Origin of the sequence: Methanotorris igneus Kol 5 (assembly GCF_000214415.1) — an archaeon.
Lineage (GTDB): Archaea > AGJL01 > Methanococci > Methanococcales > Methanococcaceae > Methanotorris > Methanotorris igneus.
This window is the reverse complement of record NC_015562.1, coordinates 173015-230685: the sequence shown is the minus strand read 5'-3', so window position 1 is coordinate 230685 and position 57671 is coordinate 173015. Positions and strand designations below refer to the sequence as shown.

Here is a 57671-nt window from a genome sequence, read left to right as displayed (position 1 = left end):
TTATATTCCCATAATGGATAAAATGAAGTTTGTAAGTGTAATTGCCAATTTTATCACATTCAAATTCCACAGAAACATTTTGCTTTTCATTTACCTTAATGTAGTCAAAATAATAAGCATCAACTTCAATCAATTTCACAAAAATTAATACAAATATAAATATTTTAATTTTGCTTATTCTCATATTATGCCCTTTAAATTTTTAGAAATTTATAAAACTCTTCATCACTCCAATTTCCATAGAAAATATATTTCCCCTCCAAATTTAAATGATTTAAAGATAGGTTATTTTTCAAATAAACCAACTTAGGAACCTTTGCATAAACAGCTACATCTTTTTTATCAACAAAAATAAACAATGGTTTTAAAAAATCAATTTTCTCCGATGAATAGGCAACATTAATCAAAGTAGGATAATACTTCAATTCAATACCTTCCCCAAAGAAACTTTTTACATGATCCCAAAGGGATGGTTTTATATAAATGTATTGGCATTTAAATTTTTTACCTTTAAATTTCAAATTAAAATAATTTATTTCATATTCATCATTCAATTTCTTTTTAAACTTGTTTATCCTTTTTGCAATTTTCTTTTTATATTTTTTAACGTCATCTTCATCAGGAATTTCCATATTAACAATTAAATCTCTAACTTTCTTCCGTTTTCCAATCTTATAAAGTCCATTTAAAGAAGAAACGTATTCCTTCAACTCAATACCCTTAAAATAATATTCTTTCCCAAAAATTATGTAGGGGAGGTATTTTGAATATTCTTTAGGAACACATATTAACGCTTTGTTTAAAAATTCATTTCCCAATTTTCTCTTTTCCTCAAAACTTAATGATTTCAATGTTCTATTTGGCTCTATACCTATTTTATTCAAAAATATAATTGCATCTTCCTCTTTTCTAAAAACTGGAACTTCATTAAAGTAATAGATGGATTTAAATATGAGATAATCCTTTCCATAAAACAGCAATCCATCTTCTTCAGCTATATTTAGCTTTCTTAGTTTTACTTTCATATCTTCTTTTTCAAATCTTTCAAATTCACTCAAATAAGTTAATTTTATAGTATGAGCAAAGTCCTTAACTTTCCCATCCTCTCCCTCAATAATCTCATTGCAAATATCCAAGAGTGTCATAATTTCCCTATTTTGTAAGGATATGTCTTAAATTTATAGAGAGTATCTTTGCAATTTTTTTAATTTGCTCTTCACGAATCTCAACTGGCTTTTTAAGAACTTGAGATAAATCAACTTTAATGCACTCATCACCTACATGTCTTGGATGTATCGGGGAGATTTCATTAAACACTGCAAATACTGGACAAAAATCATGGCAATATAAACAATAGACGCATTTTTCAGCATCTATTTTTGGGATTTTATCTTTTGTGTAGTATTCAGTTATCTTAACAGGTTCAATTGGGACCATCTCTATGGCATTTGTTGGGCATGCGTTTGCACAACCTCCACAGCCAATGCATAACTCCTCAAAAACCATTCTTGGCAATTCAATGCCTTCCAATATCTTATTTCTCATCTCTATTGATGTGTATCTATCCTTACCAAACAAAATCCTTTCAAGATTCTCGTATATTCCGGTGATGAAAATTTTTGCTAAATTTTTTAGCATTTTTTCCTCCATAAATACCCCCAAGAAGCAATTTTAAATAAATGAAATAATTAATTTAGATTTCCTTATTTTTCCAGGTTCTATAAATATAAATTGCATGAGTTGGACAAATGTTCACACAGGCGGAGCAGAATTCACATTTCTCAATATCAATCTCCCCATCTTTAATAGCGTCATTTGGACAGATCTTTGTGCATAAACCACATCTTGTGCAGAACGCGAAATCCGTCCTAATGAATGAATTCTCTCTGTCAACTACCTTTTTGTATCCTGTAGTGTTTGGTATCACATCTCTTGGGCAGTGAATGGAGCAAGTTTCACACATCACGCAGTTGTTGTTGAAGATGATTTCTTTACTATTTATTTTGATTGTTACGGCATCGTTTGGGCAGACATTTGCACATGTTCCGCAGGTTATGCAATTCTCATCTCTAATATTTTTCCACCCAATTTTCTCAATACTTATTGCATTTTTTGGACACATTTCTACACAAATTCCACAAAGAGAGCATCCTCCTGAAATATAATCCCCTTTATTGACCCTAACCTTCTGTGGGCAAACATCAACACATTTATTGCACTTCCAGCAGATTGAAGCATCATACAAAATCTTGTCATCCTCTTTCTTCAATGCCCCTGATGGACAGTTATCAACGCAGAGACCACAATTTATACAATGCCTGAGCGAATATACGGCAAAACCTTTGGTTTTGCCATTAATTATCCTTTTATCTTCCTTTATTTTAACAACTTTGAAATTCTCAACTTTTAAAGCATTCTTTGGGCAGGAGTTTACACACCTAAGGCATAAAACACAATTTCCATCCTCTTTAATTGTTCCATTTTCTATGGCATCGTTTGGACAAACATCCCCGCAGATATTGCAAGATGTGCATGCATCAACGTCTTTGTTTGGGATTATGGTCTCTCTTGGGCAGAGGTAGGAGCATTTTCCACAACCAACGCATTTTTCTTTATCAATTTTGATTGAAACTCTAATTTTGTTATTTTTTGTTTTTTTGCTTTCCTCCTCAATTTCTTCAATTTCTTCTTTTTTTATCATTTTTATAATATTGAAAATTTTTGTTGCATACTTCTCAGCATAAGCAGTTCTTTTTAAATCAATACACTCAACTCCAGAAACCCTTGCGTTGTATGGACATGCTTCAACACACAAATCGCACATTATACAAATGCCCATTGGAAACCTTTTCCCCTCTTTTTCCACCATTTTTATAATGCCAATTGGACAGACATTTGCACAAATCCCACAACCAGTGCATCTCTTTCTATCAACGTAGTAGCCACCAAACTCATTCTTCCTTATGGCATTGTTGGGGCATTCTCTTGCACAAGTTCCACAAGTTATGCATGAAAATGCTTTATTGTCTAATAGCATTATAGCATCTGTGGGGCAAACTTCCATACACTTTGATTTTGTTTTAAATGGGCATGTTTCACATTTTTCCTCGGGTCTGCATTTTTCTAAGATGGTTATTATCATCCATATCACCAAAATTTTATTCTACCCACTTTCCTCCGAATAAGAGATTTCCTACAATTATTCCAAGAACTGACAAAAAGTAAGTTAAGGACAATGGCACTGGGAAGTTATAATAGGGAAGTGGCTTTAAAAAATACGCTATTATTGCTCCAACAATTAAATAAAATGAAATTACCTTTATTTTTTCTCTAAACTTAGTTCCAAGAACCATTCCAATTAAAAATCCAACGATTGGTGCAAAATATAAACCAATATCCATTTTAACACCCACAGAAATTGTTCTCTATATAATCAATAAAAGGATATCGAGTGAAACGAGATATCCTATTTCCCTGATGAAATCAAACCTAACGTAAATACAGCAAAACTTTGTTTTGCCGAAAAATTTTGGTTTTGAATATAAAGATACTATAATTTTCCAAACAATATATAGTTGTGTGCGGAATTAATATACGGCAAAACTTATGGGTTTTGCCGTTTATATTTATACATTAATGAATTTCAAATAGTAATAATTCTTCCTTAAAATTTGAAATGGCTTACAATCATTAAAAATTCACCAACAGCATATTTCCAAATTAATATTTCAAATTATAACACATAGCTATAACATATCTAAGAGGCACTACCGAGCGAAGCGAGGTAGTGCATCCAATTTGGATGAAACCTTTTTTAAAGGTTTCTTTTCAAATTATACGGCAAAATCCTTTGGATTTTGCCAAATATCTCTAACGCACACAACTATAATTTCCACTTATTAATGTCCGAGACTATAAAGTTAGCATCCATTCTAACACTATTTTTTTATGTTTTTTCTTATTTATCCATAATTTTCTCAATAATCACTTTTTCACATGTTAAAAGGAAAGTTAATGTTGACAAACCAGCAAGAACCTTTAAACCAACACTTATGTTTAGATAGGGGATTATCCCAGCATTCTTTAACTCAATTGGTGATGGAAATACTGCAAATCCAAACAACTCGTTGAAATTAAATAGGTAGTATCCACTAACAACCATCCCTATCAAACCAAATATCATAAACATCAAAGCCCCAAAGGTTTCAAGTTTTTCAAGGAACTTATGTTTAAACCACAATGGGCTTTTTGAACCAAATGAGACAATACTTAATATATATGCCGCTGCTATCAAAGCTCCTCCTTGGAAACCTCCTCCTGGTGTTATATGTCCACCCAATATAATGATAATTCCAAGTGCCATTAAAAATATGCTCATAGGTAATGCTAAAGTTTTAATTATTGGGGTGAATTCTTCCCATTTACTTAAAGTTAAATAATCATCACTTTCTGGGGCATGGTAAACATCCTTTAAAAACTTGTAGTTATACAACCCCTTCCCAAATACCATTCCAGTAACGAGAACTGAGGTAACTAATATTAATGCCTCTCCAAGTGTATCGAATGCCCTCCAATCAAATAACACTGCAGTTACCAAGTTTGGGATGATGTATGTGTGGGTGTAAATATCATTAACCCCGCTAACAACTTCCATGTGATACAATGAATAAATTATCGATGCCCCAAAGAAGATGAATGATAAAGATACTGCCATTTCTCTCTTTAAACTCATCATCATCACCACAATGCAGTCATCAAATCACCATATCTTTTTCCGAGTTTATGCAATGCAATAAATTTTTTTGTTTCTTCATCCCCATAATTTAATTTTTTCATGAGTTTTTTAAATTTTTTAAGGAGAATAGTTTCAGATTTTGGACTAAATGCGTATCCACACACCAGTATAATGCCATAATTCTCAAATGGAACATATCTTGAAGTGAATAAATATCCAACATCAACTGTTTTGCTCATCATGACATCCATAACAGTATACCTTTTATTTTCAAAAACATCTTCAATTTCAACTATATGCTCTTTTGGATTTGTAGATACCACTTTAAATAACGAATATTTTGATTTCTTCAATGCATCTAAGATTTCATTATCATATTTACTTTCATCAACATTATCAATAGTCCTAACTCCATCAATACTCCCAAAAATCATAAAATCAGCTAAAATTGCAAGTTCCTCCTCCTCATCAGCAAAAAAAGTATTATTTTCAAATGGAAATTCTAAGATTTTAATAGATTTTTTGAATCTTTCAGCACCCACCTCATCATATAATCTATCGGTAACATCTGTAATTTTATCCCTTAAATTATAATAACTCCTCAATTTTTCTGAAATTTGGTTTATCCCCCTTTCTTTTAAGTTGAGATATATTGCCCCAATAACACTCTCATATAACGCATCACAAACCATTTCACAGTTTTCATAATACCTTTCCATAATTTTTTCAGCGTCCCCAAACCTGCCTGTTTCTATCAATAATTGAGCATATTCTATGTATGTTATAGGATAATCAGGCAGTTTATCAATAACTTCTCTATAGATATCTTCTGCTTTTTTATACTCACCAATTAAGCTATATAAATGACCAAGTTCATATAAGTAGATTAACTTAGATTCCTCATCACTGGAGTGCTCAATTAGATAATTTATAATTTCTTTAGCCTTTTCGACATATTTTTTATCTTTTCTTGTTAAAACTTTTAATACCAAAACAAAATCATCCATCCACCGTTCAAGATCCACATTATACTTATCATAAAATTCCAAAAGATTGGAATCCTTTATTTTCAATTCTTTAAACAAGTCCCACGCTTTATACCATTGTTTGTAAGTTTCTTCTGCCATTTCATATACTAAATCATCATCAAAATCTTCATCTTTATTTTCGTCAAATAATAACTTATCTACTAAATCATCATCTTCATCAGATAGGTTATCCTCTATGCATTTGCCTATCGCCATTAGCAATTTTATATAAAAGAATGCACCCTCTCCAATATAATTAATAAATTCATTAATTTTTTCGTCTTTATTTAAACTGTTCATAATCTCACCCCGTATACGGCAAAAATTCTTCACATACAACTATAAATTACCAACGCCAAAACTCCGCAGAATACTGAAAGCCAGAATAACTGATAATTTATTGCATTGGAATTTTCTTTCTCAAATGTGAATATTGCTGGAGAAAATGATAGCAAAATTCCCACAACCATAATCCCTAACAAAACTAATGGAACCTTACCAAATACTCTACCTAACAAAAATGCACTGAAAACAAAAAATCCATAGAGTGTAAACTCTCCTGTCCATCCAGCTCCAATAGAGATTCCATCACCGTGGGAATTTTTTTCCATTTCTTTTTGGAATTTGTCGTAGTCCATTCTTTCACCCAAATTGCAAAATTTGTAAAAAATGACAAATACAAAACTTAATCTTCTTCTTGCTCATATTCTTCAATTTCATCCATTATATCTTCAAACTTCTTGTAGTCATCACTTTTTATTATATCGGTGATAAATCCATCAATATCCTTCTTTTTAACAATCAATCCTGCTAAGAGTTTTCCAGTGTATCTATTGTTTTTTATTTCCCAAAACATATAAAATTCAGGATACTTTTCTTTTAATTTTCTATATGCCTCTCCATATTTTGACTTTTTTAAAGGATTTTGTTCAATAAAGAAATGATTCTTTGAAAGTTCAATCACATAGAGTTCAGCGTCAGTTTTTGTTATTACCTTTTTAAGTTTGATATCTTTGGTTTCTATTGTTTTCACTAAGACCACCTCATTTCAATGCCCAAGTCCTTCCAATTTCATAGGCGTAAGGATAAAGCTTTTCAACCACAATATCTGGATAAATTCCCAACAAAATGCATAGAAATGTCAAGACCGCTAAGGAAAATATTGCAAGCTTTGGCACTTCTTTGCTTTTATACTCGTTTATTTGCTCTTCACTGCACGGTTTTAGATATATTAGATAGAATGCCTTCATCATGGAAACAAAAGTCCCAATACTAACAATAATCATAATTACTGCTAATTCTGGCATATTTACTTCCATTGCTGCCTCTGCTAACATCCATTTGCTTTGAAATCCATTAAACGGAGGAACTCCACTTATTGCAAGTTTTGCACACAACACCATAAATGCAACTGATGGTATTATTGGTAGTAATCCTCCTAACTTTGCCAAATTGCTTCCTTTCTTTTTGTGGACAATATATGCCCCCAAAAATAATGCACTCTTATAAATAACGTGATTTATCGCATGGAAAATCCCAGCAACAATTCCCAATGGTGTTCCCAATGCCAATCCAGCAGCAACATAACCTCCTTGGCTAATGGCGTGGTATGCCAAAAGTTTTCTATAATCACTCTGCATCAATGCCATCACTACCCCAAACACCATTCCAAAGATTGATAATGCTATCAAAGCCCCATGTGCGGTGTTGAAGTAGGGCATTCCATAGAATAACTTCAAAATTACAAGCATCATTGCAACGAGGACGAATTTTGAATATGTTTGCAACATAGCAGCAATAAATGGCTTTGCCCTTGCATATAAATCAGCTTTAACTGTATGGAACGGAGGAAGACCAGAACCATAAGTTAACCCAATTATAAGCATTAATAATCCACCATAGACCATAGGGTTTGCGTTTATTAGGTAGTTTTTCATGTCAGTTATGTTTAAAGTTCCTGTTGCAGATAATAAGAAAGCAATTCCCAATAGCAACAAACTTCCTGCAACACATCCCATAAGCATGTATCTAAACGCCGCTTTGTATGCCTTCTCTGTTCCAGATGCAATAACCAATCCTGTTTGAGCAACTGCTGCTATTTCATAAAATACATACAAATTAAACAAATCATCCGACAAAACAACAGCAGAAACACTTGCCAATCCCATCAACGTTAAAGCAGTGAACATCCCATTTGCATGTTTTTCTCCCATTCCCGTTATTAAAACCAATGAACCAATAAGCATTAAAGTAAAGATTACAACCTGCTTTGTTTGGTTGAATAGATATGCAATACCCGATATTAAACCATTCTCAACACCATGCCCACTAAAATAGTAAAATCCATACTCTCCAATGAACGGTAGGACAATTAAAGCCAACGCCACCAAAAAAGTCAAAAATCTAACAATTTTCTCCTTTCCATGTAAATAATTCAATATTATTGCCATCATTAGTGGAAACACCACGATTAATGGTAAAAAGTTCATCATTTCCACCTTTTAATCTTCCTTTAAAATTACCGATGCTTTGAGTGTTTTGTATTTTTTATATAAGACCATTGAAAGAGCCAACATGATAGCTAACATTGATGCTTCAATGACGATATTTGTTAAGACCAGTGCTTGTGGTAGTGGATAGGCGCTCTTTGATGCAAAAACCTCAAAAGGCATGTTTGGAAGTTTTATTGGAACTACTCCTCCGTTATAACCCATCGCTATTAAAACCAAATTAACTCCATTACCCATTGCAGATAAAGCAATAATCTTTTTAATAACATTATCAACAAAAAAAACACCATATAATCCAATAACAATTAACAACCCTGCGGTAATAAATGATGCCACTTGAAGTTCCATAATCCCACCAAGCAACAAAAATTTATCATTATAATTAATGACAAATTATCCACCACTATGTATATAAATATTACGGTGTGTTAAATATTGTAAGTAGACTACTCTCCCTCGCTAAAAATTTTTATTTTTTGATTTTAAGGATTTTTAGGGGTTATTTTTTAATTTTAAGGATTTTTATCAAATTTCGAAGGGTGCTTTATTTTGAAAAATTTGCATATTTAAATTTAATGATTTATTGAGATTTTTTGATTTAAAAACCTAATAGATTATATTTCAAATTTTCCCCGATTGATAGGGTTTATTTAACGATTTAAAACGATTTTAAAGAATTATTTCGATTTTAAACGATTTTTAGGGAAGTGCAGAGGTATATAAATGAACACTGTTAATACCCCTTCGAAAATTAACGTCCCAAAAAGAAGCAAATAGAAAACTTTATATAGGAAAAAGAGCAAAATATTGTCCTATTAAAATCAGACCCATAGGGGGATGGAAACAGATACATGGTCTAAGGAATATTTTCAACAACGAAATTAAAATCAGACCCATAGGGGGATGGAAACAACTGCTTTAACCTCTCTCAACACTAAATCCACTTCTAATTAAAATCAGACCCATAGGGGGATGGAAACTAAGTTTTCTAATTTTGTGCCACGAAACACCAACCTCGATTAAAATCAGACCCATAGGGGGATGGAAACTATACTCTCCGTTGCTTGTGCTATCTCACTAATATAATTAAAATCAGACCCATAGGGGGATGGAAACATGTTCTGATAATTGTTATCCTCTGCCTCCAAATATGATTAAAATCAGACCCATAGGGGGATGGAAACATTACATATAAATATATTGATGAATTAATAAAATTTAATTAAAATCAGACCCATAGGGGGATGGAAACTCCATTAGGTCGTTTATTTGGGCTTCTTTTTCAAAAAATTAAAATCAGACCCATAGGGGGATGGAAACATTACATGCTGGCAATGGGTTTTGCTATGATTATGACTGTGTTAAAATCAGACCCATAGGGGGATGGAAACTTATATCTTCTCTTCTCTATCTTCTTTTTATGTTAGTGTTAAAATCAGACCCATAGGGGGATGGAAATTACTGTATAGGTAATTCACTCCACAAGTCCTTTAAATAGTTAAAATCAGACCCATAGGGGGATGAAAATAGAAAAAAGAAGTTTTTTATCAAAATTAAGTGATTTGTTAAAATCACCTTAGGATGGAAATTTTATTTTTTAGTAGAGGCACTGCCGAGCGTAGCGAGGCGGTGCATCCGATTTGGATGAAACTTTTTTTAAAAGGTTTCTTATAGAAGCTAAGAGGCATTGCTGAGCGAAGCGAAGCAATGCATCCCTTTTGATGAAACTTTTCTAAAGTTTCAATTAGAGCCTTAGGGGGATGGAAATCAAAAAATAAATAAAGACAAAATAACTTAGAGAATTTTTAAACTAAATAGATGATACTATGTATGTGGTTATAGTTTATGATGTAAATGTTTCAAGAGTTAATAAAGTCAAAAAATTCCTCAGGCAACATTTAAATTGGGTTCAAAATAGTGTATTCGAAGGAGAAATAACAAAAGCAGAATTTGAAAGGATAAAAGACGGGCTTTTAAATATAATCGATGAGAATGAGGATTCAATAATAATCTACAAACTCAAATCAAAACCAAGTAGAGAAATTTATGGAATAGAGAAAAATCCTATTGATGATATTATCTAAAACCATGCTATTAACGGCTCATATTCCTTTTGCCCAGTTAAATGTTTAATCAACTTATATGCCTCTAACCTTATCAACCTCTTTTTTGTAACGTTCTTTTTTAATGTTGGGTGTTTGACACTCTTTTCCATCTCTTCATTAAATGCCCTTAGAACAATCTTTTTACCATCATCATTCAACAACACGCCATTCAAATCATCTCTAAAATGTTCCTTCTTAATAATCCTCTGCTTAACTAACCTATTTGCTATCCTATCGGCAATTATTGGCTTGAAAATTTCACTCAAATCTAATGCCAAAGAAAATCTTCTCTCACTTGGCTCGTGGAGATAGCTTATCGTTGGTGTTAGTTGAGTGTTGTAGAGCTCGCTTATTATTGTTGGATACAAACGGGAATTTAAAAAACTTATTAAAGCGTTCATCTCATTTTGTGGTGGTCTTCTTGTTCTTTTGATGATTTTAAATTCATCTGGCAATGTCTCATCCCAAAATTTATAATATTCCTCCCTCATTCTACCCTCAATATTCATAACCTCGGTGATTTTCTCTGCATCATTAAGTTCCTCTAAAAAATCATCAAATTTAACCTTAACTCCAAATTTTGACAGATTCTTTTCTATATTTTTTGCCCCACCAATAACAAAGAGTTTTGCAAGATTCAGCCTTTTTTCAGGATTTAAATAATGCTCCGCCTGTTTTACAACCAAATCTCCAGAATGGAGAGATTCTCTTGGATAAAAACTCCCATCATAATATCCATAGTGGTTAAAGAAATGAAGGGCAATGCCTTTTTGTGCTAAAAAATGCAACGCCTGAGAGCTAATGCTTACTTTCCCATAAATATAGATGTCATAAATTCCTTCAATTGCTAAAGGTTTCTTCCCATTTACATTTTCAAAATAAAGTGTATTTTCCTTTCTAAAAAGATATCCATCAGAGAAAAGCGTTAGTGCTTTCTTTCTCATACCCCTCCCCCCAATTAAATCCAGCATAACTCATAATATGAACATTTTTTGCAAATTTTGGATTTCTTTGGTTTTGGTGGATTTGGCATAGATTTTATTTTTTCAACCTCTTTTATAGCGCCTTCAACTTCCCCCTCCCTTCCATCTAAGATTATTTCCTTTATTTCTCTAAGTTTTGGATAATTAAGAATGGCTTTTGCCTCAATGCCATATCTTTTTAAATAGTAGAGATAATACAACGCCTGTATTTCATGGGCTTTCTCCATGGATTTTCCCTTTTTGACTTCGTGGATCTCAATGATATTTTTTCTCTTTATGAAGTCGATGTTTATGGTTCCTATTTGAACCTCCTTCTCCTCCCCAAAATAACTCTTCTCATGCAGAAATTTTCCCAAATCAACGAAATCACTCTCTTGCTCCATAGTTATACCTTTTGCAAAATACCAGAGTTTTGTTTTGCAGATAAAGAGGTAGTTTATTTCTGTTCCTCTGATTAAGAGTTCTTTTTCAAGATATTCGGGTTCCATTTTAAACACCACAATAACTTTAAAGAATATCATCACACCAAATTTCTCCAAAATCCACAACTAAATCAAAAATTTCAATTCTCTTTTTTGAGTATATTGGAACAAGTAATTCAATATCCTTAACTAATTCTTCAAAGAAAGTTTTATCTTCAAAGTATTTTTCTTTGTATATTTTCCAACTCTCAAATTTTTGTAAAAATATATCCCCAACATAATCAGAATACAAAAATTTGAACCATTCTCCTTTATCAGTTCCTCCAATAGTTGAAGGATAATCCTTATCAAGTAAAGAAAAGGTTACAACCCCCCTAACTACTCTTTCTCTCTTCTCCCTAAAATCCTTAATAATAACAATCCTATTCTCTCTATCAACTTCAACAAAAGCATTATCTAAAATCCATAATAAGTCATATTCCGTTTCTTTTCCATCTTCATAGATAACTCTCCAAATAACGCTATCCTCCCTAAACCTTCTAAATGAATTTTTAAAGCTCCTCCACCACTTTAGTAATTCCTCTCTTATATCTTCATCAACAATTTCTTCATCCTCATCATCTTCAATTCTCTTTATTTTTTCATTTATATGGTATAAAACCCAATAATATGGAAATTTATCCCTTAGATTCTCAAGTTTTTCTTTTCTCTGATATGTCAATTTTTTATTATATTCTTCCATTGAGCTAAGAACACTCCAAAGAACTGCACCACAAAATTTAGGAACTTTATCTTTTTTGAATTCTCTATCCTCAAATGCCTTTTTCATCAAATCTACAAATTCATAATAGTCTAATTCTTCTTTTTTGATTTCATTGAACTGTTTCTCCAAGTTATTGAAGATTTTTGTTGTTATTGTACAGTATATTTTACATTTTTCCATTCCCCTCCCAACTCTTCCAATTCTTTGCATAAAATTCCTCAAATACAATCCTGAATCCATAAAACATAAAGAAACTGGATAATTGACTCCTACTTCTGCTTTTGATGTAGTTATTATGATATCTGTTTTGCTTATAATTTCATCTAAATTGTTGTTATTTTCTTCTCGTGTCTGCAACCCTGTATTAACCCAAACCTCTGCATAAATCTCATTCTCAATAACATATTTCATTCTCATAGCATCTCTCAAAGAATTAAAAATAATCAAAATCTTCTCATTGTTAGAAATTGCTTTCTCTATAATATCCTTAATATTTTCCTTTAATCTTCCATCTTCAACCAAATAACCAAATAAACTCCTTTCTATGCGTTTTGAGATTTTTATAAACTCAATTTCCATTTCTCCTTGAATAACTCTTCCTTCACTGCTTAATGGTTGCTCAATAATTTCTAGGGTAATTCCATTCTCATTTAAGAACTCAATTAAATTCTCTTCTGGTGTTGCAGAAACAAAAAACCATTTTATCTGCTTAAATAACTCTTTCGTCATTAAAAACCAAATTAAAATATTTGCTATCTGCTCCTCATCGTACAAATGATATTCATCGAAAATAACATAATCCAATGCATTAAAGAAGGCAGACCAATCTGGAAAACCTTTTAAATGTCTAAATTTCTCATTTTTTCTTGGCAAGTGGTATCCACTGTTTATCATATAATTTAGAATGTCTGGATTTGTTATTGCAATTTCACAATTCTTTAATTTTTCTATTAGCTCTTCCCCTCTTTCTTTCCCTTTTTTTGTTAATGTTTTTCCAGTTATTACCTCAACCTTAATTCCCTGCTCTTTTAATGTTTTCTCAATATCTTCTGCCAATGCATTTGTTGGAACTACAATTAATCCCCTTTTGGAAGTTAGATAATTGTTATCCTTTGCATATAAGATAGGAAACGCAAAAGAAAACGTCTTCCCCGCACCAGTTGGGGCAGCAATAAAATAAACATCCTTCTCCAACTCAGCAACATCTGAATAAAATATCTCTTGAAATTTATGCAACCTAAACCCCTGTTTAATAACCTTATCTCCAAAAGGCAAACATTTCTTTGAAACTTTTAATTTCAAAGATTCCATGAGAATCCCCTCAAAAAAGAATTAGTTGGAGAATATCTTTTCTAAATCTTCAACTTTGAATCCTGTTCCAATAATATAGTGGGAAAGAACGAATCTTAACATCTGAGATTCCTTTAACTTCACATCTTTGCCAAATATCTTCTTAATTGTGTAGAGATTTAACCAAATTTCCTCTGGTTTTTCCTTTTTTTCTTCAAATAATAAAAGACACTCCCTACCAACCCCTATCCTCAAAGTAAATGTTTTTGGAAGTTTGATATCTTCAAATGTTAATAAAGACGCCTCAAAAACCGAACCTTCCTTTATTCCTTGAATGTGGAAGTAATTTTTAAACAATCCTTTTCCCATCTGTTCAATTATATCTCTTCTAACCATGTAATCGGAAATTTCTGATGTTTTTCTCGCAAATATTGGAGTTTTTTCATAATATATTGGCCTTCCAATAGTCCAAATAAACCCAAACTCTTTAATCTCATCATAATCTGGTTTATCTTTTATTTGGTAAGTATATTCTCTCTTCTTTGCCAATGCAAAATTTAATGCATAGTCCAACGCAATATCCCCAATAAATGGCTCTGTTGATGCAACCCCTCCCTCTGTTTTGTTATAACAAAATAAAGGAGAGAGAAGAGTTATTTTATAATGCCTAAGCATATTAGACACCCATTTCTTCTAATAACTTTTTAATAACATCTTCTTTTTTGATGATTTTACATTCAACTAAGTAGTTTATGCAATCATTTAAATGCTTCAAATAAAGTTGCTTCAATTTTTCTTCATCTTTTAGATATTCATCAATTAACTTTAAGAGTTCCTCTAACTTCTCATTTTCAATCAATATGGATGAATTTTCTCTTAGTTTATTTTTAACAAACTCTTTTACGTTCTCAAAATTTACTTCTCCTTCAAATTCTTTTGAAATTAGATAGGAAGACACTGGTGGCTCAAAGGTGTCTAAGGCTATTGCAATAATCTCATTTTTCATATTTGCATCCATAACATTTGATTGTGCTCCATATCTTGTTGTTTTTAAATGAGATATTAAAGCATGGATGAATCCTTCTGGTGTTATGTCATAGAATGTTAGGAAGTGTGGGAAATAAACTCCAGGTTTAATATATTGAATCCCATACAAACTTTGTCTTTGGGAACCTTCATTTTTGTCCCACATTGTTCCATCTTCACTTAAGGCATTGTGAGTTAGCTCCTCTGTTATTTCATCCTTATCTCTAATTGAATATGCCCATTCATAGATAACTCTTGAAGGTAGTGCAACAGCTTCGTTTGTTTTAGTAACTGAATCACCAAAAACTAATGAATTAGGATTAGCCAAGTGTTCTTGCTTATCAATAAAGTTATATTCAACCTCTGGATGAATTACTTTAAATTTCCTACACAAAACCAACCCTGTTAATTTTTCTCTTGATTTTAATTTTCTTGAAGGAATGACAACCACATCTTTATTACCAATTGTTGTGCTTATGACTTCATCTGGCTCTGTTGAACGATTAATTAAATAACCAGTTGTAGTTCTTATTGTCGCTACTTTTATTACATTTGGAGTCCTTTTCGTGTATGTTTCTTGGAAATATTCTTCTGGGATTATTGAATAGAGTTTTTCTCTAAACTCATTGACAATATTCTCATCATACTCAACATATTTTTTGTATCCATTTTCAACTAACTTCTTTTGCTTTGCCATTGTCATCACCCCATTTTATTGAGTATCTTCTTTGTTAGTTTTAGAATTTCTTTTTTCTTTTGATTTTACATCATAATGGAAAGCAAATGCGTATATCCAATATCTAAGCTCTTTTTTTGATGGTAATTTGCTATTCCACAACTTTTTAAACAATTCATCATACACCACTTTACAAAACTCCTCAATTTTTTCTTTTTTACTTGGATAAGGATATTTCCTATAAAGCATCCCTGCCATCATGGATTTTACTTCTTCATCACCATATCCCCTCTTTACTCCAGTTTTTAGCACTTCCAGAGATTCTCTAATCATTGATGTCTTTGATGATGCACTACCCTTAGCCCACTCTATATCTGAAGCAATATCCGCCAATTTTTCAATAATGTTCATTTTTTCCACCCCAATTCTTTGATTTATAAGATTTAAGTTGTATTTTTCAGCAAATGAGTGTGGATAATCTAATTTAAACAAATAGAAGTAAAATGCCATAGGATTGTCGGCGTAATCATTGAACAATGAAACTACAACATTATCTGATTTTGAACCTCTTCTCAAGGTATATCCTAATTTCCAAAGTAATTCAAACTCGTTTCTAATTTTTTCAATTTCATCTATCCTAACTTTATCCCATCCTAATTTTTTAAATGATTTTGGGGCATAATCAAATATTATTGTCTCTCTTTTTGCCTTATCTGGATTAAATGGATATGTTAGATAAATCTTAAATCCTGTTTCATAGACAAAATCCAAAATCTTCTTATAGAATCGTATAAACTCAATTTGTTTAGATATGTCTACAAAACTCATTAGGAATGGGAATAATTCTTCTTCTTTTTTCACATTAAACCCATAAATTGCACTTATAAACGATTTAGCATCGTTCATTAAATTTTCCAAATTCTTTCCAACACTTTCAATGTATTCCGTTAATTTCTCGTCCATCAGCGGGACAAAGTAGTCATAAGCATCAATATATACTGCCTGAACATTTTCTTTTTTACCAAAAATTAGTTTTCTAAATGTTATTTCAGTTAAACATACTGAGCAGATATTCTTTTGAGTATTACTTAAAGATACAATGGTTCTATTTGTGAATCCCCTTGGTTTAAACCCAAAACATAAATTTGCTATTGCTACTGTTTTTGTTTCCTTTCCACATAATGAACACATATTCTTTTTTGAGCCTATATCTCCAAATTTTATGCCCCTAATCTTTTTTCCGTTTAAATAGGCATATCCAAGCAATTCATCAATAATTTCTTTTAAATCTGCCTTTTCAGAACCGCCATAATTCTCATTTAATAATGTTATCAAATCATTCAGTATTTCTTTTTCATCAAATTCTTTTTTTGTAGCAATGTAAAGTTTTAGATAGTTCTTTAACCCAGTATCTTTACTATTTTTAATTTTTTCAACGAAATCTTCATCTAAATCAAAATTTTCATCTATCTTAAAATATTTATCGTTGAATTTTGATTTTAGTTTTTTAACATCCTTTTTTCTACTTTCATTTTCTGTAATTTGAAGTAAGAATTTTAAAATCACAAAAGTTTTTGCTTCCTTTTCGTCAAATTCTTCAAATTTTTTTGTAAAAATGTCTTTTATTTCCTTATTTTGGCTGATATCTTTATAAAAGTATTCAAACCCAAAATAATTTACCATTTTTTCTATTAATTTTAAAATGTTTTCTTCTGTAATGTCAATAAACCTAAATATGTCTAGTTGTGCTTTTTGCCTATCGATTTCAACCATTTTTTCAATGTTTCTGTATAAGAATTCTTCAAATGATTTTATTAAATAATCTTCATTTATTTCCAAATCCCCCTCGTAAATAAATCCTCTTGGGGAAATGACGTAACAATCCACACTTTCTCTTAACCTCTCAACAATAAACCTTGCTAAAACCTCGTAGGGAATTTCATCAAAGTAAAATACATTTACATCGGCATAATCTCTCAATTTTCTCCAAATTTTCAACAAATCGTTGTAGTTCCCAATCGGAATGGAAATACTATCAGCTAAATGAATAATTTCAATTAAATCATCTTTTATTAATCTGTTGAGTCCCCTCCTTGTTGGTAATTTGTCATCTGGAATAACAAATCTTGTTCTTTCCTCTGTTGCCAATACAAGATATTTTACAATCTCTTTTTCTTCTTCATTTAGTTCAATTTCTAAATCCTTTAAATCCTCTTCAAAATATTTTTCAACAGATGTTTTCAAATCAATTTCATTATGTAATTTATTTATGTCGTGGAATGTAAATGCGACCAACAGGCACTTTAAAAGCATTTTTATGTCGTCATCTTCGTTATCTTCATTTATTAAACCTTTATTTAACCATTTGTTCTCTAAAACTTTTAAAGATGGAATTATACCATTTAAAACATGCATCGGATAACTCATGTCCGGTAAATCCACCCCTCCAATTTCTCCAATCCTAACTTTTTCTTCGAATGCTTTGCCCCCTTTTGCTGGTTTTAAGCGATATTTTTCAAACAATTTAATAAAAACTTTATTAAAATAAACTTTTGTTTCTCTTAAGAATAATTTAGTTTTAAATATCTTTTTTGATTTTATCTTGATTTCCATAATGCCACCACTTTGATATATATTATACAGCACTTCAGTGAATTAGTATATTTTTTTGATATATAAATTTAACTATTAACTTTTTTGGTTAAGTTTTTGTATGTATCCATTAACTTTAAAAAGAATAGGGTAATAAAAATGATGGGATAACATGACAACACATATAATAAACATTGGATTTCATGTGGAGCATATATACAAACCAATTGCAGAATATGGTGCAAAAAAAGTAATTCTTGTTTATTCAAAAGATAAGGAAGAATATACAAAAGAAGAAGACCTAAAAAAGGTTGATGATGCATTAAAAAAAGCAAAAGAACTCTGTAATATGCTTGGGATTGAATGTGAAGAAGCAAAAATAAATGGAGTAGAATTTGAAAAGAATGTTGAAATTTTAAGAAACATTATAAAAAAAGAAGGCAAGGTTATTGTAAATATAACAGGTGGAAGAAAGATAACATCTCTTGCTTTATTGTATGCATCTCTTTATGAGTTTCAAAAAGTTCATAAGATTGTTTATGTGCATAAAAAGAGAATTATTGAACTTCCAAAGTTAGCCCATCCATACAACCTAACAAAATTTGAAAGAAAAATTTTAGTATCATTAAATGAAGGAGACAAAACCATAACTGATTTGGCAAAAGAATTTAATGTTTCTTTACCAGCAATAGTTAAGTATGTAAATTCTTTGGAAAATAAAGGACTAATAAAAACCGAAAAGATTGGAAGAAGGAGAATAGTTAAATTAAACTAATTACAATGGCATATAAAACAAATGACTCTCGCATTTACAATCAGAACATCCAAAGCCCTCGACACACTTAAATACCTCAGCTAAATCCTTTGCAACCTCGCACTCACAACCTTTATTTGAGATATATATGCCCTTAACATCCCCAAACTCCAAAAGATAATCAATATGCCAGAACTTTTTCTTCTCCTTTTTTAAATGCCTACCTATCCTATTTTTTAAGTTCATACTTTTTCCAAGGGCAGAACCAACATAGAAATAATAACCTTTCCTAAAAAACCTCTCCTTATTTCCAAATTTTATCTTTCTTCCTCTATTAAGTTTGATTTTTAAAATGTATGTACCTTTTTCAGCGGGGATGTTGTTTTTTGAGACCTTTTCAAACTCATATTTTTTCAAAATCTCATCAAAATACGCAATCTTTTTATAATATGGACATCTTTCCCTAATCTCCTCAAAACACTCCTCACATTTCGGTGTTGGAGAGCAAATTTCCCTTCCAAAAACAACGAGCAAATTATTTATTATTTTCCAATATTTTTTTGGTAGTTTTTTCCTCAGCTCCATCTCAGTTTCTTCCGGGTTTTCTGTCTCAACATATCCCCATCTATTACATATCCTATGCACATGGGTATCTACACAAATCCCATAATCATCAAAAGCTAACGTTATAACCAAATTCGCCGTTTTCCTCCCAACACCTGGGAGTTTTAAAAGTTCATCCAATTCATTTGGAACCTTTCCATTATAATTCTCCTTCAAAATCTTAGCTAATTTCTTCAAATTCTTTGCCTTCATTCTATAAAATCCAACAGGGTAGATGAGCTTTTCCAATTCCTCCAAATCAATCTTTAGCAAATCATCAACATTCTTAACTTTTTCAAACAACCTCTTTGAAACTTCTTCTGTCACTTCATCCTTTGTCCTCGCACTTAAAATTGTTGAAATTAAAACCTTAAATGGACTTTTTTCTTTGGCTATTTCTGTAACAACTGCATTTTTGTTTAATTTTTCCTTTAAAATTTCTATTTTTTCCATATCAATCCCTTTATAGCATTTTAGATAACAAATCTCTCAACACCAAGAATTATAAAATATTGCCTCAAATAAATGTATCCAAGTTTTAGGATTTCCTACCCAAAATTTTTATATTTTATTTCTTTTTATGTATAATCATCAAAAGTATCTGTGGTGATAACAATGGCACACAAAATTTGTGTAATAGAAGGAGACGGAATTGGGAAAGAAGTAATTCCAGCGGCAATTAAGGTTTTAGAGGCAACTGGTGTAGATTTCGAATTCATCCATGCTGAGGCAGGAGATGAGGTTTTTGAAAAAACAGGAGTTGCATTACCAGAAGAAACAATAGAGAAAGCATTAGAATGTGATGCTGTCTTCTTTGGAGCAGCAGGGGAGACAGCAGCAGATGTTATTGTTAAATTGAGACAAATTTTAAAAACCTACGCTAATGTTAGACCAGTTAAAGCATACAAGGGAATAAAATGCTTAAGAGATGATATTGACTATGTAATTGTTAGAGAAAACACTGAAGGACTCTATAAGGGATTAGAGGCAGAGATTGATGAAGGAGTTACAACAGCAACAAGAGTAATAACAAGAAAAGCATGTGAGAGAATATTTAAATTTGCATTTGAATTGGCAAGAGATAGGAAAAAACAAGGTAAAGAAGGAAAAGTAACATGTGCTCACAAGGCAAATGTTTTAAAAATAACAGATGGGTTGTTCAAGAAGGTATTCTATGAAGTAGCAGAGCAATATGATGATATTAAAGCAGAGGACTACTATATAGATGCAATGAACATGTATATCATAACAAAACCACAAACATTTGATGTAGTTGTTACATCCAACTTGTTTGGGGATATCTTATCAGATGGTGCAGCTGGAACTGTTGGGGGGCTTGGATTGGCTCCATCAGCAAACATTGGGGATGAACATGGATTGTTTGAGCCAGTTCACGGTTCTGCCCCAGATATTGCAGGAAAGGGAATAGCAAACCCAACAGCAACAATATTGAGTGGGGTCTTAATGCTTAGATACTTAAAAGAGTTCGAAGCTGCAGATAAAATAGAGAGGGCATTGGAGGAAGTTTTAGCAGAGGGATTAACAACTCCTGACTTGGGAGGTAACTTAACAACTTTCCAAATGGCAGAAGAAGTTGCAAAAAGAGTTGAAAAATACTAAATGACCAATTTATCTATTTTCATTCTATATTTTTTGTTAATGTTAATTTTTATTTTTTATTTATTATTTATTCTTTATTATTTTCAAAGATATTTTCTAAGATTCTCTTTAAAGTTACAACTATTGGTGTTGGGTTGTGGAATGCCCTAACAAAGTATGCTTCTACACCGTTCTCTTTTAATGTATTTACAAAGTCCTCTTTCATTTCTCTACCAAATACAATTCCTATGGTTTTTGCCTTGTATTTGTGCATGTAAGTTATTGTATAGCTAACCCCCGCATCGTTGTGGACAAAGCTGATAATATAATCTACATCAAACGCCTCCTTCAATCCCTCATCAATCTCTTGAAATCCAACATTTTTTATATATAACTTTTCTGGGTCTGCGGTTTCAACTAACTTCAATGCTGCAGGGTTTGCTGATACAAACACTTCACAACCTTTCTTCTTTAGCATATTTGTTAAATAAATAAATGATGGAACCAAAACTGGCGGCTCTGGACATCCGAGTAATACTAAAACTCTCATGATTTCACCAGAATTTTAATTTTGATAATATTCCTTTTTTATCTTTTTTATCTTCATTTTCTTTATTTTCTTTACTTTCTTTTTTATCTTTTTCTTCTTCAATTTTAACTTTCAAAACAAAAGTTCCATAGCACGGTTTTGTGTATGGTATTATTATGCAATCTTCCTCATAACCTACTGGAATTGGTGGGATTCCTATAAGCATAACCCCTTCAATAACCTCTTCACCGGGATTGACTTCTTTTATATTTTTACAATTCTCTCTTATGAATTTTGCACACTCCTTAAAAGAACCCCTAAACAAAATCTCGTAGTTATATTTATCTATGCAAGACATCAATTTCACCAATAACTGTTGTATATTACAGTGTTAAGTTTAATGTATTAAATAATTTTTGCCTAAATGAAATTTTATGAAGTCATTTAGAAATTATTTCAAAATTTAATTAAATAGAGATTAGTTTGAAATTGTAAGTAGTATATAAACAACTTCAAAAAATTCGCAAATAACTATAATTAATATACCATATATTAATATACCATTCTACATTCAAAATACTCAACACCCTTTTCTTTTAGTTTATTTATCAACTCATCTTCTTTATTTTCATTAACTAAAATTATGACGCACCCTCCTCCACCAGCTCCCGTTAATTTAGCCCCATAACCATAAGTTTTTCCAATCTCAACAACTTCATCCAATTTTGGCGTTGAAACCCCCAACCTTTTCAACAAATTGTGGTTTATGTACATTAACTCTCCAAAAATTTCTTTATCAAATGTAGTTTTTGAAGTATCAACGACTTTTTCAATTAATTTAAATATGTCGTCTCTATTTTTGTGGTTAGCGACCTCATTAACCAATTCAGCAGTTTTCTTTTTTCTCTCCTCACAATAACATATTAAAAACTTACAACTTTTGATGAAGTCTTTTAACCCTCCTTCTATTCTTCTGATAGTATTGTTTTCAATTTCTAAAAGTCCCTTATACGTTATTGTTGCTGTGTCTGTTACGCTTGCCTTTCCTTGGACTTCCTTCTCAACATGATAACCAATTGTGGCGATTTCATTGTCGTCCAAAGGACGCTCATAGAATGCCGATATGCCCTTTATTGTTGATATAGTTGTTGATGCAGAAGAGCCCAAACCACAACTTATCGGAATTTGGGAAGTTATGGTCAATTTAAATGGCTTTAAGTCCTTTAAATCTAAATTTTTATGTGAGAGTAAATAGAGAATGGTGTTCTTTATTGCACACAACACATACCTAAAGTCCCCGTATTCATTAACATTTAAGTTTAATATCTCCTCAATTGGAATTTTTAGGCTCTTTTTTAAATCTTTCAAATTGATGATTGTTGTATCACTTTCTTCTACTGTGCATGTTGTTTTTAAATCAATCGCCATCGATATTGCCCTATATCCATAAACCACAGCGTGCTCTCCAAATAAAATAACCTTTGCAGGACTCTCCACTACGACCATTTAATCACCTATGATGACCGTTCCCATAACATTCCCAATTAACGCATTGTATATATTACCCCTTTTGTTTCCATTGAAAATAATTGTTTTCACTCCCATCTTATATGCTTCCATAACCTTTAAATACATTCCACCAGTGACGTCTATCCCCTTAGAATCTTTTAGCATTTTTAAAACATCGTCTATGTTGCTTTTGTCAATCTTTTCAATAACATTCCCATTCTCATCCAAAACACCATCGACATCAGAGGCGTGTAAACTCAAATCAACATTTAACTTTTTGGTTAGATATGGCAAAATATGGTCTCCAGATAGGATTTTATAATTATCATCATCGTCCACAACAATATCTCCATGAACAACAGGAACTAAATCCCTTTTCAAAAGTTCTTTAATGGCACTTAAATCAAAAATTAAACTGTCCTTCTTAAAAACCACGAAGGAAGATGGCTGAATAGATACAGCAGGGATGTCATAAAAGTGGAGTGTATCAATAACTAAATTGTTGAATCTCCTCATTGCTTTTTGAATTTCCCAAAATCCCTTCTGCATATTGCAAAACTTCCCATCTCTTAGATACTTTTTTGCAACAGGATGTCCAAAAGAGCCACCACCATGAACAATTATTAAATTTAATTTTTCATTCTTTTCTTTATAGTATTCCATAGCATTCCTTATCTCTTCTCCAAACCTCTCTAAGTTGTCCCATTTAACTGAAAAAGGTGTATTCTTGTCAGATAAAATACTCCCTCCCAATTTTAAAATAATAAGCATATTCTCACCAAATTAACGTTAATTTAGTGCAAGGTCATAGCTTCAGACATTATTATATATACGGCAAAACTTTGTTTTGCCATTTATTTTTTAAAAGGACGATAAATCAATTGTAAAATTCCAAATAAAGGTTAATTACTTCATATAATTTAATGAAGAAGTAAAGGCAAACAACTATACTGTTTCTTTACATTCAAAAATCAAATTTTGTTGAGATAGGTAATCCCTTAGAAAATTCAATAACGCTAATATTGTGAATATTTTTGTCCAAGACTATAATTTTAATTAAGAGATTTTTATCGCTTTTTGTATTCTATTTTTTTAGCTTGATATTTAAGTTTTTTAATTATGCACCATACTGTTGGTAATTCATTAAAATTTCAACTTCCTATTTTTATACCAATCAAAAAATTCATACCTCAATTCCCATTACGTATTTAAATATTTATGAATGTTAATTGATTTTTTCATCTTTTTAATGATATTGCTTTGTTAATAATAAATTGGCATGAATTAACTTCATCGCCTTCTTAATATTGTAAAGCAATTAAAAAACACAAAACCTAATAACATTTAAAGAATTTTGATATAATTACATATTTATATGTTTGATGAGAACTACGGTTATGTTGTAAATAGATCCTTAAGTGAAATGATAATTAAAAATTTATGGTGGTAGAATGAGGTTTTTTAATAGAGAAAGAGAGATTAATGAAGTTTTGCATATTTTGAGTAGGGAGCCTGACGATATTTATTTTGTTTATGGTCCTATGAATTCTGGTAAAACAACTTTAATAAAGCATATTGTAGAAGATAAGCTTGGTTATGAGTATAAAGTATTTTATATTAATTTTAGGACTTATTTAATTTCAGAGAAGAGGGAGTTTATTGAGGCGATTTTTACTACAAAAAAGGGTGATTTGTTTGATAAGATAAAGGACAAGAATGAGGTTTTAAGGTTGATAACTAAGGGGGCTAAAGTTTTGACTGGAGTTCCCATTCCTGAAGTTGAATTTGATAAGTTATTTGATGAGAAGATAAATGATGCTTTTCAGTATTTGAATAATATGTTATTAACAGTTAAAAAGAATGGGAAAAAACCAATTTTAATATTGGATGAATTACAAATGATTAAAGATGTTGTTTTAAATGGGCAAAAATATTTATTAAAAGAATTGTTCCAATTTTTAGTTTCTTTAACAAAAGAACAACACTTATGTCATGTTTTTTGTCTAAGTTCTGATAGTTTGTTTATTGAGTATGTTTATAACACTGGAGATTTGGAAGGAAGGGTTAAATATCTATTAGTGGATGATTTTGATAAAGAAACTGCCTTAAAGTTTATGGATTTTTTATCGGAAGATATTTTAGGAAAGAAACTTCCTGATGAAGATAAGAAGTTAATATATTCTTATGTTGGTGGAAAATCAAAGGACATAAAATATGTTGTTGAAGAGAGTAGTTTTAAGAATTTAAATGAAGTTTTAGAGTATATGCTTAAAGATAAAACTTCTAAACTTAAAAAATTATTGGTTATGGTAAAAAATAATAGGTTTGAAAGGATTGATTATGAAAAGGTAGTAAATGCTTTGAGATTATTCAAAGAAAACTATGAGATTAATGAATATCAAATAGATGAGGATACAAAAGAATTTTTAATTGAAAGAAATGTTTTATTTTTAAATCCAATTGAGGAAAGTTTAAAACCACAGAGTTTTTTAATTTGGAATGCCATAAAGAGAGTATTATGAAGTTCAAAAAGAATTTCCTTAGCAAGAATTAATAGGTCAGATTTTTTATGACCCGTTATTTTTTATTTTTATCTCAAAACTTAAAATTTACCTTATTATATTTAAATTTTTAATTGTGCACCATTCTATATAAATAAATAACTTAAATAACTATTAAATAAATCGAAGGAAGAAAATTTTAAATAATGATGCTATATTTTATTCTTATTTTGGCATACCTTTAATTCACAATTTTTGGGGGTGAGGGAATGGTAAAGTTGGAGGCAATAAAAATCTTAGATAGGGATGGAGAAGTCATGTTCAGATGCCCAAGATGTGGAAAACTCTTTAGAAAAAGCAAAGATTACACAAAGCACGTGAATAAAGCTCACAGACACTTATTTGCAAAAGAAAATTAAGGAATTATTAAATTATTAAGGTTAAAAAAATCTACATTAAAATTATAAAAAGAAGTAAATAAAATAATAAAAACACAAAAACAACAATATCAATGGCTTTTAAAGCTTTGTATGATTTTTTAATGGTTATTTTCCCATTTCCCAACTTATAATGGTCTATTTTTTCCAATGTTATATTTAAGGCGTTTGCAAGTGTTGCCATTGTATAGCCAGAGTTTGGAGATGGCGTTTTATTCCCCTCCTTTAAAAAACCGTATATTGCCTTTTTTATGTCCCCATTATACAATGGAGCTGTTAAAATAAGCAAAATTCCAGCGAGTCGAGAAGGTATTAGATTAGCTAAATCATCCAATCTTGCAGCAACTTTTCCGTAGTAGCTGTATTTGCTGTTTTTATAGCCCATCATCGCATCCATGGTGTTTATTGCTCTATATACAAATGCCCCCGGCAAACCAAAAATAACTGCATAAAATAGAGGGGCGATAATGCTATCAGTTATATTTTCAGATGCACTCTCAATTGCAGCAGATAAAACATGCTCTTCATCCAATTTTGATGCATCCCTACTAACTATACACTGGACATATTTTCTTGCATTTTCTAAATCCCCATCTTTTAAATAATCTATTGGCTTTTTTGAAAATTCTAAGAGAGACCTATACCCAATGGTCGTTGATAAAATAACAGCATAAACAAAGTCTTTCAATATCTCATTTTCTATGGAATTTATTATCTTTTCAATAAGTATTGATATAACAAAAACAACAAAAATAACTGTAAAAACTACTAAGCTCCCAAAAACAAAATCTCTAAACTTATTTTTTGAATTTGAAGATGGAAAAGTTTTTTCAAGAAATGCTATTAACTTCCCTATCAAAACAGTTGGATGTATCTTTTCGGGAGGTTCTCCAAAAATCCTATCAATAACAACTACTAAAAATAAGATTAGAGGATTTAGCATAATTTCCCTCATTAAAAGAGAGTTTATTTTTAGAGTTTCCCGAGGGCTTCCAAGAATTTTTTAGTTTTTTCTTTTTTAACTTTGGAGTATTTTTCAATTTTGGAAATATCAACGTCTTTATCCTTTAAAATGTCTTTTATGCTTTCTATTGGAGCAATCTTTTTAAGGAGGTCTTCAACGTTTTTCTTTTTGAATTTGAATTCCTCCACTTTATCCCAATCATAAACCAAATATAGAACCAACCCACCAAGGTCTTTTAAAGGAATGTTGTATTTTGGTAATTCCTTCTCAAGTAAAAACTTCAAATCAAGTACCTTTGGGACGTCAATACCACTAACTTTCATCCATTTTAAATGGGCTTTTGAAGGTGTGGTCATTATTGATGGGAATAAATTTGAACGGGTTCTTTCATCAGGTGATTTATGCAAATAATACATAAATATATCCCTTGAAAGTTGCTCAGTTAAAATTTCGGTAGCAACTTTTTTGGATATTTCCTTTTCAGTATCTAATGCAATTTTAAGATCTTCTATTGGTCTTCCATTTCTGTATAATCCCTCTTTTTCTAATTTTTCTATGGTTTCCAATTCTCTAACTTTTTTCTCATCCAATACTCTCATGTCAAAAATCCCACCTTCATAGTCCTCCTCTTCTTCAACACCAACTATCTTTTTGTAGGTTTCGAGCATCTTTTTTTGTTCACCTGTTAGTAATTCATTAAGCTTATCCCTAATAACCTTCTCAATATCATCTTTATATGCATTTAAATACCCAACAGCTAAAACCCTCCTAACGTACTGGTCATCGATGAGTTTATTTTTTGAGTAGTTCCTCTTCATTGATGTTATTATTGCGTCTTTGTAGTGTTTTTTTATGTAATCTTCATAGTTTTCATCTTCTATCTTTATTCTTTTGAATTCTCTCTTCCCATCTTTAAAAACAATCAATGATAATGTTATTGAAGTGACTACACCTTTTCCTTGGGATTGTAATATATTTAACATTTCTTTATATGCGTTGATTAAGTATGGTGAGAGTCCCGTAATTGAGATTTTGTAGGAACCATCATAAGGTAGGTGTTGTATTATTTTTTTGTTACCAATATCCTCCAATAGATGTCCCAATGCTATTTTATGAGATACGACAGAATGCCTTATTCTCTCAAGAACTCCCTTCTTTTCATTAGCTATTCTTCTCAAATAGGAAGTATAATTCATAATTTCGTACAATTCATCACTATCAAATCCCTTCAATTTTCCTACATTTGTATATGGTGTATCAAATCCAAGTAACTCCATTTTTTCTTTTAATTCTTCTAAAATCTTTAAATTTTCCTCCAATTTTTTAGCATACTCTTCAATTACACTATCCTCTAACTTTTTTTTCAATAATTCTTCTATCTCAAATTTCAATCTTTTTAGGTTGTCTAAAAATTCATTGCTTTCCCTTATTAGTTCACTACTTTCCATAACAATCACAAAAGTTGTTAGATAATGGTATTTTTTAAAACAGTGACAATAAAAAAGCGGATCAGATTTAACTATTTAAATTTTCTTAAGAACTATAAATTAATGAATATTCAATCAAATAAATAATATTGTTAAAAATTTAAAAATCATTCGGCCACTTTTATAGTGTCTTTGACATACATTTTACAGATTACTCCATTCTCGGGATTTACATATTTTGGATATGAAATTTTTCCTCTAAGTTTTCCATGGATAATGTCATTAAATAACTCATACACATTTTTATATTTTCTGGTTGTGTATGCATATAACTTACAATCCCTAATAAAATATTTATCATATTTTCTTATAAACCTTTCAACCCTCTCTTTTTTAAAGATTGATGGGCCCTCTCTAAGCCTAACGTTTGGCAATTCATAAACCAAAAATTCCCATGATAAATAGCAAAACTCCTCATCGGCATGAACATCACACCTTAGAATAACAAACTCATTCTCCTCAATGATTTTATTTATACTCCTTTGAAGTTTTTCCATTTGTGGATATATAATATCGTCAACAATATCCTTATCCCTCTTTATCTTTAAAGTCAATAAGGCCCCATGTTCTCTATCTTCCAACTTTTGGTCAACGTGTTTATAGTAATCATAAAAGAATCCCTTCGAGGGGTTTTTTAAGAATAATGATGCATAGAATACAAATTTACAGAAGTTATCCTTACTCAAAGCAGCAGCAACGTTTCTATTTATATCTACTGGGTCATAAACAATTAGAGGGGCGTCAAATTTTCTGAATTTATAGTTTTTGTCTAAATTATAAATTTTGTATATATCTTCTAAGATTATCTTCTCCCCTATCTTCCAATCTTTTGCATTCTTTAAGACCTCGATAAAACCACCATAATGAATAACCAACAATTCACACAAATATCCAGAGAATCCCTTAGTTTTTAAGTCAGAACCGTAAATTCCAATACTCTTTAAAAATTTCTTGAATAATCTAACCTCATCACACAATCTTTCATTTTTTTCCAACTTCCTTTTTACAAATTCATTATGCAAAGGGGTCCTATCCACTGCAGAGATGATTTTTTCTCCCCAGTCTATCCTATAGCATGGGACAATGTCAAGGGAGTACTTGTCTATTACAGCAGAGGTGTAGGGGTGTTCTGCATACTCTGTCCAATATTCCCCACCCAATTCCTCTACAACCTTTTTTCCAACTTCTAAGCCAATTTCCTCTAAAACTTCTCTCTCCGTGTTTTTATCAAATACCAAAAAGATGTCAATATCATAGTTGTTCCTTAAATGTGTGTTTCTTGCCGTTGAACCAACTTGAACAACATCAATGATTACAGAGTATTTTGGATTCTGCTTGATAATCTCGTTAATTTTATTTATGATTTTACTTGACATTTCTTTTAGTTCTCTCTGCTCTTCTTCCGTTGGTTTTATGTCATCTAAGACCTCTTCTAAAATTTCATCAATGTTCATTCTTAGACCACCTACGCTTCATTATTGTTAATAGCTCTAAATTGTAAATACCTTTTTCTGAAATGAGTGCAAAAATTTTGTTTTTAATTTTATTAAAGTTTTGTTCTATGGATAGCAGCGCCTCTTAGTTTTTAATTTTTAATGTCGCTATTAATTTTTCTAATTTTATTTTCTTGCGTTTATAAAGGGGTTGGTGAATTTTGGTATTAGAAAATTGGGAAAAAGTATTACTAATTTTTTCAAATTAAACAAATTAAAATTGAGATTTTTGGAATATTTTAGTTGTTTATTGTTATTTATATTGCTTTAAGTTTGGATTGGCTTTAAATTGTGTAAAATCTCTACTAATTATTGATATTTATTGTCATGGTTGTGCATTGAATTTAAGAATAACTTGCACAATCTTTCTTGCTTTTATATAGGGTTTCAATAATCATGAGTAAGAAAAATAGGGTTAAAAAAGAAGATTTATATGGGGAATTTGGGCACAAAATAAGGATGAAGTTGAAGGGTTTGAATTGCCGTTTGAAACTGTTGTGTTTTATATGTGCATTTGTGATTACTAGTGATCAATAATGTATTAGAAAACTATATATACGATAATATGCATAACTGCTAATTGTGTTTAATCTTGTAAGTCTGTACGATTTCGGTTGGGAGTTTTTTATACTCCTGCCCAGATGCGGGAGTAAAATGGAGTCCCAAGAGGGCAGGGTTAAAACCATTGCATAGGCGGAGTTGGGGTTCTCCCGGAGCGAAGCGACGGGAACTTAAAAACCGTTAGGTTTTTATGTCCGTGGCTGGGGTGGAGGTCGATGATTTACTCTCCAATGAACCCAGAGGAGAGTTGAGGCCGATGTCACCCAAATATTATGGCAAAACTCTTCTACGAGTATAAAAATTCACTTACACTCACATCGGGAAGACCCCAATCCATTAAAACAAGTATAGAAATAGAATTTAACCAGAGATAAAATCACTTTGATATATGCTCTTCGACACAATCTATTAGCTCTTTTAAGTTGATATTTTTCACGACATCAGCAATAGGTAAATTTAACTTAGAACTTAGATGTTCTATTGTTCTTTTTGTCTCCTCATGTCCTAAATTTTTGCTGTTGAATGTAATTCCTATAACCTCTTTATCGCTTAGGAGTTCTATGATTTTGATATTCTTTTTTATTAGTTCTATATTGGTTTCTTTTGTAGCCAATATCACAAAATCTGGCTTTGAGCCCATTAAAATTGCCGTGCTTATAACTCCCCCTCCCCTACCTGTTCCAACCTCCAAAGCATCAGCAAGGATTCCAGTCTGGCTTGAAACAATAATGACATCTTTATCCATTAGATCTACCTTTTTTACTGCACCGAATATTGTTGGAGCTACATGGCAGGCTTCTATAACTTGTGGAATAACCATTTCATCTGCTCCACACAACAATGCATGTGGGTCAGTCCCAACAACACCAACACTATAACCTCTTTTTTCCAATTCTTTTTTAAGAATAAAGGATGTCGTAAATTTTCCACACTGTCTCCCAGTCCCCATTATGGTTATTACTTTACTTTTTATGCCTTTTAGCCCTTCCTCTGCAAATTTTCTCAATTCTTTAAATCTCTGTGGGTTTGAAGTGTCAAAAACCTCAACTCCATAACTATAAGCCAAATCCATTAAACTTTTAACATCATTAACACGGTAGAGTCGTGCCATGTTGTATATATTTTTTCCTTTTTCAATTTCGCTTGCTATAGATTCGGCCCAAATTTTCAAATCTTCTTTGTATAAAATCTCTTTTGTCCAGATAAATGTATCGTAATTCCTCTCATCAATAATAATATTACTAAATTTCTTAAGTCCATCTGAAACTTTGTTTTCATGAGATATTTTTGCTCTCTCTATCACAATCTCCCTTTCCCAAATTTTTGATAGATGATCCTAATAATAATGTTTATTTGGTTATAATTTATTGGTTATAATCTTATTGTTAGATTATAGTCCCAGACATTAATAAGTGGAAAATTACGGTGATTTATAATATTCAAAATCAAATTTTGTTGAAATAAATAAACTTTTATAGAAAATTTTGATGATGTTAATGTTCCAAATATTTTTGTTCGGAGGGCTGTATATTTACACATTACAAAAAGATTTCAGAATATTTATGTGGGTATATATAGCTTTTGCTTATTTTATACGCTAATTGATCAAATATGATTAATTTAGTTTCAAGTAATTTACTAAACCATAGTTCTCATCAAACATATAAATATGTAATTATATCAAAATTCTTTAAATGTTATGGGTTTTGTGTTTTTTATAGTCAGTGACAAAAGGTATTAAAATTAATCAAGGTAAAAATGACTACCTTCCATTAGGAAGGTAGTCAAATATTCCTTATTTAATTCAGAAAGTTTTGTCACTGACTATAATTACTTTACACAATATTAAGAAGGTGATGAAGTTAATTCATACATATAAATATCTAAATATGAAGAATTCCGCACACGATTATATATTTAGCGACTATCGGATAGAGCTTAGCTCGCATAAGTTTTATTAAACCCCCAATTCTTTAAATTTCAGATTTTTCTGTGATGTTATCACCTCCAACTATTTTTTGTGAGGTTTATTGTATAGCCCATAACAATGAATTTAAATATTTATCAATTTGATGGAAACTACAGTTTTTTTATTGTAGTCATTTAATTATAGTTTGTTATGATGCTCGGAGATACTGTACTGCATTTGCTGCACAACTTTTGGTTAAAAACCCAAGAAATTTTACCCAATAGGTGAGAAATTGAACCTACAGTATATAAGAGTAAATACACTAAAGATAAATCCAGAAACATTAAAAAATAGGTTGGAAAATAAAGGGGTTATGCTGAAAGAGACATTTTTACCTTATGCTTTTGAAGTCTTGGAATCCCCTTTTTCAGTAGGGGCAACACCAGAGTATCTGTTTGGATATTACTTTGTTCAAAGCATATCTTCAATGATACCGCCAATAGTTTTAAATCCTTCAAAGGATGATTTAGTTTTGGATATGTGTGCTGCTCCGGGAGGGAAAACAACACATTTAGCTCAACTTATGAATAACGAAGGGGCAATCATTGCCGTTGAAATAAAAAGTAGTAGGATGAAGAGTTTAAAGGCAAATATAAATAGGATGGGTATAGCAAATGTCATTATGCTGAATATGAATGTACTGCATTTAAAAGAGAAGGATTTAAAGTTTGATAAAATATTGTTGGATGCCCCATGCAGTGGAAATGTAATAAAAGACAAAAGCAGAAGTGTAACAAAAGAAGATATAATATATTGCTCAAATAGGCAGAAAGAACTTATTGACGCGGGAATTGATTTATTAAAAGAAGGGGGAGTTTTGGTTTATAGCACGTGTTCCGCTGAAGAGGAGGAAAACGAGGGGGTTATAGAATATATATTAAACAAGAGGGATGATGTTGAACTTTTACCTATTGAAAATAATTTTAAAGGGATAAATGTTATTGAAGGAGGGATAGAAGGGACTTTAAGAGTAATCCCCCCAAACGAACCATTCTTCATTGCAAAACTTATGAAAATTAAGGATTAATTATGTTATTTTTTTGGACTTTTTGGTTTTCTTGGAGCAACCATCATTTCACCCCCGCAGGTTCTAATATACCCTAAATTCGTGGGTATATAAAGAAATATTCAAAAAATCCAGCATCCCTTTTTGAAGTTTGTTTTAAAAAGGTGGGGTAGAATGCCAAAAAAAGTTCACGACAAATTAAAAATAATGGAAGATATACTCATTCTTGGTAAAAAAGGGGAAGAACTAACGATATATAATATCACAAAGAAACTCAATCAAAATATTAAAAACCTAAAATGTGTTGATATTGAAAAGCATTATATCAAAGAACAAACTATAAGTGATGCAATAAATGAACTAAAAAAATTGAATTGTTTAGAGATTAAGTCCATTGAAAAAACAAAAACGGGAAAAGAAAAAAAGATTTATAAATTAACAGAAAATTCCGAAAAGATTTTTGAAATTTATAAGAAAGATTATTCAAAAATACATAAAATTCTAAAAATTATGAGGTCTGATGAAATTTCTGATGATGAATTGGACATTATTATTTTTATATTAAAAAGATTATTAAGGTGATGCTTTGAGCGAAGATGTGATTGTTATTGATGGTAGTTATTTGGAGGGAGGAGGACAAATTGTTAGGACTTCTATTGCACTATCTGCAATAACACAAAAACCAGTGAAGATAATAAACATTAGGAAAAAAAGAAAAAATAAAGGGCTCTCTTATCAACATATTGCATGCGTAAAAGCAGTTAAAAAATTATGTAATGCAGATGTTGATGGGCTCTATGTTGGTTCAGAGGAATTAACATTTTATCCAAACAAAATATCCCCAAAAAGTTTTAAACTTGATATTGGAACCGCTGGGAGCATATCTTTGGTTATTCAGACACTTTTACCTATCTCTGCAGTTATAAAAAAGCCAACAACCATAACAATAACTGGTGGAACTGATGTTAAGAATGCTCCACCAATTGACTATATGAAAAATGTGGTTTTGAAAGTTTTAAGCTGTGTGGGAGTTGATGCAAATATAGAGGTTTTAAAGAGGGGATTTTATCCAGAAGGTGGAGGAGTTGTAAAATTAACATTAAAACCTTCAAAAATAAAAGAGATTGAATTAATTGAGCATAGCGAGGATAAAAAAGTAGAAGGTATTGCCTACGCTCAGAATTTAACTGATGATATTCCAAAAAGAATGAGAAAATCCTGCTCAGAATTGTTAATGAAGAACGGTTACCTCCCAAACATAAAACTTGAAAACTCAAAGGGTATATCAACTGGGGCAGGGATAGTTTTGTGGTGTGATACTGTTGGGGAAAGTTGTTTAGGGGAGAAAGGTTTAAGGTCAGAAATCGTTGGTAAAATGGCTGCTGAAAGGTTATTGGAGGAACTTAAAAGTGGAATGGCTTTAGATAAATACATGGGAGACCAAATAATACCATTCTTAGCGATGGGAAAAGGTAGAGTTGGAGTTTCAAAAATAACCAACCATACTCGCACTAACATCTATGTTGTGGAAAATTTCTTTGACGTTAAATTTGAGATTGAGGAATATAATGAAAATGGTTGCAACGGTCACATAATTAAAACAGAGGGGTAACTATGTTTAAGTATTTTGAAACTACCGCTGATATGGGAATTATTGCAGAGGGGAAGACCTTAGAGGAGGCATTTTCCAATGCTGCAAAGGGATTATTTAATCTTATGGTTGATATAGAGAAGGTTGAAAAAAAAGAAAAAAGAACAATTGAAGTATCTGCAGATAATTTGTGTGATTTGTTGTGTGATTTTTTAACTGAGCTTTTAATTTTGCATGATAGTGAGTTTTTGGTTTTTTCTGAATTTGATGTAAAAATAGACAAAGAAGAGGAAACTTATCATTTAAAATGCACAGCATACGGGGAAGAATTTGATAAGGAAAAGCACGAACCAAAAGAGGAAGTTAAGGCAATAACTTACCACAAAATGGAGGTTAAACAAGAAGGGGATAAGTGGGTAGTTAAATTCATTGTTGATCTATGACGGGGTCTGTCCAACGTGAACAATCATAGACAAATGCCCACGTTGGACTTGGATGTCATCGGCCTCAGTTCCCTCTGGGTTCATCGGGAACATATCATCGGTCTCCATCCCTGTCACGGACATAAAAACCTAACGGTTTTTAAGTTCCCGTCGCTTCGCTCCGGGAGAACCCCAGCTCCGCCCATAGGTTTAACACTCAGTAAAGTCCGCCTCCTTAGGTCTCCAGTATCCACCTTCATCAGAGGCATCATCCTTATATTTACATGTATATAAACGCATATATAAAAATTTCGAAAACGAAAATACATTAATGTCCACATTCGTCAATGAAAAATTAAACAGTTTCAAACGGCTCTCCGCCCTAAAGGGTGGTGCTTTCTTAGCGACAACCAAATGGTAAAATTTATGCTTCCATGGATAATATGTATGCTTGATTTGCCCAGTAATCTAAAATTTCTTTTATACTACCTTTGTTCTTTTTCATCCTTGCCATTTGTTTTAATATTTTAACAGTATTTTTCATCTCCTCCTCGGTCATAAACGGGGCTTTTAAAAGCATTTCTATGGCTTTTTTATCGATTTCGTCCATAATATCTCCCCTATCCTATGCTGCATTATTTATTATTATTTCTAAAATTAGTATTATCATATATATACTTTTCTATTTATGTTATTACCAAAACATGTTTTTGATACAAATGGTAATAATAGCAACCATATTATTTAAAGTTTTCCTTATTTTATATAAAGATTTCTTTATTTATGATATTCATACTCAGAATAAGCCCTAAATTAATGAAAAAATAAAGTATAAAGTGACAAAAACAAAATAAAAATGATAATTTTAATGCTATTCGAGATTATAAAGGCACAGTAGTTTGCAAAATTTTTGATACTCATTTTATAACTATAAAGAAATTCAATATTTACCTTTTTGATTTGGAATAACGCTAAACAACATAAAAATTATAGCCAGTGACAAAACTTTTTAAAATTGACTAAGGAATATCTGATTGTCTCTCATTAGGGAGACAACCATTTTTACCTTAAATATTATTTTAATATCTTCTGTCATTGACTATATAACACCAGACTAAATTCCAAAAAAATTCAATAACAAACATCTAAACACTTTTGAGGTGCAGATGATGGAAGAACTACAAAACTTAGAGGGGATTCCCAAAAAAATATACGAGGAAATAAGCAAAGATGCAGAAATAAAATCTCTCCTCAAAATGTCCAACATAATGGCTGTTAAAAGGATGGGCTTTAATGACCATGGGAAAACTCATGCAAAAATCGTGGCAAATAACGCTATAAAAATGCTCAAAATTCTATACAAAAATGGTATTAAACCAAGTTTTGTAAGAGATTATAATGGAACTTTTGAAGATTCTTTGGTTATTGTCCTACTCTCCGCATATTTGCATGACATTGGGAATGCAGTACATAGATTAAACCATCATTTCCATTCCACATACTTGGCAAGGCCAATCTTAGAGAGAATCCTAAAAAAATACTACAAAAACCCAACTCCAATTATAACTGAAACTCTCCACGCTATTTATTCCCACAATGAAGGGATAATGGGGCAGACAATTGAGGCAGGGGTTGTTGCAGTTGCAGATGGGACAGATATGACAGAAGGTAGGTCAAGAGTGCCGATATGCAAAGGATGTTATGATATCCACTCAGTTTCAGCAGCAGCAATAAAAGAGGTTATTATAAAAGAAGGAACAAAAAAACCTATACATATTGAGGTTATATTATCAAATGAAGCAGGAATATTCCAAATCCAAGAAATCTTAGGAGAAAAGATAAAATGGAGTGGAATTAAGGACTATGTTTCAGTATATGCAAAGGTTATAAAAGAAAAGCCAGTTTTCGAAGAGATAACGCTATAATCTATTTATGTTGTAATTATTTATTTTGCCTTTATTTTATTTTTTGTTTTTTAAGTAGTTTTCCCAATCTTTCATGAATCTCTCTATTCCAATGTCTGTTAATGGGTGTTTAAACATTTTATCCATTACATCAAATGGTATTGTTGCAATATCTGCTCCAATTCTTGCTGCCTCTAAAACATGCATTGGGTGTCTCACTGATGCAACAATAACCTCTGTTTTTATGTCGTAGTTTCTGTAGATTTTAACAACATCCTCAATCAACTTCATTCCAACATGCCCAATGTCATCTAACCTACCGACGAATGGGGATACATAAGTTGCTCCTGCCTTTGCTGCTATTAACGCTTGTAATGGGGAGAAAACCAATGTAACGTTTGTTTTTATTCCTTCTTTTGATAAGACATTTACTGCTTTCATTCCCTCTTTTGTCATTGGTATTTTTATAACAACATTATCTGCCAAACTTGCGAGTTCTCTTGCCTCTTTAATCATACCTTCCGCATCTAAGGAAACAACCTCAGCACTAACAGGACCATCAACAATTTCACAGATTTCTTTTATGACAGTGTGGAAGTCCTTACCTTCTTTCGCTATTAATGTTGGGTTTGTGGTAACTCCATCAACCAAACCTAACTCAACAAACTTCTTTATTTGCTCAACGTTTGCAGTGTCTAAGAAAAACTTCATCCTCTCACCTGTTTACTTTTATATTCAATAGTATTTTTTAATTATTTTTGATGCAATATATAGTTGTGTGCGAAATATATACGGCAAAACCCTTTGGGTTTTGCCATTAATTTTTAAACTTAATTTATAAACTTATAAAATTTTAAGTGGTCATTATTCCCTTTTAAATTTTTAAAATTAAGTGTTTAATACCATAAATTTTATTGAAGTTATGTTCAATTTCTAACGCACACAACTATAATAGAAAACAAAATCCCCTATATAAAATTTAAAATTATAATTCATTCATTTGAAATTTTTTATATTTATAGAATATCCTGCAAGTTCCCTCATCAGAAACCATGCAACTTCCAACTGGGTTTAAAGGAGTGCATACAGTTCCAAACAATTTACAGTCAGTTGGAAATTTCTCTCCCCTCAATATTTTATCGCAGATGCAACCTTTTGGTATTTTTTCCTTTATTGGAGGGATGTCCTCTACTTCAAATATGTCGAATTTTTTGTATTCCTCCTTTAATCCCAAACCACCATTTTTAATGACTGGAAATCCTCTCCATGGAATATCTATTGGTTCAAAAACTTCATTCATAATTTTTTGGGCCATTACATTACCTTTCTCTCTCACTACTCTTTTATATTCGTTCTCTACCTTTGCTTCTCTATTTATTATCTGCTTTAAAATCATAATTATTGCCATTAAAACATCTATCGGCTCAAATCCAGCAACTACCATTGGGGCATTGTATTTTTTACATGGCTCGTAGTAGGGCTTTAGCCCGGTTATTGTTGAAACATGCCCAGGGCAGATAAACCCATCTAAATTAACATTCCCTTCATTTAACAAAAATTCCATTACAGGTGGGGTTTGCCTATGGCAGTTTAAGATATAAAAGTTTATGTTGTCATTTTTATTTTTGAGGCCAATAAGTTCTGCTGCTGTTGTTGGAGCAGTTGTTTCAAATCCAATAGCAACAAAAACAACTTTATTACCTTCTTTTTTTGCTATTTTCACTGCATCATTTATACCATAAACAATCCTAACATCATATCCCTCTGATTGTGCTTCCATTAATGATTTCTCACTTCCTGGAACCCTATACATATCCCCCAATGTTGCTATTGTGTAGCCATTTTCTGCCAAATATATTGCAGTATCTATCTCTTTCTGCGTTGTGACACAAACAGGACATCCAGGACCGGGGATTACGGTTATGTTATCTGGCAAAACTTCCCTAATTCCATACTTACAAATTGTGTGCTCATGAGAACCGCAAACGTGCATTATCTTAACATCATCCACTTTTTGAGAAAGTTTGTTTATTGTCTCTATTGCCTTCCTTATCATCTGCTTATCGTTGATATTTATCATCCTTTCACCAAATTTTATTTTATGGCTACAAAAACCTGAAAGAGGTTTTCCTCGTTCAACTTTTTCTAAAAGTTTCATTTTAAATTTTTAATAACCTCTAACATCCCCTCGATGGTGTATTCTTTTGGTGTTAAGGCATTAAATCCAAATTTATTTATTTCTTTCTTTGTTACCGGACCTATTGCAACGATATATTGGTTTTTCAATAGTTCTTTGAGTTCATTATCTGCATTTTTAAAGAAATTCCTTGCAGTTAAGCCACTTGTAAATGTGAGGATTATCCTTTTATTTTTTTTACTCTCTTCTTTTATTATTTCCTTCAACTTTTCCACTTTTTCCTTTATATCTTTTGGCTCCTCTGAAGTATAAACAAAAAACAAATCTGCATTTAAATTATTCTTCAAAACATCTCTTGTTGATGGTGTTGTTGGAATTAAAAACCTCTCATCTCCATTAATCATTTTTCTTAATTCCTCCAATAACCCTTCAGCAGTATATTCTTTTGGAACCACATCTGGATATTTTCCAAAATACTTCTCAAATGCCTTAGCAGTTTTAATCCCAATTGCACCAATTTTCTTATTTTTGACTTTTTCTTTTTCTTTGTCATCTATTATATCATACAACCCCTTTACACCGCTTGGGGATGTGAAAAGAATCCAGTCATATTTGTCAACGTCAATCTTAACGTCCTTTTTATAAACCAACTCTAATGTTGGGATTAAAATTGGCTCAAAACCATTATCCTCCAATAACTTAGCAAAATAACTTGCCCTTTCCCTTGGTCTCGTTATTACTACCTTCATTTTATCACATTCATATTGGGTAATTCTATGCTAAGCCCTCTATATTCGAGATATACATAAACCTTGTCTCCATAATCGATAACACTATAGTCAATTAAATTTGGGTTATGCTTTTTGACATTGTCAAGATATGTCCTAATTATCTTAGCATTAATATTTTTCTTTTTTCTAAAAACCCACACATATTTGATTTCATTATTTTCAATTAATCCACCGATAACGCTATCTTTTCTATAAACAACAATATCCTTAAAGCTTTGAGGTATTAACGTAATTAGATCATTTGATGTAGGTTTCTCCAATTGGACATTACCTTTTATTACACAGCCATTATAATAGGTATAGTTATCAATCCTAACATATTTTAATGTAGATGCAAGGGGCATCTTTATTCCAAAAGATTTTCCGTCGCTACTAATATAAATTCCGTTGATAAATATTAAAAGGTCTTTATAGATTCCGTGTAAGTTATTCATATTATCCTTATTTGCTATAATCATATTGTGGTCGAGGTATATAAATTCACCAAATGGGGCATTTTCAATAACTTCATCTACGGACTCTGCACCCCCAATATTTTCATATAAATACCATCCAGCAATAACTACTGGTAGAACATTTATTAATACGAAAAATAGAATAAATTTCCTCAAAATCCCACCTTATTCTTTATACGGCAAAACCCTTTGGGTTTTGCCAACAAATTTTAGCCACAAAAACATAAAAGTTTTTTGGTGATGATATGGATATCAACATTGAAAAATTGGAGAAACTCTTAGAAGTTGGAACCTACGCAGATATAAGAATAAATCATGGGGAAAGCAACCACATAATTTTAAAAGATGGGAAGATAGATGAGATTTCATCTGGAGCAGGAGGAGGAGTTGCAGTTAGGGTTTTATATAAAAATGCATGGGGATTTGCTACTTCAAATGTTATTGATTTGAAAGAAATTGAGAACCTAATAAATAAGGCATATAAGATGGCTAAGGTTTCTAATGAATATACGGATAAAGAGGTTATTTTAAAAGAAGTTAAAGCGGTTGTTGATAAAGTTAAACCAAAGGCAAAAATAAATCCAAAAGATGTTAATATTGATGAAAAAAAGGAATTTGTTTTATTGGCACATGAGAATATGTTTGGGGATAAGGTAGTTAGCACTTCTGTCTCTTACTCAGATGCTGTTGGATATTCATTATTTATGAACAGTGAGGGAACAAGAATAGAATCCGAAAGAATGAGGACAATAATGTATCTAACGGCAGTTGCAAAGGATGGAACTTTGCAGTATGCATCTGAGAGGGTTGGTGGGGATGGATTTGAGGTTATAAAAAATGCAAACATTGAAAACATTGCAAAATCTGCAAAAGAGAGGGCAATAAGATTACTTTATGCAAAACCATGCCCAAAAGGAAAATTTAAAGTTATTCTTGACCCAGAATTGACAGGGGTATTTATCCATGAAGCAGTAGGGCACGCATCAGAGGCAGATTTGGTTTTACAGAATGACAGCGTCTTTAAGGACAAGATAGGAGAAAAAGTTGGAAGTGAATATGTAACCGTCATAGATAGTCCAGAAGTTGAAGGCTTTGGTTCATATAAGTATGATGATGAAGGTGTGAAGGGGAGAGAAACAATAATAATTGAAAATGGTATATTAAAGAACTTCCTTCACACAAGAGAGACTGCAGGAAGGTTGAATATGGAAGTTACAGGAAATGCGAGGGCAGAAGGGTTGAATAGACCAATTGTAAGGATGAGTAACACATTTATAAAACCGGGAGATTGGGACTTTGAGGAGTTGTTGGAGGACACAAAAGATGGAATATTCTTAAAAGGTTCAAGAGGGGGTCAAGTTGATACTGGAAAAGGATTGTTCCAATTTAGTGCAGTTGAAGCATTCTTAATTGAAAATGGGGAATTAACAACCCCTTTAAAAGATGCTGGGTTAAGTGGGGAGATATTGAATATATTATATAACGTAGATGCTGTAACAAAAGAATTTAAGTTGAGTGTTGGTTATTGTGGCAAGAATGGACAGAGTGTTCCTGTTGGAGATGGAGGGGGAAGTATAAGGACTATCGCAATATTATCCTAACCAATTTTTAATTCTCTTTTCTTGCTTCTTACGAACGAAGTGAGTAAGTCGTAAAAATTCCGAAGGAATTTTGAGATTATAAATGAGTTTGTGTTATTTTAAGTTTGAATTGGTTTTGGATTATATGAAATAAGTTTAATCATTGAGATTTGTTGGCGTGGTTGTGCATTGGATTTAAAAAGAACTTGCACAATTTTTCTTACTCTTATAAAGGTTTCAATAATTGGGCAGTAAGAAAATTCGGGTTGAAAAAAAATTTATATAGGAGTTTGGGCATAAAATAAGGATGAAGTTATAGGGTTTGAATACCTCATCCATTAAAACAAGGATGGAAACAATAGTGCTAAGGTTATAGAGTAAAAACCAATTCAAACTGTTTGAATTACTCATCCATTAAAACAAGGATGGAAACGTGCAAAGTGGTAGAAAATCCCTTTTACCCGTAGATTTATAAATATAGTGTGCATTGAATTTAAAAAGAACTTATACAATTTTGAAGAAGTGGATATGTTGGTAAGACTGCTAATAATTATATTGAAATTTTTAAGTCTATAAATAAATGAACGGCATACATTTTTATATACTAATAGAGATATAAGATAAATTAAAAAAACTAAAAATTAAAAATAAAAGAAAAAGAAAATTTAAGATTCATTTGGGGTGGTTATATGATAACGTGGTATGGACATGCATGCTTTAAAGTTGATAATGTCCTTATAGATCCATTTGTTCCAAATCCTCTCTGTGATATTCCATTTGATGAGATTATGGAAGGTGTAGATGTAATAGCGGTAACTCATGGGCATGGAGATCATTTAGGTAATGCAGAGAAACTTTCAAAAGAATACAATGTTCCTGTTGTGGCAAATCATGAGATTAGCGTTTATTTACAAGAATTGGGGGTTTGTGCAGAAGGCATGAATATTGGGGGGACTATTGTTATAAACAATGCAAAATTGACCATGGTTAAAGCGGAACATTCTTCAGATATTGCCCCCAACATCAGTGGAGGAGTTGCAGGAGGATTTATTGTAAATGATAGGGTTTACCATGCGGGAGACACTGGAGTGTTTAGTGATATGGAGTTGATTGGGGAAATTTATTCACCAAGTATTGCACTATTACCAATTGGTGGAAGATACACGATGGATATAAAAGAGGCTTTAATAGCTATTGAGTTACTCTATCCTGAAGTTGTTATTCCAATGCACTACAATACATTCCCATTAATAAAAGCAGACCCTAACGAATTCAAAAAATTAGCAGAGGGCTTGGGAGTTGAAGTTATAATTCCAAAAATAGGAGAGCCGATAGATCTCTAAAGTTTGGTTCCTTACCATTTGTCTGACTTTAACATATCCTTTATAAATTCAATTAAATCTAATGCATCATCCATTTTTTCAAGTTCTTTCATGCTAATTACTGCCAAATTTTTGTAGTGTCTTTCTTTTTTCTCCAAAATTAATAGTGAATATCCATCTAAGAGTTTTGATATTTCTCTGACCAATATTGCTCTTCTTCTTATGTCTTCATTTTCCTGCTCTCCAATGTTTGTTAATAGAATGTTGTGTTTTTCTTCATGTTTTTCTGCAACAGCATCAAAAGGAGCTCTTAAAGTTGGTATTAAGTTGAAACCCAATTCATTCAATATATTTAGTGCCTGTTTTTTATATTCCTCAATGTTGATTTCTTCGTCTGGAGGAAATGGAGGTCCTCTTTTCTGACTTTCGTTATCTTTTTGGACATTTACTGGTTCAAATAAATCTATACCTTTTGCCAATGGGACATCTAAATATTCTTCAATTCTCATAGCAACTTCTACTGATGGATTTGCCTTATTTTGCTCATATTTGTATATGGTTTTTCTTGAGACCCCTGATGCCTCAGCCAACTCTCCAACAGATACATTTAACCTCTCTCTTGCTCTTTTTAATGCCTCGCCATCAATTTTTACGAAGAATCCACCCCTATGCGCATACACTACGGGTGGGCTACCTTTCAGGTATTCCTCAAAGGTCTCAAATGTAACTGCTTTTATGTTGTATCTATCGTACACTACACCATGCTCCATCATAGCATTTCTCGTTCTTATTCCAATTATTATTGGAACTGCGGATAAGATGTTTGCTATTTTCAAGAGTTCTTTTGACTGTTCTTCACTTAAACTGTCAATATTTTTTAATATTTTTATCAACAATCTTACATATCCTCTGTTAGCGATGATATCAAAGCATGCTCTTCCTAAAGGTTGTGAGACATTAAAATTATGACTTCTTAATAAGTTGATGCATTCGGCTAATAATATTTCTCTCATCACAGTGATCACCTCCCGTCTCACACTAATCTATCTCATATATATTTTTTATGGTTATTGGGTATATAAACTTTATTGCATTTTTATTTCAATAAAACAACAACAAAATAATATGAAAAAATCTGAAAATTGAAACTAAAATTGCGATAATTAAAGTTAAGCAAAGATATAATTGTTCTGCATTAAATGATAGCCATCACCAACTTAAAATTTAAATTAGATGTTTGTTAAGTAGTACCAAATTGAAAATTTAAGTTTAGTTAGTTATTTATATAGCCGTTCTACAAATTACAGCACTGACTATAATCTCAAATTTTAAATTTTAGGTAATTTAACAAAATTTTAATTTAAATTAGAGTTATGCTAACTGTCATCTAATTGTAGAACGACTATATAACACTCATTCGCATAAAAACTATAAAATATCATAACGTTTTTTAGGTTGATGACTATGATTACAACAGTAGTAGGAAGTTATCCTGTCATAACAAAAAAGCCAGAGACAATTGTTGAGAAGATCAAGAATTTTTTGGGAATGTTTGATGAATATAAATATGCCATAGAAAAGGCAGTTATAGACCAATTATCTGCTGGGATTGATATCGTTAGTGATGGGCAAGTTAGGGGAGATATGGTTGAAATATTTGTGAATAATATGTATGGATTTGAGGGGAAAAGAGTCATTGGAAAAATTGAATATACAAAGCCAATAATACTGAATGACATAAAATATACCTTAAAAATACTCTCAAAACATGGCAACGGTAAGGGTGTAAAAGGCATTATAACAGGGCCGTGCACAATTGCCTCTTCTGTTAGGGTTGAAGGTTATTATTCAGATAACAAAGATGAGAAATTGATATACGATATAGCAGTGGCTTTGAAAAAGGAGGTCATGGCAATCCAAGATTATGTAAAGATGATTCAAATTGATGAACCAATATTATCCACAAAACTCTATGATTTGGATGTTGCAAGAAAGGCAATAAACTTAATAACAAAGGATATCAAGGTTCCTGTTGCACTGCATGTTTGTGGGGATGTTGTGGATATATTTGAGGACTTAAATGAATTTAATGTTGATATTCTTGACCATGAATTTGCCTCAAATAGAAAAAATCTTGAAGTTCTTGAAATTATTGAGAAAAAAGTGGGGTTTGGTTGTGTAAATACAAAATCAAAAAAAGTTGAAGATGTTAATGAAATCAAAGCGTTAATAGAGGAAGGTATAGAAATTTTAAAGAATAACGACAACTTAAAAAATAAGGATGTTAAGGAATTTATGCTCATAGACCCAGATTGTGGTATGAGGCTGTTGCCAATAGACATCGCATACAATAAATTAAAAAATATGGTTGCTGCGAGTAAATTAATCGGTTAAAAATTTTTTAGATAGTCAAGTTCTTTTTCTCTGTTATAGAATTTCATTTTATCACCCTCTTTATTGCATTCCAAACTAAATAACTCTGCGGTTTTAAAGTTCCTTTTTGTGGATTTAAGAATAAAATATTCCTTTTAATCAAAAACTCTCTAATTTTTTTATTTATTATTGTATCTTCAACTTCATAATTTTCTTTAAATATTCTCAATACATCAACGATTTTTTTATAAAACTCCTCATCTTCTTCTTTAACATCTTCTAAGAAATACTTTAACTTTTGAATTTCATCTCTAAGCATATGCTCTAAGATTTCTCTCAAATCTTTAAACTTGCTTTCTTCAACAACATACTTTATATCCTTTGGCTTGCCTCCTACATAAGAGTAAATTAACTCTCTATCCCCATCAGATAGAGTTTTATTTAATTTTTCTTTGGTTAAAAAGTCAATAAATTTTAGAGTAGTTTCTTTATCAAAATCATCCACTAAAAGATATTTAGCCCTTCCTTCTAACTCTCCAATGTTATAAACATACTCAATAAACAAACTATCAGAACTTAGGCAAAGACAATAGGCTATATGTCTCTCTTTTGTTAAAGAGACTAAAAATTGAAATAAACTTTTTAATAATGGTTTTTCACCGTTCATAACAATATCTTTAATCATCTGCAACTCATCTAAAATGAATACTGGTTGAACTCCCTTCTTATTCAAACTTATAAATAAGTCCCTAATAAACTTAAAAACCAATCTTCCTTTTTCTTTTTCTCCAAATAATTTATTCAATATTGGTTCTGGGACTTTTATTCCATAATAAAGATTTATAATATCGTTCACACTTTTTGTAAAGCTCTCTATATATGATTTCATTGTCTTTTCTTCTGAGTTTTCATCAATTTCAAACAGCGCTTCGACAAAATTATCCATTGAAAATATATCATATTCTCTAAAATTAACATAAAAGACAGCATATTTTTTATTGAATTTTTTTAATTCATTGTTTATTATGTGATTTATTAAAGCGGTCTTTCCACTATTTAATGGGCCATAAATAAAATAAATATCATCCGACTCTTTACTCAAAATGTGTAAGATTTCATTGATTTCTTTCTCTCTATTAAAAAATTTCATTTTATCACCAAATTATTATTTAAAGGGGCATCATCGAGTGTAGCAAGGTGATTAATACATCTCTCAATTATGAATTCTTTTTAAAATACCCCTCCCCTCTCAACTAACTCCTTCAATGTAGGCCATTTTTTATCCTTCTCAGATAAGATTGGCTCATCAATAGGCCATTCGATGCCAATATCTCTATCATTCCAAATAACTCCTTCCTCATAGTCAGGAGCATAAACATTATCCACTTTATAAATCACTTCAGCAACATCACTTAAAACACAAAATCCATGTGCAAAACCCCTCGGAATATACAATTGATACTTGTTATACTCTGATAAAATAACTCCAACCCACTTTCCAAATGTCGGAGAATTCCTCCTCAAATCAACAGCAACATCAAATATGACTCCTCTAATGCACCTAACAATCTTTGCTTGAGCATAAGGTTTCCTCTGAAAATGTAACCCCCTCAAAACCCCATATCTTGATTTGGAATGGTTATCTTGAATAAACTCACCTTTAATCCCCACCTTTTCAAAATCTTCCTTTTTATAAGTTTCCATGAAAAAGCCTCTCTCATCCCCAAATACCTTAGGCTTTATTAAGATTACATCAGGTATCTTAGTTTTTATAAACTCAAATGGCATAGATATCACCTTTAAGATTTTATAATCTCCATAATTGCATAAATCTTTTTACGCTTAATCAAAACATAATTCTTACATTGCACCAACCCGCAAAGCCTTTATATAGGTAATCTTGAATGAACATGAGCGCAATTTATAGTCAAGTGCATTATAATTTAAACTAAAACTGCAATAAATTTTTAAGATGTTATATCCCCCATATCAAAATTTTAAACTCTAACTATTGCTATTCAAAATTTAACGGCAAAACCTTTGGTTTTGCCAGATGTCTTCTGCACATGACTATAATTTTTTCTCTCTATTGTAAAAATGTAAAATTTTATTTTTTCCATATTATCTCATTTTTAAGTTTTTTAACTCCTTTAGAGCACTTCCAATATCCTTTAACTCAATCTTCAATAACTTCTCAACTTTTTTACTGTTCAAAGATGTATCTTTTGGTCTTTTTGCTTTCCATCCTAATTTAGAACTTTTAGTTGGTTTAATTAAACTTTTGTCAAATCCAAAGATTTCAGCAACTTTTAAAGCAAATTCATATCTACTTACTTTTTCTCCTCCACCAAAGTGTAGTAAGCCGTTAAAATCGTTCTCATAAATTTTAACGATCCCCTCAACTAACTCATTAACATAGGTTGGAGTATTCCATTGATCAATAACCGCATTTACAACTTCGTTATTTCTCAATTTTTCTAAAACCCACATAAAGAAGTTAGTTTTAACTGGGCTTATACAATAAGGTACAGAGATTCTAACAATAGAAATTAAGTCATAATCCAACTCACGCAACAACCTCTCTCCCTCTGCCTTTGTGTAGCCATAATAATTTATTGGATTTATCTCATCCTCCTCAACATAGTTCCCTTTTTCCCCATCAAAAACATAATCAGTTGATATATGGCATAGAGAACACGTAATTTCCTTACAAATTTCCCCAATATATTTTACACCCAACGCATTTATTTTATACGCCAAGTCCTTTTCTGTTTCACACAAATCAACATTAGTCATTGCAGCAGTATTTACAACAAAATCAGGATTTATCTTTTTAATAGTTTCTTTAATTTTATTTTCGTTAGTAATATCCACAAAATATTTTTCAACATCCCTAAAAAATCCCCTATCACTCCTCGTTATAATACAAACCTCATAATCATCCAATTCTAAATATTTTTTAACCAACTCATAACCAATCATTCCCAAGCCAATAACAGCAACTTTCTCCATAAAATCACCACTTTAACTTCCAAGGCGTAGGATGTAAAACCTTCTCATTAATCAATGGCTTCCACCACCACTTATTATTTAAATACCAATTGACAGTTTCCTTTAAACCCTCTTCAAAATTGTACTTAGGTCTCCATCCAAGTTCTTTTATTTTTGATGAATCAATACTATATCTAACATCATGCCCTGGTCTATCTTCAACAAACTCAATTAAATCATAAGGTTTTCTCATCAATTCTAAAATCATCTTAACAACTTCTATATTTTTCTTTTCTTGATTTGAAGCAATGTTATAAATCTCTCTTCTCTCTCCCCGTTCTAAAACTAACTCTATTCCACTACAATGATCTAATACATATAACCAATCCCTAACGTTATTTCCCTTTCCATATATTGGAACCTTTAAATCCATACTTGCCCTAATTATCGTTTTTGGAATCAACTTTTCAGGAAATTGATAAGGGCCGTAATTGTTTGAACATCTCGTTATCTTTGCATTTAAATTGTATGTTCTTGCCCACCCTAAAACAAGCATATCTCCCCCTGCTTTACTTGCAGAGTATGGGGAGGAGGGCATTAACCTATCTTTCTCACTAAATGAACCCTCCTTAATATCCCCATAAACCTCATCAGTACTAACATGAACAAAATTAACTTCTGGATTATACTTCCTAATTGCTTCTAATATAGTATAGACACCAATTATATTGCTTTCTATAAATGAATAGGGATTGGAAATGCTTCTATCAACATGGGTGTTATGAGCCACTACATTTCCAACACCAGCTACGAAATTGTGAGACCTTTCTACTTCCAAATCATAGACATATCCTTCATACTCAATTTCAATTATCTCTCTTTTGCCAGTGGAAACATTATAAAACAGTCTTGTCCTAATAGTATATGAAGTATAGTTCCCATCTCTTGGTTTGTTTATATAGTATGTATAATCAACACCCAACAATGCCAGAAGTAGACCCAGTCCCGCTGCCAGTTTTCTTGAAACTGTGGTGTATTCAGCGACCTTGTCTCTTTTCCATTGCCTGTACGTCCCATCCCCTTTTATGAGTGTCTCCCAAAATAATGTCTGGTATTTTTTATCCAGCCCATATATAAAATCTGGAAGTTTTTTCTCCGGAGCATTTTTACCACATAGATTTATACACATTTGATAAAATTCTTTGCTTTTCAACTCCAGCTGATAAACACCATCATTTCGTTTTGTAATTGAATATGAGCCATTCGAAATTAGTTTATAATCCTCAGCTAAGCTTTTTAACCAATTCTCATTACTGTTGGATATAACTACAGCGTATGAGCCATTTGCTTTGTTATATGTGGCATTTCCCTCTGAAATGTATGCTGCGAATAATCTTAAGAGTGCTTCTAATTTCTCCCCAGTATAGGTCTTATCAAGAGTTACTCTTAAATGACCATTCCCTTCAGCACGAATCTTAGTAGTATTTTTAAATTTGTGTTCATGGGGATAATAATTTACCCTCCTAATTACCAAAAGCTCCGGATTTGAATCTGCACTAACAAGATTTCCAAAAACATCATATACAGAGTGATTTGGAGTTACATAGATTTCTCCCCATTTTTGACGCAAACATAAGAGTTTTCCTTTATAATAATGTCGGATAACCTTTTTCAACGGAAACCATGCCCCATAGCCGTTATAAAATGACAATACTTTTATATTTTTTCCTGAAACATCAATTATTTCATGTTTCCCGTCTTTTATTACCTTATTAGTTTTGCTCAGTTGATCAAATAATTCACCAAATGTTACAAGATTTATTCTACCGTGCCTATGAATTGCTACAAATTCATCTTCTGCAACGCTTTCTGCTGCAAAATTTACAATAGCGTCCACTTCTTTAACCAACTTAGAAACTAACTCAAAATCTGTTATATCTCCTTTAACAAATGTATACTTCGAATCATCAACACCTTTCAAATTTTCCAAATTTGAACCATATCCAAGTTTATCTAAATTTATAACCTCCCAATCTTTATGCTTATCCAAAATGTATCTTATAAAATTGCTTCCTATAAAACCAGCCCCTCCAGTAACTAAAATTTTCATTTTTATCCCTCATTAGCTAATCTTTCTAAATACTTTCCATAATCAGTTTTCATTAATGGTTTGGCAAGCTCTAATAATTGCTCCTTACTTATCCATCCATTTCTATAGGCAATTTCTTCCAAGCAGCCAATCATTAACCCTTGCCTTCTCTCAATTGCAGCAACGAAGTTTGTTGCCTCTAAAAAACTTTCATGTGTTCCAGCATCAAACCATGCAATCCCTCTTGGTAAAAGCTTAACTTTTAGCTTTCTTTTCTTTAAGTATTCATTATTTACATCAGTTATCTCTAATTCTCCCCTCCAAGATGGTTTTACTTGCTTTGCAATCTCTATTACTTCATTATCATAGAAGTAAAGTCCAATCACCGCATAATTTGATGGCGGATTTTTTGGTTTTTCTATGATTGATTTTACATTTCCATTCTCATCAAACTCAATAACTCCATATCTTTCAGGGTCCTTAACATACTGTCCAAATATAATTCCTCCTCCTTTCTTTTCTAACTCTTCTTTTGCTTCAAGTAAAAATCCAGTTAATCCACTACCATATAAAATATTATCCCCCAATACCAGACATACATTATCATCACCAATAAACTCTTCTCCAATAATAAACGCCTCTGCCAACCCCTTAGGTTCTTTTTGTTCTTTATAATATAGCTCTATTCCAAATTTCTCCCCAGTACCTAAAAGTTTTTTAAATCTTGGCAGATCTTCAGGAGTTGAGATAATTAAAATTTCTCTAATTTTGGCGAGCATTAAAATTGACAATGGATAATAAACCATTGGTTTGTTATATATTGGCATTAGATGTTTGTTTCCAGCATAGGTTATAGGATACAACCTTGTTCCTGAGCCTCCTGCTAAGATTATACCCTTCACTGTAATCACCACACATTTATTTATTATTCTATAACTTAAATAAGGTTAAATATTTATAGAATTGGATAGCATATCTAAACTACTACGGTTATGTGTTATTTTTAACAGATATTTTTAGTTATTTTAATTTTTATCCTTTTTTATTTTCAAAATCATTTTTGAGGTGATAATCATGAACATAAAGGAGCATTATGTTAATAAATTCATGAAGTTAATAGAGAAAGAAAGAAAGTATGAAATGGACTTTCATAGAGAAGAAATTAAAAGACTTGGAGATAAAAGGGAAGAAGTTGGAAGAGCTATCTTGCATCTAAAAGGTAGAAAACTTAGAGAAGAACTTGGAAGCATCATTGTTAGATATGGAAGAAAAAAGCCATTCAAAAGGTTGGAAATATCAGTTGGGGATGTGGTCTTAATAAGTAAAGGAAATCCATTACATAGTGACTTATTTGGGAATGTTGTGGAGATTGGGAAGAATTTTATAGATATAGCGTTTGATGAAGCCCCACCAAAATGGGCATATAAAGACGTTAGAATTGATTTGTATGTGAATGACATAACCTTTAAAAGAATGAAAAAAGCACTCAACAAATTTAGGAATATTAACAACAAATTAGTCGGGATTATCTTGGGTATTGATGAACCAAGAATGGGAAAAGAAGTTAAAGTAAAGTTTTTTGACAAAAACTTAAATGAATCACAAAAAAATGCCGTAATAAATGCATTGAGAGCAAAAGACCTATATCTCATCCACGGCCCTCCAGGAACAGGGAAAACGAGGACAATAACAGAGGTTATAATACAAGAATGCATGAGGAAGAATAAAGTTTTGGCAACAGCAGATTCAAACATAGCAGCAGACAACATATTGAGCAACCTATCAAAATACACCAAATATATAAACATTGTAAGGATTGGTCATCCTACGAGAATTTCAAAAGAGTTGATAGAGCATTCCCTATTCTATAAAGTGGAAAAACATGAAAAATACAAAGCTATTAAAAAAATTAAAGAAGAAATGAGCAAATTAATGGACGAGAGAGATAAATACAAAAAACCCATTCCAAAGTGGAGAAGGGGAATGAGTGATGAAGAGATAGTCATATTCTCAAAATTAAATAAGGATGTTAGAGGAGTTCCAAGAGATGTCCTTAAAAGCATGGCAAAATGGATAAAAACAAATGAAAAAATAAAGAAATTAAGAGAGAAGATGAAGAAAATAGAGGAAGAAATAATAAAAGAAATTATAAGAAAGGCAGATGTTGTCATTGCCACAAATTCCATGGCTGGATGTGATTTTTTAGAGGGTTTTGAGTTTGATGTGTGCGTTATAGATGAAGGAAGTCAGTCAATGGAACCCTCTGCCTTAATTCCAATTGTAAAGTCAAAAAAACTTATAATGGCGGGAGATCACAAACAATTACCGCCAACAGTTTTAAGTGAGGATGAGGAGTTGAAAAAGACGCTATTTGAAAGATTAATAAAAACATATCCAAAGTTCTCAAGTATTTTGAAAATTCAATATAGAATGAATGAAAAGATCATGGAATTTCCAAATAAGGCATTCTATGATAACAAATTGAAAGCCCATGATTCTGTAAAATCACAAACAATACTTGATTTAATAAAGGGTGTTGAAATTGATGAGGAAGATAAATACATCATAAATGAAGAACCGGTTGTATTTATTGATGTTAAAGGAAAAGAAAAGAGGGATAAGGACTCAACTTCATACTACAATGAGGAGGAGGCTAAAGTTGTTGCAAAACTGGTAGAGACATTCAAAAAATACAATATCCCAGTTAGCGTAATAACTCCATACGATGCCCAAGTAAAATTAATATCAAATTTATGTGAAGACATAGAGGTTAGTACAGTAGATGGTTTCCAGGGAAAAGAGAACGAAGTTATTATAATTTCCTTTGTAAGAACTGAGAAATTTGGATTTTTGGAGGATTTGAGAAGGTTAAATGTCGCTATCACAAGAGCAAAAAGAAAACTTGTAATTGTTGGGTGTAAAGAACTATTAAGCCAAAATGAAACATATAAAGAATTGGTAAAATCAGCTAAACTAATTAAATTAAATGAATTTAAATTAAATGAAAGTGAAATAGTTCTAAAAAAAGCACAAAATTAAATTAAAATGAGAAAAAAATATGATGGTTTATTAAAAAATTTATTCTTCATCTTCTCTTTCTTTATTAATCAATTCCCTCTCTTTTTTCTTTTTCTCCAATTTTTCCCTATCAAGTGCAAAGTTTTCTTCAATCCTTATTACATGATCTGCTATATTTTGCAGTGCGGTTGAAAATCCTGGCTCAGCCCCTATAACAATAATCTTCTTACCTCTCTCCTTTGCCTTTCTAATTGCAGGCAAAAAATCAGCATCTCGCGTCATATATGCAATGGTATCAATATTATCATTAAAAATTAACTCTGTTCCATCAACAGCCATCTCAACATCGACATCTCCAGCAGAGATTCTTGGTTCAAAACCTTGATTAACAATAGCCTCTATCAACTTATCTGATGCATACTGGTTTAAATAAACCCTCCCAATAACAATAGTCCCAAACTCTTCCAATGCTTCTCTAATTTTATCCAAATCAATATTAAACTCCTTTCTTAGCATATTTGGCCCATCAATGAGAAGTGCTATTTTGTTCGAACCCTTTTTACGGGTTTTTATGTATAGTTTACTTTTCAAATCACCAAGTTTTTTCCACATGATCCCACCGTCCAATAACATGACAAACAAAAAATAAACATTATTTTATATTTTATAACAACAATTACAACAGAATTTAGAAAATATATATAACACAATAATATTAATGACTCTCTAAATATATAACCATTTATTAACTTAATATTTAATTTGGTGAAATAATGCTTTGCTTAAAACAAAGGAGTGTAAAAAATGCCTATGAAACATTGGTTCCTAAGATTTTAAAAGAAGGCCTTGAAATGACAACAGAAGATGGACAGAGATGCAAGGAGATAATGAACGTGATGATTGAAATAACTAACCCAAAAGATAAAAGCATCTCTCCAAAATATCCATTAGGTGAAAGAGCCGTTGAAAATTACACTCAACAATTATTATATGGCGCTAAAAATGAGTTCTCTTATGATTACCACAGCCGACTTTTTGATTATCCTAACGAAGACAATACAAAAAGAATAAATCAGATTCAGTACATAATTGACAAGTTAAAAGAACAGCCGAGTTCAAGAAGGTGCGTCGCTGTAACATGGAACCCATTTATTGACGTTAAAGTAAGTATGCAGGAGAGGGGATCAGTACCCTGCTTAAATCATTTACAGATAATTAGGAGGGGAGACCATATCTACATGACGGTTTTATTTAGGAGTAATGATATCTTATGTGCCTTTGTAGCAAATGCAATAGGTCTTATAACACTTGGTGAAATAATAGCAGAGGAAACAGGAACAGAGTTAAAAAAATATGTACATATTGCAAACTCTGCCCATATCTATGTGGATCGTGACAGGGATTACATTAAAAAATATTTTCCAGATTGTGTAGATTGCATAAAATGATCAATAAATAAACATTATAAAGAACAAGTTACCAACAAATTAAACGCTAATATTTAGTTGATATTTCAATTTAGCTATTATTATAAAAAAATAAATTAAATATCAATATTTTCTTTTCTTATAATGGAGCATATCATACAGAATCTATCATCTAAATCTTCTTTTGAAATCTTTCCCTTTTCAATGTCATCAACAATTTCTTTTACAAGTTCTTTCAATCTCTTCGAAGTTGTAGCTCCTCTTTTTTCACTTGTATACTGCGAAACTGCTGCTATTGTAACACCAAGAAGCTCTGCCACTTCTTTTTTAGCGTATCCTCTGTTTACGAGTTCTCTCGCAATCTCCCCTCTAATCATAGGGATAACTTTTGATGCTATGACCTCACATCTGGTTTTCATTATGAATCACCATAAAAACTGTGAACTCAAAAAATAATGTTATAAATACCATAATAGAAATAACTTAATAATTTGGAATTATTTTTTATTCAGCAATTTAAAATAACTTTTAAATGTTATTTATTTTTTACCCTCAATCTTTTCAGTAATCCTATTAACTATTTTTTTAAATTCTTCGCTTGCCTTGCAATCCAATAAAACCATTGGGATCCCTTTATCAGATGCTTCCCTCGCTTTAACATCTAACGGAATTCTCCCTAAAAACTCAGCGCCAAACTCTTTTGCCGCCTTTTCCCCACCACCTTTTCCAAACACATCAACAACTTTGTTACAGTGTGGACAGACAAATCCACTCATGTTTTCAATTATTCCCAAAATTGGAACATTTAACATTTTAGCCATTGTAATGGATTTTTTTGCATCCAAAACTGCCACATCTTCTGGAGTTGTTACAATTATAGCACCATCAATATCTGGTATTGACTGGAGAATAGTTAATTGCACATCACCACTTCCTGGTGGGGTATCAATAAGTAAGTAATCTAATTCTCCCCAAACTACATCACTTAAAAACTGCCTAACTGCACCACTAACTTTTGGTCCTCTCCAAACAACAGGAGTACTTTCACTTGGTAGGAAATATTCGATAGATATTGTCTTAATACCTTGTGGTGTGGTTATTGGGAATATTCCTGCAGGACTTGCCATTGGTTGTAACCCTTCAACTCCAAACATCTTTGGAATATTTGGGCCGTGGATGTCAGCATCCAAAACCCCAACTTTTTTACCCATCATGTTCAAAGCAGCTGCTAAGTTTACAGTTACTGTTGACTTTCCTACTCCACCTTTACCGCTTAGAATAACTATTTTATGCTTTATTTTACCCATGTTTTCTCTTATTCTTGCATTTTGTTGCTCTATTATTTTTTTGGTATCTGGACATGAGTTTTTTAGTGAGCATGTGTCGCATTTTCCATCACATTCAGACATAAAAATCACCCACCCCATGTTTTAATCCAAAGAAATAATAAAATACAAGGTAGGATATAAAACTATCAGTTATGAAAAACAGATTTAAATATATGAATCTAATAATTATAAATAATTATAAAAAATAAAAATTAAGGTTTAAGTTTTTCAAGAAACCTAAGTCCACACCTCCTTCCTCTGCCTCTTCCCAGTCCTCTTCCACCAGTGTCTATTCTATGAATAAAAATTCCATCAGCATTGCAATATGGACAAATATCTGGTTTTGGAACGCCATAAGGAACTTCAATGACATTTTTACATTTTGAACATAAGAATCTTTTCATTTCTATCCTACCTCAAATTATTTATTTTGTTTTTCTATCTCATTCAATCTCTTTTTTATTTCTGCAATTTCATCTTCGATAATTGCTTTTTCTTCTTCTAATTCTTTTAATCTATCTACTAAATAAGTTCTGTCTGTTGTTGAAGTTGCAATTGGTACCCTATACAAATCCCATGCATGAACTATTCTTCCACTCTCATCCTCATAATATGCATGAGGTCCCATTCCACATCTGCATGGGCCTATGTATCTATATCTTCCCCCAACAGTGCTTGGAATGTAGTGCCTCCAAAATCCT

The 57671-nt window shown here is 31.6% G+C and carries 58 protein-coding genes, 1 pseudogene and 1 CRISPR repeat array (2 of these 60 running past the window's edge); of the genes and pseudogenes, 15 read left to right on the top strand and 44 right to left on the bottom strand.

Annotation, left to right across the window (positions count from 1 at the left end):
* From METIG_RS01115 to METIG_RS01065, 11 genes are all read right to left on the bottom strand, one after another.
* Positions 1-184, bottom strand: the start of a protein-coding gene (locus METIG_RS01115; protein WP_013798392.1) for a hypothetical protein. 317 nt of this gene lie to the left of the window's left edge; only the first 184 of its 501 coding nucleotides appear in the window; its start codon is at positions 182-184; its stop codon lies off the left edge, out of view.
* A gap of 10 nt (positions 185-194) precedes the next feature.
* Complete coding sequence (locus METIG_RS01110) at positions 195-1145, bottom strand: hypothetical protein (protein WP_013798391.1); 951 nt, start codon at positions 1143-1145, stop codon at positions 195-197.
* 7 nt (positions 1146-1152) lie between these two features.
* Positions 1153-1650, bottom strand: a complete 498-nt coding sequence (locus METIG_RS01105) for a 4Fe-4S binding protein (RefSeq protein ID WP_157209529.1) — start codon at positions 1648-1650, stop codon at positions 1153-1155.
* A 43-nt stretch (positions 1651-1693) separates the two neighbouring features.
* Positions 1694-3142 carry a 4Fe-4S binding protein gene (locus tag METIG_RS01100; protein ID WP_013798389.1) on the bottom strand — a complete coding sequence of 483 codons (1449 nt, stop codon included), beginning with the start codon at positions 3140-3142 and terminating at the stop codon, positions 1694-1696.
* A 16-nt stretch (positions 3143-3158) separates the two neighbouring features.
* Entirely contained in the window at positions 3159-3401 is a 243-nt protein-coding gene (locus METIG_RS01095; RefSeq protein ID WP_013798388.1) for a hypothetical protein, read from the bottom strand.
* Between the two features lie 557 nt (positions 3402-3958).
* The gene (locus tag METIG_RS01090; protein ID WP_048055475.1) at positions 3959-4732 is read right to left on the bottom strand and encodes a Na(+)/H(+) antiporter subunit B; all 774 of its coding nucleotides are present in this window, start codon (positions 4730-4732) and stop codon (positions 3959-3961) included.
* 5 nt (positions 4733-4737) lie between these two features.
* On the bottom strand, positions 4738-6063 hold the full coding sequence (locus METIG_RS01085) for a tetratricopeptide repeat protein (protein ID WP_013798386.1): 1326 nt from the start codon (positions 6061-6063) through the stop codon (positions 4738-4740).
* Between the two features lie 29 nt (positions 6064-6092).
* Positions 6093-6401, bottom strand: a complete 309-nt coding sequence (locus METIG_RS01080) for a hypothetical protein (protein WP_013798385.1) — start codon at positions 6399-6401, stop codon at positions 6093-6095.
* Positions 6402-6448: 47 nt separating this feature from the next.
* Complete coding sequence (locus METIG_RS01075) at positions 6449-6796, bottom strand: DUF7132 family protein (RefSeq protein ID WP_013798384.1); 348 nt, start codon at positions 6794-6796, stop codon at positions 6449-6451.
* A gap of 10 nt (positions 6797-6806) precedes the next feature.
* A complete protein-coding gene (ehbF, locus tag METIG_RS01070) occupies positions 6807-8252 on the bottom strand; it encodes an energy conserving hydrogenase EhbF (RefSeq protein ID WP_013798383.1) in 1446 nt (481 codons plus the stop codon).
* A gap of 12 nt (positions 8253-8264) precedes the next feature.
* Entirely contained in the window at positions 8265-8621 is a 357-nt protein-coding gene (locus METIG_RS01065) for a cation:proton antiporter subunit C (protein ID WP_013798382.1), read from the bottom strand.
* 466 nt (positions 8622-9087) lie between these two features.
* Positions 9088-9801: direct repeats of the CRISPR family, unit length 31 nt; unit sequence ATTAAAATCAGACCCATAGGGGGATGGAAAC.
* A gap of 298 nt (positions 9802-10099) precedes the next feature.
* Here METIG_RS01065 and cas2 point away from each other — a divergent pair.
* On the top strand, positions 10100-10357 hold the full coding sequence (gene cas2, locus METIG_RS01060; RefSeq protein ID WP_013798381.1) for a CRISPR-associated endonuclease Cas2: 258 nt from the start codon (positions 10100-10102) through the stop codon (positions 10355-10357).
* Here the strand turns inward: cas2 and cas1b are convergent.
* From cas1b to METIG_RS01030, 6 genes are read right to left on the bottom strand one after another with little or no spacing between them, the layout of a single operon-like run.
* The gene (gene cas1b / locus METIG_RS01055) at positions 10354-11322 is read right to left on the bottom strand and encodes a type I-B CRISPR-associated endonuclease Cas1b (protein WP_013798380.1); all 969 of its coding nucleotides are present in this window, start codon (positions 11320-11322) and stop codon (positions 10354-10356) included. The two genes, cas2 and cas1b, sit on opposite strands and share 4 nt — an antisense overlap.
* 14 nt (positions 11323-11336) lie before the next feature.
* Complete coding sequence (gene cas4, locus METIG_RS01050; RefSeq protein ID WP_048055633.1) at positions 11337-11849, bottom strand: CRISPR-associated protein Cas4; 513 nt, start codon at positions 11847-11849, stop codon at positions 11337-11339.
* A 19-nt stretch (positions 11850-11868) separates the two neighbouring features.
* Positions 11869-13857 (bottom strand): type I-D CRISPR-associated helicase Cas3', encoded by a 1989-nt coding sequence (gene cas3, locus METIG_RS01045; protein WP_013798378.1) that lies wholly within the window; start codon positions 13855-13857, stop codon positions 11869-11871.
* Positions 13858-13878: 21 nt separating this feature from the next.
* Entirely contained in the window at positions 13879-14511 is a 633-nt protein-coding gene (gene cas5d, locus METIG_RS01040; RefSeq protein ID WP_013798377.1) for a type I-D CRISPR-associated protein Cas5/Csc1, read from the bottom strand.
* A 1-nt stretch (position 14512) separates the two neighbouring features.
* Positions 14513-15559: a type I-D CRISPR-associated protein Cas7/Csc2 gene (gene cas7d / locus METIG_RS01035; RefSeq protein WP_157209528.1), complete on the bottom strand. Its 1047-nt coding sequence runs from the start codon at positions 15557-15559 to the stop codon at positions 14513-14515.
* 15 nt (positions 15560-15574) lie between these two features.
* The gene (locus METIG_RS01030; RefSeq protein ID WP_013798375.1) at positions 15575-18151 is read right to left on the bottom strand and encodes a hypothetical protein; all 2577 of its coding nucleotides are present in this window, start codon (positions 18149-18151) and stop codon (positions 15575-15577) included.
* Positions 18152-18302: 151 nt separating this feature from the next.
* Here METIG_RS01030 and csa3 point away from each other — a divergent pair, with 151 nt between their 5' ends.
* Positions 18303-18905, top strand: coding sequence for a CRISPR-associated CARF protein Csa3 (gene csa3, locus METIG_RS01025; protein ID WP_013798374.1), 603 nt, complete (start codon positions 18303-18305; stop codon positions 18903-18905).
* On the opposite strand, the gene METIG_RS01020 is transcribed toward csa3, so the two are convergent.
* Positions 18906-19940, bottom strand: a complete 1035-nt coding sequence (locus METIG_RS01020) for a DUF123 domain-containing protein (RefSeq protein ID WP_013798373.1) — start codon at positions 19938-19940, stop codon at positions 18906-18908. It abuts the gene before it with no gap.
* Between the two features lie 162 nt (positions 19941-20102).
* Here METIG_RS01020 and leuB point away from each other — a divergent pair, with 162 nt between their 5' ends.
* Positions 20103-21107, top strand: coding sequence for a bifunctional 3-isopropylmalate/3-methylmalate dehydrogenase (gene leuB, locus METIG_RS01015; RefSeq protein ID WP_013798372.1), 1005 nt, complete (start codon positions 20103-20105; stop codon positions 21105-21107).
* A gap of 67 nt (positions 21108-21174) precedes the next feature.
* Here the strand turns inward: leuB and METIG_RS01010 are convergent, their stop codons facing one another.
* The 4 genes from METIG_RS01010 to METIG_RS00995 all read right to left on the bottom strand — a co-directional run bounded on the left by METIG_RS01010 (position 21175) and on the right by METIG_RS00995 (position 23895).
* Positions 21175-21636: a DUF1890 domain-containing protein gene (locus METIG_RS01010; RefSeq protein ID WP_013798371.1), complete on the bottom strand. Its 462-nt coding sequence runs from the start codon at positions 21634-21636 to the stop codon at positions 21175-21177.
* Between the two features lie 4 nt (positions 21637-21640).
* On the bottom strand, positions 21641-21973 hold the full coding sequence (locus METIG_RS01005) for a DUF1894 domain-containing protein (protein WP_013798370.1): 333 nt from the start codon (positions 21971-21973) through the stop codon (positions 21641-21643).
* A gap of 194 nt (positions 21974-22167) precedes the next feature.
* On the bottom strand, positions 22168-23121 hold the full coding sequence (gene mvk, locus METIG_RS01000) for a mevalonate kinase (RefSeq protein ID WP_013798369.1): 954 nt from the start codon (positions 23119-23121) through the stop codon (positions 22168-22170).
* Positions 23122-23895, bottom strand: coding sequence for an isopentenyl phosphate kinase (locus METIG_RS00995; RefSeq protein WP_013798368.1), 774 nt, complete (start codon positions 23893-23895; stop codon positions 23122-23124).
* A gap of 680 nt (positions 23896-24575) precedes the next feature.
* On the opposite strand from METIG_RS00995, the gene METIG_RS00990 reads away from it, so the two are divergent.
* The gene (locus METIG_RS00990; RefSeq protein ID WP_013798367.1) at positions 24576-25646 is read left to right on the top strand and encodes an ATP-binding protein; all 1071 of its coding nucleotides are present in this window, start codon (positions 24576-24578) and stop codon (positions 25644-25646) included.
* Between the two features lie 248 nt (positions 25647-25894).
* Positions 25895-26044 (top strand): nucleotide-binding protein, encoded by a 150-nt coding sequence (locus METIG_RS00985; RefSeq protein ID WP_013798366.1) that lies wholly within the window; start codon positions 25895-25897, stop codon positions 26042-26044.
* A gap of 31 nt (positions 26045-26075) precedes the next feature.
* On the opposite strand, the gene cbiB is transcribed toward METIG_RS00985, so the two are convergent.
* The 4 genes from cbiB to METIG_RS00965 all read right to left on the bottom strand — a co-directional run bounded on the left by cbiB (position 26076) and on the right by METIG_RS00965 (position 31870).
* A complete protein-coding gene (gene cbiB / locus METIG_RS00980) occupies positions 26076-27005 on the bottom strand; it encodes an adenosylcobinamide-phosphate synthase CbiB (protein ID WP_013798365.1) in 930 nt (309 codons plus the stop codon).
* 29 nt (positions 27006-27034) lie between these two features.
* On the bottom strand, positions 27035-28474 hold the full coding sequence (locus METIG_RS00975) for a DUF530 family protein (protein ID WP_013798364.1): 1440 nt from the start codon (positions 28472-28474) through the stop codon (positions 27035-27037).
* 146 nt (positions 28475-28620) lie between these two features.
* Positions 28621-29967 (bottom strand): CCA tRNA nucleotidyltransferase, encoded by a 1347-nt coding sequence (gene cca / locus METIG_RS00970; protein WP_013798363.1) that lies wholly within the window; start codon positions 29965-29967, stop codon positions 28621-28623.
* 976 nt (positions 29968-30943) lie between these two features.
* Positions 30944-31870, bottom strand: coding sequence for a DUF1611 domain-containing protein (locus METIG_RS00965; RefSeq protein ID WP_013798362.1), 927 nt, complete (start codon positions 31868-31870; stop codon positions 30944-30946).
* A gap of 898 nt (positions 31871-32768) precedes the next feature.
* Between METIG_RS00965 and METIG_RS00960 the strand changes: the two genes are divergently transcribed.
* The 4 genes from METIG_RS00960 to METIG_RS00945 all read left to right on the top strand — a co-directional run bounded on the left by METIG_RS00960 (position 32769) and on the right by METIG_RS00945 (position 35576).
* Positions 32769-33563, top strand: a complete 795-nt coding sequence (locus METIG_RS00960; protein ID WP_013798361.1) for an NOL1/NOP2/sun family putative RNA methylase — start codon at positions 32769-32771, stop codon at positions 33561-33563.
* 153 nt (positions 33564-33716) lie between these two features.
* Positions 33717-34124: a hypothetical protein gene (locus tag METIG_RS00955; protein WP_013798360.1), complete on the top strand. Its 408-nt coding sequence runs from the start codon at positions 33717-33719 to the stop codon at positions 34122-34124.
* 4 nt (positions 34125-34128) lie between these two features.
* Positions 34129-35154 (top strand): RNA 3'-terminal phosphate cyclase, encoded by a 1026-nt coding sequence (rtcA, locus tag METIG_RS00950; RefSeq protein ID WP_083809476.1) that lies wholly within the window; start codon positions 34129-34131, stop codon positions 35152-35154.
* Between the two features lie 2 nt (positions 35155-35156).
* On the top strand, positions 35157-35576 hold the full coding sequence (locus tag METIG_RS00945) for an archease (protein ID WP_013798358.1): 420 nt from the start codon (positions 35157-35159) through the stop codon (positions 35574-35576).
* A 113-nt stretch (positions 35577-35689) separates the two neighbouring features.
* Here the strand turns inward: METIG_RS00945 and METIG_RS09675 are convergent, their stop codons facing one another.
* On the bottom strand, positions 35690-35815 hold the full coding sequence (locus tag METIG_RS09675) for a hypothetical protein (protein ID WP_281033948.1): 126 nt from the start codon (positions 35813-35815) through the stop codon (positions 35690-35692).
* A gap of 164 nt (positions 35816-35979) precedes the next feature.
* Positions 35980-36165, bottom strand: coding sequence for a hypothetical protein (locus METIG_RS00940; RefSeq protein ID WP_013798356.1), 186 nt, complete (start codon positions 36163-36165; stop codon positions 35980-35982).
* A 559-nt stretch (positions 36166-36724) separates the two neighbouring features.
* Between METIG_RS00940 and METIG_RS00935 the strand changes: the two genes are divergently transcribed.
* A complete protein-coding gene (locus METIG_RS00935) occupies positions 36725-37480 on the top strand; it encodes an HD domain-containing protein (RefSeq protein WP_013798355.1) in 756 nt (251 codons plus the stop codon).
* A gap of 36 nt (positions 37481-37516) precedes the next feature.
* Here METIG_RS00935 and fsa read toward each other — a convergent pair whose 3' ends face one another.
* From fsa to METIG_RS00915, 4 genes are all read right to left on the bottom strand, one after another.
* Entirely contained in the window at positions 37517-38170 is a 654-nt protein-coding gene (gene fsa, locus METIG_RS00930; protein ID WP_013798354.1) for a fructose-6-phosphate aldolase, read from the bottom strand.
* Positions 38171-38444: 274 nt separating this feature from the next.
* Positions 38445-39539: a hydrogenase formation protein HypD gene (gene hypD, locus METIG_RS00925; protein WP_048055631.1), complete on the bottom strand. Its 1095-nt coding sequence runs from the start codon at positions 39537-39539 to the stop codon at positions 38445-38447.
* A gap of 74 nt (positions 39540-39613) precedes the next feature.
* Positions 39614-40345, bottom strand: coding sequence for a uroporphyrinogen-III synthase (locus METIG_RS00920; protein WP_013798352.1), 732 nt, complete (start codon positions 40343-40345; stop codon positions 39614-39616).
* Positions 40342-40998 (bottom strand): hypothetical protein, encoded by a 657-nt coding sequence (locus METIG_RS00915; protein ID WP_013798351.1) that lies wholly within the window; start codon positions 40996-40998, stop codon positions 40342-40344. The genes METIG_RS00920 and METIG_RS00915 overlap by 4 nt, the downstream gene beginning before the upstream one ends.
* Before the next feature lie 89 nt (positions 40999-41087).
* On the opposite strand from METIG_RS00915, the gene METIG_RS00910 reads away from it, so the two are divergent.
* Together METIG_RS00910 and METIG_RS00905 are read left to right on the top strand one after the other, a co-directional pair.
* Positions 41088-42443 (top strand): TldD/PmbA family protein, encoded by a 1356-nt coding sequence (locus tag METIG_RS00910; protein ID WP_013798350.1) that lies wholly within the window; start codon positions 41088-41090, stop codon positions 42441-42443.
* Between the two features lie 668 nt (positions 42444-43111).
* Positions 43112-43765 carry a metal-dependent hydrolase gene (locus METIG_RS00905; protein ID WP_013798349.1) on the top strand — a complete coding sequence of 218 codons (654 nt, stop codon included), beginning with the start codon at positions 43112-43114 and terminating at the stop codon, positions 43763-43765.
* Positions 43766-43776: 11 nt separating this feature from the next.
* Here the strand turns inward: METIG_RS00905 and METIG_RS00900 are convergent, their stop codons facing one another.
* Entirely contained in the window at positions 43777-44757 is a 981-nt protein-coding gene (locus METIG_RS00900) for a transcriptional regulator (protein ID WP_048055630.1), read from the bottom strand.
* A gap of 451 nt (positions 44758-45208) precedes the next feature.
* On the opposite strand from METIG_RS00900, the gene METIG_RS00895 reads away from it, so the two are divergent.
* The gene (locus METIG_RS00895; RefSeq protein ID WP_013798347.1) at positions 45209-46138 is read left to right on the top strand and encodes a methionine synthase; all 930 of its coding nucleotides are present in this window, start codon (positions 45209-45211) and stop codon (positions 46136-46138) included.
* A 43-nt stretch (positions 46139-46181) separates the two neighbouring features.
* On the opposite strand, the gene METIG_RS00890 is transcribed toward METIG_RS00895, so the two are convergent.
* From METIG_RS00890 to rfbA, 6 genes and pseudogenes are all read right to left on the bottom strand, one after another.
* Positions 46182-47267 (bottom strand): ATP-binding protein, encoded by a 1086-nt coding sequence (locus tag METIG_RS00890; RefSeq protein WP_013798346.1) that lies wholly within the window; start codon positions 47265-47267, stop codon positions 46182-46184.
* An 80-nt stretch (positions 47268-47347) separates the two neighbouring features.
* Positions 47348-47905 (bottom strand): dTDP-4-dehydrorhamnose 3,5-epimerase, encoded by a 558-nt coding sequence (gene rfbC / locus METIG_RS00885; protein WP_013798345.1) that lies wholly within the window; start codon positions 47903-47905, stop codon positions 47348-47350.
* A gap of 333 nt (positions 47906-48238) precedes the next feature.
* Positions 48239-49129, bottom strand: a complete 891-nt coding sequence (gene rfbD, locus METIG_RS00880) for a dTDP-4-dehydrorhamnose reductase (RefSeq protein WP_013798344.1) — start codon at positions 49127-49129, stop codon at positions 48239-48241.
* A 4-nt stretch (positions 49130-49133) separates the two neighbouring features.
* Positions 49134-50930 (bottom strand): dTDP-glucose 4,6-dehydratase, encoded by a 1797-nt coding sequence (gene rfbB, locus METIG_RS00875; RefSeq protein WP_394295226.1) that lies wholly within the window; start codon positions 50928-50930, stop codon positions 49134-49136.
* Between the two features lie 15 nt (positions 50931-50945).
* Positions 50946-51218: pseudogene (locus tag METIG_RS09745) on the bottom strand (GDP-mannose 4,6-dehydratase); the annotation flags it as partial.
* Positions 51219-51220: 2 nt separating this feature from the next.
* Complete coding sequence (rfbA, locus tag METIG_RS00870) at positions 51221-52099, bottom strand: glucose-1-phosphate thymidylyltransferase RfbA (RefSeq protein WP_048055474.1); 879 nt, start codon at positions 52097-52099, stop codon at positions 51221-51223.
* 172 nt (positions 52100-52271) lie between these two features.
* On the opposite strand from rfbA, the gene METIG_RS00865 reads away from it, so the two are divergent.
* The gene (locus METIG_RS00865) at positions 52272-54236 is read left to right on the top strand and encodes an IGHMBP2 family helicase (protein WP_013798341.1); all 1965 of its coding nucleotides are present in this window, start codon (positions 52272-52274) and stop codon (positions 54234-54236) included.
* Between the two features lie 39 nt (positions 54237-54275).
* On the opposite strand, the gene METIG_RS00860 is transcribed toward METIG_RS00865, so the two are convergent.
* Positions 54276-54827, bottom strand: coding sequence for a TIGR00288 family NYN domain-containing protein (locus tag METIG_RS00860; protein WP_013798340.1), 552 nt, complete (start codon positions 54825-54827; stop codon positions 54276-54278).
* A 161-nt stretch (positions 54828-54988) separates the two neighbouring features.
* Between METIG_RS00860 and METIG_RS00855 the strand changes: the two genes are divergently transcribed.
* Positions 54989-55663, top strand: coding sequence for a thymidylate synthase (locus METIG_RS00855; RefSeq protein ID WP_013798339.1), 675 nt, complete (start codon positions 54989-54991; stop codon positions 55661-55663).
* Between the two features lie 95 nt (positions 55664-55758).
* Here the strand turns inward: METIG_RS00855 and METIG_RS00850 are convergent, their stop codons facing one another.
* From METIG_RS00850 to METIG_RS00835, 4 genes are all read right to left on the bottom strand, one after another.
* Entirely contained in the window at positions 55759-56061 is a 303-nt protein-coding gene (locus METIG_RS00850) for a transcriptional regulator (protein WP_013798338.1), read from the bottom strand.
* Between the two features lie 120 nt (positions 56062-56181).
* On the bottom strand, positions 56182-57051 hold the full coding sequence (locus METIG_RS00845; RefSeq protein ID WP_013798337.1) for an Mrp/NBP35 family ATP-binding protein: 870 nt from the start codon (positions 57049-57051) through the stop codon (positions 56182-56184).
* Positions 57052-57182: 131 nt separating this feature from the next.
* Entirely contained in the window at positions 57183-57374 is a 192-nt protein-coding gene (locus tag METIG_RS00840; RefSeq protein ID WP_013798336.1) for a hypothetical protein, read from the bottom strand.
* 17 nt (positions 57375-57391) lie between these two features.
* Positions 57392-57671 carry the 3' portion of a DUF5320 domain-containing protein gene (locus METIG_RS00835; RefSeq protein ID WP_013798335.1) on the bottom strand. Its footprint extends 32 nt past the window's final position, so 280 of the gene's 312 nt are visible here — the last part of the coding sequence; the start codon falls outside the window, past its right edge — the gene reads right to left on this strand; its stop codon occupies positions 57392-57394.

Coding starts and splice junctions, on each gene's coding strand:
- METIG_RS00990 (WP_013798367.1), top strand. CDS start 24,576: ATGAGGTTTTTTAATAGAGAAAGAGAGATTAATGAAGTTTTGCATATT.
- METIG_RS01090 (WP_048055475.1), bottom strand. CDS start 4,732: ATGAGTTTAAAGAGAGAAATGGCAGTATCTTTATCATTCATCTTCTTT.
- cas3 (WP_013798378.1), bottom strand. CDS start 13,857: ATGGAATCTTTGAAATTAAAAGTTTCAAAGAAATGTTTGCCTTTTGGA.
- rfbC (WP_013798345.1), bottom strand. CDS start 47,905: ATGCCATTTGAGTTTATAAAAACTAAGATACCTGATGTAATCTTAATA.
- cas5d (WP_013798377.1), bottom strand. CDS start 14,511: ATGCTTAGGCATTATAAAATAACTCTTCTCTCTCCTTTATTTTGTTAT.
- METIG_RS01095 (WP_013798388.1), bottom strand. CDS start 3,401: ATGGATATTGGTTTATATTTTGCACCAATCGTTGGATTTTTAATTGGA.
- cca (WP_013798363.1), bottom strand. CDS start 29,967: ATGAACATTGATGAAATTTTAGAAGAGGTCTTAGATGACATAAAACCA.
- METIG_RS00955 (WP_013798360.1), top strand. CDS start 33,717: ATGCCAAAAAAAGTTCACGACAAATTAAAAATAATGGAAGATATACTC.
- METIG_RS01085 (WP_013798386.1), bottom strand. CDS start 6,063: ATGAACAGTTTAAATAAAGACGAAAAAATTAATGAATTTATTAATTAT.
- METIG_RS00945 (WP_013798358.1), top strand. CDS start 35,157: ATGTTTAAGTATTTTGAAACTACCGCTGATATGGGAATTATTGCAGAG.
- cas2 (WP_013798381.1), top strand. CDS start 10,100: ATGTATGTGGTTATAGTTTATGATGTAAATGTTTCAAGAGTTAATAAA.
- METIG_RS00895 (WP_013798347.1), top strand. CDS start 45,209: ATGATTACAACAGTAGTAGGAAGTTATCCTGTCATAACAAAAAAGCCA.
- METIG_RS00910 (WP_013798350.1), top strand. CDS start 41,088: ATGGATATCAACATTGAAAAATTGGAGAAACTCTTAGAAGTTGGAACC.
- cas1b (WP_013798380.1), bottom strand. CDS start 11,322: ATGAGAAAGAAAGCACTAACGCTTTTCTCTGATGGATATCTTTTTAGA.
- METIG_RS01105 (WP_157209529.1), bottom strand. CDS start 1,650: ATGGAGGAAAAAATGCTAAAAAATTTAGCAAAAATTTTCATCACCGGA.
- METIG_RS01030 (WP_013798375.1), bottom strand. CDS start 18,151: ATGGAAATCAAGATAAAATCAAAAAAGATATTTAAAACTAAATTATTC.
- hypD (WP_048055631.1), bottom strand. CDS start 39,539: ATGATAAATATCAACGATAAGCAGATGATAAGGAAGGCAATAGAGACA.
- METIG_RS00890 (WP_013798346.1), bottom strand. CDS start 47,267: ATGAAATTTTTTAATAGAGAGAAAGAAATCAATGAAATCTTACACATT.
- METIG_RS00985 (WP_013798366.1), top strand. CDS start 25,895: ATGGTAAAGTTGGAGGCAATAAAAATCTTAGATAGGGATGGAGAAGTC.
- METIG_RS00995 (WP_013798368.1), bottom strand. CDS start 23,895: ATGCTTATTATTTTAAAATTGGGAGGGAGTATTTTATCTGACAAGAAT.
- leuB (WP_013798372.1), top strand. CDS start 20,103: ATGGCACACAAAATTTGTGTAATAGAAGGAGACGGAATTGGGAAAGAA.
- METIG_RS01065 (WP_013798382.1), bottom strand. CDS start 8,621: ATGGAACTTCAAGTGGCATCATTTATTACCGCAGGGTTGTTAATTGTT.
- METIG_RS00900 (WP_048055630.1), bottom strand. CDS start 44,757: ATGAGAGAAATATTATTAGCCGAATGCATCAACTTATTAAGAAGTCAT.
- csa3 (WP_013798374.1), top strand. CDS start 18,303: ATGACAACACATATAATAAACATTGGATTTCATGTGGAGCATATATAC.
- METIG_RS00865 (WP_013798341.1), top strand. CDS start 52,272: ATGAACATAAAGGAGCATTATGTTAATAAATTCATGAAGTTAATAGAG.
- METIG_RS01020 (WP_013798373.1), bottom strand. CDS start 19,940: ATGGAAAAAATAGAAATTTTAAAGGAAAAATTAAACAAAAATGCAGTT.
- cbiB (WP_013798365.1), bottom strand. CDS start 27,005: ATGCTAAATCCTCTAATCTTATTTTTAGTAGTTGTTATTGATAGGATT.
- METIG_RS00850 (WP_013798338.1), bottom strand. CDS start 56,061: ATGAAAACCAGATGTGAGGTCATAGCATCAAAAGTTATCCCTATGATT.
- METIG_RS00905 (WP_013798349.1), top strand. CDS start 43,112: ATGATAACGTGGTATGGACATGCATGCTTTAAAGTTGATAATGTCCTT.
- fsa (WP_013798354.1), bottom strand. CDS start 38,170: ATGAAGTTTTTCTTAGACACTGCAAACGTTGAGCAAATAAAGAAGTTT.
- METIG_RS00840 (WP_013798336.1), bottom strand. CDS start 57,374: ATGAAAAGATTCTTATGTTCAAAATGTAAAAATGTCATTGAAGTTCCT.
- METIG_RS00845 (WP_013798337.1), bottom strand. CDS start 57,051: ATGTCTGAATGTGATGGAAAATGCGACACATGCTCACTAAAAAACTCA.
- METIG_RS00935 (WP_013798355.1), top strand. CDS start 36,725: ATGGAAGAACTACAAAACTTAGAGGGGATTCCCAAAAAAATATACGAG.
- METIG_RS00940 (WP_013798356.1), bottom strand. CDS start 36,165: ATGGACGAAATCGATAAAAAAGCCATAGAAATGCTTTTAAAAGCCCCG.
- METIG_RS00860 (WP_013798340.1), bottom strand. CDS start 54,827: ATGTGGAAAAAACTTGGTGATTTGAAAAGTAAACTATACATAAAAACC.
- METIG_RS01110 (WP_013798391.1), bottom strand. CDS start 1,145: ATGACACTCTTGGATATTTGCAATGAGATTATTGAGGGAGAGGATGGG.
- METIG_RS01100 (WP_013798389.1), bottom strand. CDS start 3,142: ATGATAATAACCATCTTAGAAAAATGCAGACCCGAGGAAAAATGTGAA.
- mvk (WP_013798369.1), bottom strand. CDS start 23,121: ATGGTCGTAGTGGAGAGTCCTGCAAAGGTTATTTTATTTGGAGAGCAC.
- cas7d (WP_157209528.1), bottom strand. CDS start 15,559: ATGGCAAAGCAAAAGAAGTTAGTTGAAAATGGATACAAAAAATATGTT.
- ehbF (WP_013798383.1), bottom strand. CDS start 8,252: ATGAACTTTTTACCATTAATCGTGGTGTTTCCACTAATGATGGCAATA.
- METIG_RS01080 (WP_013798385.1), bottom strand. CDS start 6,401: ATGGACTACGACAAATTCCAAAAAGAAATGGAAAAAAATTCCCACGGT.
- rfbD (WP_013798344.1), bottom strand. CDS start 49,129: ATGGAGAAAGTTGCTGTTATTGGCTTGGGAATGATTGGTTATGAGTTG.
- METIG_RS09675 (WP_281033948.1), bottom strand. CDS start 35,815: ATGAAGGTGGATACTGGAGACCTAAGGAGGCGGACTTTACTGAGTGTT.
- METIG_RS01010 (WP_013798371.1), bottom strand. CDS start 21,636: ATGAGAGTTTTAGTATTACTCGGATGTCCAGAGCCGCCAGTTTTGGTT.
- METIG_RS00975 (WP_013798364.1), bottom strand. CDS start 28,474: ATGGAAAGTAGTGAACTAATAAGGGAAAGCAATGAATTTTTAGACAAC.
- METIG_RS00855 (WP_013798339.1), top strand. CDS start 54,989: ATGCTTTGCTTAAAACAAAGGAGTGTAAAAAATGCCTATGAAACATTG.
- METIG_RS00920 (WP_013798352.1), bottom strand. CDS start 40,345: ATGAAGGTAGTAATAACGAGACCAAGGGAAAGGGCAAGTTATTTTGCT.
- METIG_RS01005 (WP_013798370.1), bottom strand. CDS start 21,973: ATGTCTTGCATAGATAAATATAACTACGAGATTTTGTTTAGGGGTTCT.
- cas4 (WP_048055633.1), bottom strand. CDS start 11,849: ATGGAACCCGAATATCTTGAAAAAGAACTCTTAATCAGAGGAACAGAA.